This window comes from Micromonospora sp. NPDC023814, from assembly GCF_040639595.1.
Lineage (GTDB): Bacteria > Actinomycetota > Actinomycetes > Mycobacteriales > Micromonosporaceae > Micromonospora.
The window spans coordinates 127,107-184,261 of the sequence record NZ_JBFAAF010000002.1 but is presented as its reverse complement, the minus strand read 5'-3'; the positions used below and the strand labels follow the sequence as shown (position 1 = coordinate 184,261).

At 73.7% G+C, this 57,155-nt stretch carries 46 protein-coding genes and 2 pseudogenes (1 of these 48 only partly in view); 28 read left to right on the top strand and 20 right to left on the bottom strand.

The window, feature by feature from the left end:
* From AB0G14_RS01965 to AB0G14_RS01955, 3 genes are all read left to right on the top strand, one after another.
* Positions 1 to 1,504 carry the 3' portion of a uroporphyrinogen-III synthase gene (locus AB0G14_RS01965; protein WP_357457454.1) on the top strand. Its footprint begins 77 nt before the window's first position, so only the last 1,504 of its 1,581 coding nucleotides appear in the window; the start codon falls outside the window, past its left edge; its stop codon occupies positions 1,502 to 1,504.
* Positions 1,505 to 1,526: 22 nt separating this feature from the next.
* A complete protein-coding gene (gene hemB / locus AB0G14_RS01960; protein ID WP_357692733.1) occupies positions 1,527 to 2,510 on the top strand; it encodes a porphobilinogen synthase in 984 nt (327 codons plus the stop codon).
* 697 nt (positions 2,511 to 3,207) lie between these two features.
* Positions 3,208 to 3,816 (top strand): helix-turn-helix domain-containing protein, encoded by a 609-nt coding sequence (locus AB0G14_RS01955; protein WP_357692731.1) that lies wholly within the window; start codon positions 3,208 to 3,210, stop codon positions 3,814 to 3,816.
* 115 nt (positions 3,817 to 3,931) lie between these two features.
* Here the strand turns inward: AB0G14_RS01955 and AB0G14_RS01950 are convergent, their stop codons facing one another.
* The 3 genes from AB0G14_RS01950 to AB0G14_RS01940 form a co-directional block, all read right to left on the bottom strand.
* On the bottom strand, positions 3,932 to 7,210 hold the full coding sequence (locus tag AB0G14_RS01950) for a lamin tail domain-containing protein (protein WP_357692729.1): 3,279 nt from the start codon (positions 7,208 to 7,210) through the stop codon (positions 3,932 to 3,934).
* A gap of 97 nt (positions 7,211 to 7,307) precedes the next feature.
* Positions 7,308 to 8,324, bottom strand: coding sequence for a GNAT family N-acetyltransferase (locus AB0G14_RS01945; RefSeq protein ID WP_357692802.1), 1,017 nt, complete (start codon positions 8,322 to 8,324; stop codon positions 7,308 to 7,310).
* Between the two features lie 72 nt (positions 8,325 to 8,396).
* A complete protein-coding gene (locus AB0G14_RS01940; protein WP_357692800.1) occupies positions 8,397 to 9,806 on the bottom strand; it encodes a lytic murein transglycosylase in 1,410 nt (469 codons plus the stop codon).
* A 56-nt stretch (positions 9,807 to 9,862) separates the two neighbouring features.
* Here AB0G14_RS01940 and AB0G14_RS01935 point away from each other — a divergent pair, with 56 nt between their 5' ends.
* Positions 9,863 to 10,084: a zinc ribbon domain-containing protein gene (locus AB0G14_RS01935; protein ID WP_357692727.1), complete on the top strand. Its 222-nt coding sequence runs from the start codon at positions 9,863 to 9,865 to the stop codon at positions 10,082 to 10,084.
* Positions 10,085 to 10,250: 166 nt separating this feature from the next.
* A complete protein-coding gene (locus AB0G14_RS01930) occupies positions 10,251 to 13,079 on the top strand; it encodes an adenylate/guanylate cyclase domain-containing protein (protein ID WP_357692725.1) in 2,829 nt (942 codons plus the stop codon).
* An 83-nt stretch (positions 13,080 to 13,162) separates the two neighbouring features.
* On the opposite strand, the gene AB0G14_RS01925 is transcribed toward AB0G14_RS01930, so the two are convergent.
* The 7 genes from AB0G14_RS01925 to AB0G14_RS01895 form a co-directional block, all read right to left on the bottom strand.
* Positions 13,163 to 13,699, bottom strand: coding sequence for a phospholipase (locus AB0G14_RS01925; protein WP_357692724.1), 537 nt, complete (start codon positions 13,697 to 13,699; stop codon positions 13,163 to 13,165).
* Positions 13,700 to 13,873: 174 nt separating this feature from the next.
* On the bottom strand, positions 13,874 to 15,532 hold the full coding sequence (locus AB0G14_RS01920) for a family 10 glycosylhydrolase (protein WP_357692722.1): 1,659 nt from the start codon (positions 15,530 to 15,532) through the stop codon (positions 13,874 to 13,876).
* Between the two features lie 321 nt (positions 15,533 to 15,853).
* Positions 15,854 to 16,876, bottom strand: coding sequence for a glycoside hydrolase family 43 protein (locus tag AB0G14_RS01915; RefSeq protein ID WP_357692720.1), 1,023 nt, complete (start codon positions 16,874 to 16,876; stop codon positions 15,854 to 15,856).
* Positions 16,873 to 17,772 carry a carbohydrate ABC transporter permease gene (locus tag AB0G14_RS01910; RefSeq protein ID WP_357692718.1) on the bottom strand — a complete coding sequence of 300 codons (900 nt, stop codon included), beginning with the start codon at positions 17,770 to 17,772 and terminating at the stop codon, positions 16,873 to 16,875. The genes AB0G14_RS01915 and AB0G14_RS01910 overlap by 4 nt, the downstream gene beginning before the upstream one ends.
* A gap of 10 nt (positions 17,773 to 17,782) precedes the next feature.
* The gene (locus AB0G14_RS01905; protein WP_357692716.1) at positions 17,783 to 18,748 is read right to left on the bottom strand and encodes a sugar ABC transporter permease; all 966 of its coding nucleotides are present in this window, start codon (positions 18,746 to 18,748) and stop codon (positions 17,783 to 17,785) included.
* A gap of 6 nt (positions 18,749 to 18,754) precedes the next feature.
* A complete protein-coding gene (locus tag AB0G14_RS01900) occupies positions 18,755 to 20,083 on the bottom strand; it encodes an ABC transporter substrate-binding protein (protein WP_357692714.1) in 1,329 nt (442 codons plus the stop codon).
* Between the two features lie 59 nt (positions 20,084 to 20,142).
* On the bottom strand, positions 20,143 to 21,657 hold the full coding sequence (locus AB0G14_RS01895) for an alpha-N-arabinofuranosidase (RefSeq protein ID WP_357692712.1): 1,515 nt from the start codon (positions 21,655 to 21,657) through the stop codon (positions 20,143 to 20,145).
* A gap of 136 nt (positions 21,658 to 21,793) precedes the next feature.
* Here AB0G14_RS01895 and AB0G14_RS01890 point away from each other — a divergent pair, with 136 nt between their 5' ends.
* Positions 21,794 to 22,801 (top strand): LacI family DNA-binding transcriptional regulator, encoded by a 1,008-nt coding sequence (locus tag AB0G14_RS01890; RefSeq protein WP_357692710.1) that lies wholly within the window; start codon positions 21,794 to 21,796, stop codon positions 22,799 to 22,801.
* Between the two features lie 23 nt (positions 22,802 to 22,824).
* Here AB0G14_RS01890 and AB0G14_RS01885 read toward each other — a convergent pair whose 3' ends face one another.
* From AB0G14_RS01885 to AB0G14_RS01875, 3 genes and pseudogenes are all read right to left on the bottom strand, one after another.
* The gene (locus tag AB0G14_RS01885; protein WP_357692708.1) at positions 22,825 to 23,550 is read right to left on the bottom strand and encodes a methyltransferase domain-containing protein; all 726 of its coding nucleotides are present in this window, start codon (positions 23,548 to 23,550) and stop codon (positions 22,825 to 22,827) included.
* A gap of 151 nt (positions 23,551 to 23,701) precedes the next feature.
* Positions 23,702 to 23,947, bottom strand: a pseudogene (locus AB0G14_RS01880) (hypothetical protein); the annotation flags it as partial.
* A gap of 38 nt (positions 23,948 to 23,985) precedes the next feature.
* Positions 23,986 to 25,623 carry an ABC-F family ATP-binding cassette domain-containing protein gene (locus tag AB0G14_RS01875; protein WP_357692706.1) on the bottom strand — a complete coding sequence of 546 codons (1,638 nt, stop codon included), beginning with the start codon at positions 25,621 to 25,623 and terminating at the stop codon, positions 23,986 to 23,988.
* A 174-nt stretch (positions 25,624 to 25,797) separates the two neighbouring features.
* Here AB0G14_RS01875 and AB0G14_RS01870 point away from each other — a divergent pair, with 174 nt between their 5' ends.
* The 3 genes from AB0G14_RS01870 (at position 25,798) to AB0G14_RS01860 (ending at position 27,576) form a co-directional block, all read left to right on the top strand.
* Positions 25,798 to 26,568 (top strand): ROK family protein, encoded by a 771-nt coding sequence (locus AB0G14_RS01870; RefSeq protein ID WP_357692704.1) that lies wholly within the window; start codon positions 25,798 to 25,800, stop codon positions 26,566 to 26,568.
* A gap of 95 nt (positions 26,569 to 26,663) precedes the next feature.
* Positions 26,664 to 27,032 carry a tetratricopeptide repeat protein gene (locus AB0G14_RS01865; RefSeq protein ID WP_357692702.1) on the top strand — a complete coding sequence of 123 codons (369 nt, stop codon included), beginning with the start codon at positions 26,664 to 26,666 and terminating at the stop codon, positions 27,030 to 27,032.
* Positions 27,033 to 27,321: 289 nt separating this feature from the next.
* On the top strand, positions 27,322 to 27,576 hold the full coding sequence (locus AB0G14_RS01860) for a Smr/MutS family protein (protein ID WP_013736060.1): 255 nt from the start codon (positions 27,322 to 27,324) through the stop codon (positions 27,574 to 27,576).
* 19 nt (positions 27,577 to 27,595) lie between these two features.
* Here AB0G14_RS01860 and AB0G14_RS01855 read toward each other — a convergent pair whose 3' ends face one another.
* Entirely contained in the window at positions 27,596 to 29,971 is a 2,376-nt protein-coding gene (locus AB0G14_RS01855; protein WP_357692700.1) for a M28 family peptidase, read from the bottom strand.
* A gap of 298 nt (positions 29,972 to 30,269) precedes the next feature.
* On the opposite strand from AB0G14_RS01855, the gene AB0G14_RS01850 reads away from it, so the two are divergent.
* The 7 genes from AB0G14_RS01850 to AB0G14_RS01820 all read left to right on the top strand — a co-directional run bounded on the left by AB0G14_RS01850 (position 30,270) and on the right by AB0G14_RS01820 (position 39,036).
* On the top strand, positions 30,270 to 31,448 hold the full coding sequence (locus AB0G14_RS01850; protein ID WP_357692698.1) for a fused response regulator/phosphatase: 1,179 nt from the start codon (positions 30,270 to 30,272) through the stop codon (positions 31,446 to 31,448).
* Positions 31,445 to 33,205: an ATP-binding protein gene (locus AB0G14_RS01845; protein WP_357692696.1), complete on the top strand. Its 1,761-nt coding sequence runs from the start codon at positions 31,445 to 31,447 to the stop codon at positions 33,203 to 33,205. Before AB0G14_RS01850 ends, AB0G14_RS01845 begins: the two co-directional genes overlap by 4 nt.
* Positions 33,202 to 33,654, top strand: coding sequence for a response regulator (locus AB0G14_RS01840; protein ID WP_357692694.1), 453 nt, complete (start codon positions 33,202 to 33,204; stop codon positions 33,652 to 33,654). The genes AB0G14_RS01845 and AB0G14_RS01840 overlap by 4 nt, the downstream gene beginning before the upstream one ends.
* On the top strand, positions 33,647 to 34,456 hold the full coding sequence (locus AB0G14_RS01835; RefSeq protein ID WP_357692692.1) for an inositol monophosphatase: 810 nt from the start codon (positions 33,647 to 33,649) through the stop codon (positions 34,454 to 34,456). Before AB0G14_RS01840 ends, AB0G14_RS01835 begins: the two co-directional genes overlap by 8 nt.
* A 180-nt stretch (positions 34,457 to 34,636) precedes the next feature.
* Complete coding sequence (locus AB0G14_RS01830) at positions 34,637 to 35,719, top strand: hypothetical protein (protein ID WP_357692690.1); 1,083 nt, start codon at positions 34,637 to 34,639, stop codon at positions 35,717 to 35,719.
* A 36-nt stretch (positions 35,720 to 35,755) separates the two neighbouring features.
* On the top strand, positions 35,756 to 37,309 hold the full coding sequence (locus tag AB0G14_RS01825) for a fused MFS/spermidine synthase (RefSeq protein ID WP_357692688.1): 1,554 nt from the start codon (positions 35,756 to 35,758) through the stop codon (positions 37,307 to 37,309).
* Positions 37,310 to 37,380: 71 nt separating this feature from the next.
* Entirely contained in the window at positions 37,381 to 39,036 is a 1,656-nt protein-coding gene (locus AB0G14_RS01820; RefSeq protein WP_357692686.1) for a serine/threonine-protein kinase, read from the top strand.
* 28 nt (positions 39,037 to 39,064) lie between these two features.
* Here the strand turns inward: AB0G14_RS01820 and AB0G14_RS01815 are convergent, their stop codons facing one another.
* Both AB0G14_RS01815 and AB0G14_RS01810 read right to left on the bottom strand, forming a co-directional pair.
* Positions 39,065 to 39,697: a TrkA family potassium uptake protein gene (locus tag AB0G14_RS01815; protein WP_357692798.1), complete on the bottom strand. Its 633-nt coding sequence runs from the start codon at positions 39,695 to 39,697 to the stop codon at positions 39,065 to 39,067.
* A 25-nt stretch (positions 39,698 to 39,722) separates the two neighbouring features.
* A complete protein-coding gene (locus AB0G14_RS01810) occupies positions 39,723 to 41,057 on the bottom strand; it encodes a potassium transporter TrkG (RefSeq protein WP_357692684.1) in 1,335 nt (444 codons plus the stop codon).
* 140 nt (positions 41,058 to 41,197) lie between these two features.
* On the opposite strand from AB0G14_RS01810, the gene AB0G14_RS01805 reads away from it, so the two are divergent.
* Complete coding sequence (locus tag AB0G14_RS01805; RefSeq protein WP_357692682.1) at positions 41,198 to 42,322, top strand: glycerophosphodiester phosphodiesterase; 1,125 nt, start codon at positions 41,198 to 41,200, stop codon at positions 42,320 to 42,322.
* Positions 42,323 to 42,601: 279 nt separating this feature from the next.
* On the opposite strand, the gene AB0G14_RS01800 is transcribed toward AB0G14_RS01805, so the two are convergent.
* Complete coding sequence (locus AB0G14_RS01800; RefSeq protein WP_357457398.1) at positions 42,602 to 42,832, bottom strand: winged helix-turn-helix domain-containing protein; 231 nt, start codon at positions 42,830 to 42,832, stop codon at positions 42,602 to 42,604.
* Positions 42,833 to 43,122: 290 nt separating this feature from the next.
* Here AB0G14_RS01800 and AB0G14_RS01795 point away from each other — a divergent pair, with 290 nt between their 5' ends.
* The 11 genes and pseudogenes from AB0G14_RS01795 to AB0G14_RS01745 all read left to right on the top strand — a co-directional run bounded on the left by AB0G14_RS01795 (position 43,123) and on the right by AB0G14_RS01745 (position 52,995).
* The gene (locus AB0G14_RS01795; protein WP_357692680.1) at positions 43,123 to 43,425 is read left to right on the top strand and encodes a DivIVA domain-containing protein; all 303 of its coding nucleotides are present in this window, start codon (positions 43,123 to 43,125) and stop codon (positions 43,423 to 43,425) included.
* Entirely contained in the window at positions 43,422 to 43,676 is a 255-nt protein-coding gene (locus tag AB0G14_RS01790) for a hypothetical protein (protein WP_357692678.1), read from the top strand. Before AB0G14_RS01795 ends, AB0G14_RS01790 begins: the two co-directional genes overlap by 4 nt.
* A 258-nt stretch (positions 43,677 to 43,934) precedes the next feature.
* Positions 43,935 to 45,134 (top strand): substrate-binding domain-containing protein, encoded by a 1,200-nt coding sequence (locus AB0G14_RS01785; RefSeq protein WP_357692676.1) that lies wholly within the window; start codon positions 43,935 to 43,937, stop codon positions 45,132 to 45,134.
* 6 nt (positions 45,135 to 45,140) lie between these two features.
* Positions 45,141 to 45,884 (top strand): ABC transporter ATP-binding protein, encoded by a 744-nt coding sequence (locus AB0G14_RS01780; protein ID WP_357457389.1) that lies wholly within the window; start codon positions 45,141 to 45,143, stop codon positions 45,882 to 45,884.
* On the top strand, positions 45,884 to 46,663 hold the full coding sequence (locus AB0G14_RS01775; protein ID WP_357692674.1) for an ABC transporter ATP-binding protein: 780 nt from the start codon (positions 45,884 to 45,886) through the stop codon (positions 46,661 to 46,663). Before AB0G14_RS01780 ends, AB0G14_RS01775 begins: the two co-directional genes overlap by 1 nt.
* Entirely contained in the window at positions 46,663 to 47,553 is an 891-nt protein-coding gene (locus AB0G14_RS01770) for a branched-chain amino acid ABC transporter permease (RefSeq protein ID WP_350707141.1), read from the top strand. The genes AB0G14_RS01775 and AB0G14_RS01770 overlap by 1 nt, the downstream gene beginning before the upstream one ends.
* The gene (locus AB0G14_RS01765; RefSeq protein ID WP_357457385.1) at positions 47,550 to 48,677 is read left to right on the top strand and encodes a branched-chain amino acid ABC transporter permease; all 1,128 of its coding nucleotides are present in this window, start codon (positions 47,550 to 47,552) and stop codon (positions 48,675 to 48,677) included. Before AB0G14_RS01770 ends, AB0G14_RS01765 begins: the two co-directional genes overlap by 4 nt.
* A 120-nt stretch (positions 48,678 to 48,797) precedes the next feature.
* Entirely contained in the window at positions 48,798 to 49,400 is a 603-nt protein-coding gene (locus AB0G14_RS01760; RefSeq protein ID WP_357692796.1) for an SDR family oxidoreductase, read from the top strand.
* 109 nt (positions 49,401 to 49,509) lie between these two features.
* Complete coding sequence (locus tag AB0G14_RS01755) at positions 49,510 to 51,663, top strand: DEAD/DEAH box helicase (RefSeq protein WP_357692671.1); 2,154 nt, start codon at positions 49,510 to 49,512, stop codon at positions 51,661 to 51,663.
* Positions 51,664 to 51,868: 205 nt separating this feature from the next.
* Positions 51,869 to 51,988, top strand: a pseudogene (locus AB0G14_RS01750) (hypothetical protein); the annotation flags it as partial.
* Between the two features lie 95 nt (positions 51,989 to 52,083).
* On the top strand, positions 52,084 to 52,995 hold the full coding sequence (locus tag AB0G14_RS01745) for a hypothetical protein (RefSeq protein WP_357692794.1): 912 nt from the start codon (positions 52,084 to 52,086) through the stop codon (positions 52,993 to 52,995).
* Positions 52,996 to 53,143: 148 nt separating this feature from the next.
* Here AB0G14_RS01745 and AB0G14_RS01740 read toward each other — a convergent pair whose 3' ends face one another.
* From AB0G14_RS01740 to AB0G14_RS01730, 3 genes are all read right to left on the bottom strand, one after another.
* Complete coding sequence (locus tag AB0G14_RS01740; protein WP_091627481.1) at positions 53,144 to 53,560, bottom strand: helix-turn-helix domain-containing protein; 417 nt, start codon at positions 53,558 to 53,560, stop codon at positions 53,144 to 53,146.
* A 185-nt stretch (positions 53,561 to 53,745) separates the two neighbouring features.
* Positions 53,746 to 54,918 carry an SAM-dependent methyltransferase gene (locus AB0G14_RS01735; RefSeq protein WP_357692669.1) on the bottom strand — a complete coding sequence of 391 codons (1,173 nt, stop codon included), beginning with the start codon at positions 54,916 to 54,918 and terminating at the stop codon, positions 53,746 to 53,748.
* 235 nt (positions 54,919 to 55,153) lie between these two features.
* Complete coding sequence (locus AB0G14_RS01730; protein ID WP_357692667.1) at positions 55,154 to 56,809, bottom strand: DEAD/DEAH box helicase; 1,656 nt, start codon at positions 56,807 to 56,809, stop codon at positions 55,154 to 55,156.
* Positions 56,810 to 57,155: the final 346 nt, after the last annotated feature.

Sequence of the window (57,155 nt, the reverse complement as noted above, 5' to 3'; positions counted from 1 at the left end):
CCGGGCGCACGACGCCCTGGTCGACGCCGACCAGGTGGTGTACGACCGGGGAGTCCCCGAGTCGCTGCTCGACGCCGTCCGTGCCCAGGCCAAGTCCGACGCCCAGTTCACCCCGGCCGAGGGCGCGCCGGGCGACGTGGCGAAGGTGCTGATCTCGGCGGCCCGGTCCGGGCTGAACGCGGTGCACCTGGTCGCCGGCGACCCGTTCGGCCACGAGTCGGTGGTCCGGGAGGTGCAGGCGGTCGCGCGTACCGCCGCGCACTTCGAGGTGGTCCCGGGCGTCGGCCAGGCGGAGGGTGTGGCGACCTACGCGGGCGTGCCGCTGCCCGGCGTACGCACGGCGGCCGACGTCGAGGACGTCAGCACGCTGGACTTCGATGCCCTCGCCGCGGCCGTCGGCCGGGGCTCGCTGGCCCTGGCCGTGGACGCCGGCGACCTCGCCGCGATCCGGGACGGGCTGCTCGCTGCCGGGGTGGACGGCGCCACCGGCGTCGGGGTGACCGGGGACGGCACCGGCGAGACGCAGTACACCACCACGTCGACCGTGGACTCCTTCGTCGCGGCGGCGCTCGGCTTCACCGGCCGGGTCGTGCTCACCGTCGGCGAGGGTGTCGGCCAGCGGGACAAGCTGAGCTGGTGGGAGAACCGGCCGCTGTACGGCTGGAAGGTCCTCGTGCCCCGCACCAAGGAGCAGGCCGGCGTGATGAGCGCGCGGCTGCGCGCGTACGGGGCCATCCCCTGCGAGGTGCCGACGATCGCGGTCGAGCCGCCGCGGACCCCGGCCCAGATGGAGCGGGCGGTCAAGGGCCTCGTCGACGGCCGGTACGCCTGGGTGATCTTCACCTCGGTCAACGCGGTCCGCGCCGTCTGGGAGAAGTTCGCCGAGCACGGCCTCGACGCCCGGCACTTCGGCGGCGTCAAGATCGCCTGCATCGGCGAGGCGACTGCCGACGCCGTCCGCGCGTTCGGCATCCAGCCCGAGCTGATCCCGTCGGGGGAGCAGTCCTCCGAGGGGCTGCTGGCCGAGTTCTCGCCGCACGACGAGATCCTCGACCCGGTCGGCCGGGTGCTGCTGCCGCGCGCCGACATCGCCACCGAGACCCTCGCCGCCGGGCTCACCGAGCGCGGCTGGGAGGTCGACGACGTGACCGCGTACCGGACGGTCCGGGCCGCCCCGCCGCCCGCCGAGATCCGGGACGCGATCAAGTCCGGTGGCTTCGACGCGGTGCTCTTCACCTCGTCCTCCACGGTCCGGAACCTGGTCGGCATCGCGGGGAAGCCGCACGCGCGTACCGTTGTTGCAGTGATCGGGCCCAAGACGGCGGAGACGGCGACGGAGTTCGGCCTGCGGGTCGACGTCCAGCCGCCGCACGCCTCGGTCCCCGACCTGGTGGAGGCGCTCGCCGCCTACGCCGTCGAGCTGCGCGAGAAGCTCGCCGCCATGCCGGCGAAGCAGCGTCGCGGCTCGAAGGTGCAGGGGCCGACCGCCCTGAGGTTCCGGTAGTCGTCTCAGCAGGAGGCCCGTGATGCCGTACCCCGAGATCCGGCCCCGCCGGCTGCGCCGCAACGCGGCGCTCCGGCGGCTGGTGTCCGAGACCCGCGTCGACCCGGCCGAGCTGGTCGTGCCGATGTTCGTCAAGGAGGGGCTGACGGAGCCGCGGGCGATCGCGTCGCTCCCGGGGGTGCTCCAGCACTCCCGGGACTCGCTCCGCAAGGCCGCGGTCGAGGCCGTCCAGGCGGGCGTCGGCGGCATCATGCTCTTCGGGGTGCCGGCGCGGCGGGACGCCACCGGGTCCGGCGGGATCGACCCGGACGGCATCCTCAACGTCGCGATCCGTGACGTCGTGGCTGAGGTTGGCGACGCCACGGTGCTGATGAGCGACCTCTGCCTGGACGAGTTCACCTCGCACGGGCACTGCGGCCTGCTCACCCCCGACGGCGGCGTGGACAACGACGCCACGCTGGCGGCGTACGCCGAGATGGCGGTGGCCCAGGCCGCCGCCGGGGTCGGGGTGGTCGGGCCGTCCGGGATGATGGACGGCCAGGTCGGCGTGGTGCGCCGGGCGCTCGACGCCGCCGGCCACCAGGACGTGGCCGTCCTCGCGTACGCCGTCAAGTACGCCTCGGCCTTCTACGGTCCCTTCCGCGACGCGGTGGAGTCGGCGCTGGAGGGCGACCGGCGCACCTACCAGCAGGACCCGGCGAACCTGCGGGAGTCGCTGCGCGAGGTCGAGCTGGACGTCGCCGAGGGCGCCGACATGGTGATGGTCAAGCCGGCGCTGCCGTACCTCGACGTGGTGTCGGCGGTCCGCGCGGCGGTCGACGTCCCGGTCGCGGCCTACCAGGTCTCCGGCGAGTACGCGATGGTCGAGGCGGCCGCCGCGAACGGCTGGATCGACCGGGAGCGGGTGATGCTGGAGACGCTCACCTCGATCCGCCGGGCCGGTGCGCAGATCATCCTCACCTACTGGGCGGTCGAGGCCGCCCAGCTCCTCCGCCAGCGCTACTGAAGCCCTGCTGAAGCCCTACTGACGCCCCCGGCCAGCGTCCCGTTCACGGTAGGGCGCACGGCGTCCCGTTCACGGCACCACCTGGCTTTCCGACATGCGGGGGTCGGGCACCGGCGTCACAGACGCCACGCCGCGCCCGGCCGGACAGAGAAGTCGGCACGGACCGGTTCCGCCCGGTCGCGCTGGACGCAGCCCGACCCACGACCCGCGACCGGCGGCCGGCGACCGGCGACGGCGCGCCACTGCCGGCTCACAGCATGCGTACCCGGTCCACGCATGCTGTTTCCGTTACCCAGAGCGATCAATCCAAGCGAGTCGTGACCCCCTCTCTCGAACGCTTTGCTCTGCACCCAGATACGCGCCGGTAACCGAGAGTGTCTGTTGCGTATGCGGGTGCAGAGCAAAGGGCGCATCGAGGGTTGCTGCCTCCTCGGGGCGTTCTTTGGATATGTGCTGGTCAGGGTGGTGATCAGTCAGATCGTCGGTCGCGAAGCTCGGTCGAGGGCGTCAGTGCCATTACTTACAGTCACACGGTGGCGTCCGGTTGGGGCTGTCACCCAGCGTGAGGGTTTGGTGAGGTCGACGGGAGTCGCCCCGGCCGAAGTGGGTGCTGTCGGTTCTCCACAGGTAGCTGGGTTGTCCACAGGCCGGGGAGGCGGGATTGCGAACGGGCCCGCACGGCCGGGACCGTGACGGGATGACCGACATTTCCGCCGCACCATGGGCCGACGGCCGGCCGTCCCCTGATGATCAGCCCGGCTGCGACGATCAGCCCGGCTGCGACGATCAGCCCGGCTCCGACGATCAGCCCGTGCTGCTGACCGAGCCGTTCGACATTCCGTGGCCCGCCGCCGGCATCGTCCGTGCGATCCGGCGTCGCGCCGACCTGAGCCAGCGGGAGCTGGCTCGGTGGGCGGGGGTGCACCACGCCACCGTGGGGCGGATCGAGGCGGGTCGGCTGGTGCCCAGCATCCTGCTCCTGCGCCGCGTCATCGGGGTCGCCGGGTTCCGGCTGGCGGTGGTCGACGAGTTCGGGCGGGTGCTGAAACCGATGCGGGACCGCGACGACACCCGCGACGGGGCGGAACGCCGCTACCCGTCGCACCTCGACACCATCCTGGACCCCGAGCCCGGGGAGTGGTGGGCGGACCTCTACGGGCTGGCCCGCCCGCCGGAGACGTTCTACCGCAATCGCGCCGTCCGGGACGCCATGCGGCGGCGCAGCCAGTGGGAGGTCCGGGTGGCCAAGTACCGCAACGTGCCCCCGCCGCCGCGCGCGTGCGGGCACGATCGCCGGTTACCGTGAACCCATCGTCCCCGCCGGCCCATTGCCCCGTGAAAGGGCCGACGGCCCGCCCGCCAGGTGCTTCCTGGCGGGCGGGCCGTCGGTACGCGCAGCCGGAGGGGCTGTCCGGGCGACGTCAGTCGTCGTCGGCGATGGTGCCCACCGCGACCGGGTCGGCGATGCGCAGCCCCGGCACGCCCGTCACCAGCAGCGTCAGCTTCTCGTCCGCCTCCCGCTTGCGGTCACCGCGCACAGTCACCGGGAAGGCCAGCGAGGTCTGCCCGGCGGCCAGGACCTTGCAACCGACGTAGGGGTCGTAGTCGGCGCCGGCCTGGGCCGTGGTGCCGTACGTGGCGGCGCAGAGCAGCACCGGCTGGGACAGCGGTCGCGAGACGGTGACCGTGAAGTTCAGCGGGTGGGTGCCCCGGTCGCCCTCGGCCACCGACACGTCCCCGACGCTGAGCGAGGCCCGCGACCGGAACCGGGCCACCTGCGGGTCGTGGTCGCTGGAGCCGCGCGTGCCGTCACCGGCGTGCTCGGCCGGCCAGTCGGCGTTGATGTGCGCCGCCCGCATCTGGACCAGGTCCCGGTGCAGCGCGCCGTTCACGAACAGGTGGTCCAGCGTCTGCGCCTGCCCCTCGAAGCTGTACGAGTAGGCGGACGACGGGGCGTCGGCGAGCAGATCGTCCCAGAGGTTGCGCATGCCGGCCTCGTACAGCGGCCCGAGCTGGTCCGACGGGGTGGGCTCCGCAGCCGTGGCGATCGGGTCGTCGGGGCGGGGGAAGACGTTCAGGTCCCCGCCGTACACCACCCGTGCGTCCGGGTCCGACGCCTCGATCGCCGTGACGATCGCGGCCCCGTACGCGGCCTGCTCCCGGCGCTGCCCGACCCGGCTGTCCGGCCCCGAGGAGTAGTGGTTGCTCGCGGCCCACAGGGTGTATCGCTCGGTCGACCCGGGCGCGGCGGCCACGGTGAACTTGCCGAGCTGCGGAGCACGGGTGAAGACGTTGTCGCCGTCCTTGCCGGTGGACGTGTCCACGTCGGCGGGAAGCACCGCGTTGAGCGCCTTCGGGTTCTGCACGTCCGCGTTGCCCGGCAGCCCCGCGCCGCGATACTGCACCGTCGGCGCCGAACCCAGCAGCGGGTCGCCGGCGGTCGCCTCGGCCAGCGACACCCGGTCGGTGCGGTAAAGGAACGCGGCGGTGATGCCCCGCGCGTCCGCGCCGCTGCGGTCGTACGCGGCCGCGTAGGCCGGGCCGCCGCTCGCCGCGATGGTCAGCGCCAGGTCCTGGAGGGAGTCCGGCGCGCCGTCCGCGTCGTTGGTGGTGCCGCACACCAGCTCACCGCCGGAGACCGCGCAGATGTCCTGGTCCTCCGCCTCCTGCACGAGGATCAGGTCGGGCGAGTGCAGGTCGGTGGTGATCTGGTCGGCCAGCGCGGCGAGCTGGTCGCGGTACTCCTGCTCGCTGCCGGGGACGTAGTCGAACGGCGGGCGTACCCCGGTGCAGCCGGCGTTGCCGGCGAAGTCGCAGCCGTCGAACGGGTCGTCGCGGTAGTCGTACAGGTTCTCGACGTTGTAGGTCGCGACCGCGACCTCCTCCGACCGCTTGGCCGGCTGCGGCGGGTTGTTCGTGGACGGGTCGGTCCCGCCGGTGAACTCGGCCCGCTCGACCTGCACGCCGTACTTCTCGAACGAGTAGTAGAGGCCACCGACCGCGTCGGCGGTCAGCGTGTCGAAGGTGCGGGCGGGCGGGAGCAGCGCGCCGCTGTCGCCCGTGGTGCCCTTGACGCCCATGCTGCCGAGCAGGATGCGCTGCCCGTTGCCGTCGTCGAAGCGGCGGCTCGGGTCGTTGTCCAGCGGGTGCGCGTCCCGGAACACCCGGCGGGCGTACGGGTCGGCGCGGTCCAGCAGCGGGTCGTCCCGGTCGATCACGAAGATCTCGCCGTCGGCGGTGGAGGCGAAGACGTTCCGCCCGCTCACGGCGCCGCTGCCGGCCCGCACCCGCAGCCGGGTGCCCTCGTGCCGCTCCCAGAACCGCTGCGCGTCGGCCAGTTCGACCGGCGGCACCGCGTCGGTCACCTCGACCTCGGCGTTCACGTCGACGCCGGAGGCGAGCTTGCGCACCAGCGACGCGCCGGAGAGCTGGGTGAAGTTGAAGTACTCGGAGACCCGGGCCCGGAGCACCACCTCGTCGCCGACCGTCGGCACGTAGCCGCCGATGAGCGAGGTGAACGAGCCCATGAAGACGAAGATGCCGTCCGAGCTGGTCGGGTCGCCGTCGGTGGCGCCGGACCGGCTCTGCAGGAAGAAGCCGCGCTGGTCCCGGCCCGACGAGTCACGCGCCAGGGTGAGCTGGGTGATCACGCCGCGCACGTCGTACAGCGTGCTGCTGGTGCCGTTGCCGGACGCCGGCGCGAGCGGGGACCGGTCGGCCGGGCCGGACTCGCCGTCGGTTGTCGGACCCTGCACCTCGCCGACCGTCAGCTCGCGGGTGACCTGCACGGCGAGGGTGCAGGTGGCGGTGCCGCCGTCCGCGTCGGTCGCGGTCAGCACCACCGTGTACGCCCCGGCGGCCAGGTCGGCGCTCGCGGCGACCGTGGCCCGGGCGGTGCCGCCGACCGCGTCGGCCGGGGTGACGGCCGTGCGGCTGACGGAGCCGGTGGCCGGGGTCGGGCTGACCGAGGTGACCGCCAGGTCGACGATCCGGTCGTCGGCGTCGGTGGCGGTGACCTCCCGGGTCGCCGCCGTGCCGGCCGGGGTGACCAGCGCCGGGCCGCAGGTGAGCGTCGCCGGCGCGTCGACCGGGCCGCCCCCGTCGACGGTGTGCGCGCCGAGCCCGTCGAACGTGTCGACCGGGAAGCCGGCCCACTGGGCGGCCGGGTCGAACGCGTCCGAGGGGTCGGTGTCGCCGGACGTCACGGCGGGCAACCGGCGCAGGGTGTTGTTCTCGGTGCTGGTGACACCGGTGCCCCACTCGGTGCCCGGGTCGACGCCGACCTGGCCGATCGAGTCGAGCACGGTGCCGCCCCGGCGCAGCACGATCGCGTCGTCGCCGTTGAACAGGCCGGCTGTCGTGGTCTGGTCGGCCCGGTCCAGGATCGCCGGCGCGGCCGAGGCGGAGGCGAAGACGAAGACGTCGCCGGCCGCGACGGTCCCGGTCAGCGCCACGCTCGTCGGGGTGGTGGAGCCGTTGAAGTGCAACTGGAGCTGGTAGCCGCCGGCGGCCAGGTCGACGGTGGCGCCGGTGCCGTTGAACAGCTCGATCGCCTTGTTGTTCGACGAGCCTTCGACGTACTCCGAGATGAACAGGTCGGTGGGCGCGGCGCTGGCCGCGGTGGGTGCGACGCCGACAGCCGCGACGGTCACGGCGGCGGTGGCGGTCGCGAGCGCGGCAAGAGTGCGGCGCGGGCGCATGGGGCCTCCACGATGGGTGGACGGGGAACTAACGCACGTTAAGGGGCTCCGCTGACCGTCGTCCATCCCCCACCGGTCGGTTTCGTGAACTCTCCGGTCAGCGTCCGGCGTCGAGGCGGTGCACCAGCTCGGCCACGTCGACGCTGTATTCACACCACTCGCGGTCCGCACGGTAGCCCAACTCGGCGTTGACCTTGAGCATGGCCTCGTTGGCCTGTGCGTTCCAGGTCTGCACCTCGGTCAGCCTCGGCTCCGCCGAGCGCAGCTCCAGCAGCATCCGCGCCTTGATCGCCCGGTCGATGCCGTAGCCCCGGTGGTCCTGCACGACGATGGTGTCGTACTGGTCGGCGCGGGTGGGGTGCTGGGCGGGCACCACCACCTCGGTCAGGCCGGCCACCTCCCCGGTCTGCTCGTGGAGGGCGAGCACGATGTAGGGCTTCATGCCCCGCCGGTGCAGGCAGTCCAGGCTGTCCCGCAGCCGCTGCGGGTCGTACGAGCTGGGGCGCAGCTCGCCGTCGTCGACGTCGCGCACCTCCGCCTTGGCCCGCGCGTACGCGTCGATCAGGTCGTCCGGCGGTCCGCCGGGGCAGAACTCCAGGTGGTAGCCCGCGCCGATGCCGGTGGCCATCTCGGACAGCTCGGCCCAGTCCACCGCGGACAGGTCGAGCACGCTTCGGGTCTCGACGTATTCCTTCGAGAAGCCGAGCGACTCGTAGAAGGCGACGGCCGGCGTGTCGCCGACCACCTCGACCCCGATCGACTGGAAGCCCTCCTGGTAGGCCCGCCGGGCGGCCACCAGGACCAGGTCACGGCCGAGCCCGCTGCGCCGCCGGGAGGGGTGCACCAGCACCTCCAGCACGCCGATGTCGCCGAGCAGGAGCACGTTCACCTGGCCGAGGATCGGCCCCGGCGCCCCACCGGCGGCCAGCTCCGCCTGGGCGACCCAGGAGATCCGCCGCTCGCCGGGCATCACCTCGGAGAGGTATTCCCGCAGGGAACTCTCCCGCCACGGTGGATCCTGCGGCAGGTCGACCGCCAGGACCGCGTTGAGCGTGTCCAGCAGCGACGCGATCTCGGCGGACGACGCGGTCCTGGGGTCCCACTCGCGCACCATCACCTGTCTAGCTTGCCGCTAACCGCTGCCCGGGGGAAGTGTCCGGTTCTCCAATGTATGCGGACGATCACTTCACGTGCGGCTGGCCTGTCCGTACCGGTTGGCGGTGTCGAAGACGTCCTGGGCGTACCGGCGGACGTCGTTGTACGACAGGATCGCGTTCCACCAGTCGGCCGGGATGGTGAGGTTCCGGCTGCCCTTGCAGAGGTAGTTGCCGGCGGCGAGCGCGGCGTCGTCCAGGTCGTGCGGGTCCTTGACGCCGTCGTTGTCGGCGTCCGCCCCGATCTCCTGCCAGGTGGTGGGGATGAACTGCATCGGCCCGATCGCACGGTCGAAGGTGGTGTCCTTGTCCAGCCGGCCGCCGTCGGTGTCGGGGATGCGCATCCGGTTGCCCTGCCCGTCCAGCGGCAGGCCGATGATCTCGGGCAGCGCCTTGCCGTCCTGCCCGAGCCGGGCGTTGTTGGCCTGGCCGTGCCCGGACTCGACGAAGCCGATGGCCGCCAGCGTGGTCCAGCTCAGGCCGCAACTGCGGTTGGTCTGGGCGAGCACCAGCTCGGCGTAGCCGTACGCCTGCATGGCCACCGGCGAGATGCCGACCTTCGGCCCGACCTGCGCGGCCCAGCCGGCGAGGGCGTCCGACGGCCGGCCGGTGGTCAGCCCGCCGGCGGCCGGGCCGGTCGGCACCGTGCCCAGCGGCGGCACCGTCTGGGTGGGCAGCGGCAGCCCGCCGGGCAACGGCTCCTGCGGGCCGGCCGTCGGCGCGACGGAGGCGGCGTCGGCGACCGGGCGGGGCGCGCGGACCGTCGCGGGCACCAGCAGCGCGCCCGCCGCGGCGGTCGCCGCGACCAGGGCGAGCAGGAACACCCCGGGCAGGGTGAGCCGCCCGCTGGGGCGCCGCGACCAGTCCCGGGTCGCCCGGACCGCGGCTGCCGCCGCCTGGCGAGGCGGCGGCAGGCGTACGGCGTGCGCGAAGGGCACCCGGCGCCGCCGGGCTCGCGCGGCCGGCCCGTTGGTGAGCACGTCCACCTTCGTCGCCGCGAGGTCGCTCTTCCCCGTCGACGTCGGCACGGCCGAGCCGCCCCCGGCGCCGCTCCCGGGGTCGCCGGGCTTGGTGTCGGCGGTCGACGTGTCGCCGGGCTTGGTGTCGGCGGTCGACGTGCCGGCGGCGTCACCGGGCTTCGCGGCGGCCGGCGGCTCGGTGTCGGCGCTCGGCTTCCCGGCGGCGGCCGGTGCCGCCCCGGCCGACGGGACGTCCGGTGCGGCGGGGGCGGCCGACGGCCCGCTCGACGTCGGAGCGGGCTCGGCGGGCGCCGTCGTCGAGGTGCCGACGCCGGCGGGGGCCTCGGACCTCAGCCAGGGGCGGCGGGGACGGGGCAGGCGCGCCGACGACCCCGGTGCGACCCCGGAGCCGGCGGGCGGCCCGTCGGGCGGCACGGCCGGTCGCAGGGGCCGATGGGTCGATCTGTCCTCGCCGTCCACCACAAGTTGAGTATCACCCATGTCTCCTCGGGCGTCAGGCCCGGCCGTACCCTGGAGTCATGCCCCGGTACGAGTTCCGTTGCCGCGCCTGCGGCGACACCTTCGAGGTCAACCGTCCGATGTCGCAGGCCGGCGAGCCGGCGCCCTGCCCGTGGGGACACACGGACACCGTCAAGCTCCTCTCCACCGTCTCGGTCACCGGTCGGGGTGGCGGCGCGGTCGGCGGCGCGGCCGCTCCGGCCGGCGGTGGCGGCTGCTGCGGCGGTGGCTGCGGCTGCTGAGTGGTGGCGACGGCTGCCGACTCGTCGGCCTCCGCCCGCCCGTCGGCCGACCCGTTCGTCCGCGCCGAGGCCACCGGGCCCCTTGAGTCCGAGCCCGGCCGGCCGTTCTCACGATGCGTGACGATCCAGTATCAGGCAGCATGAGTCCGACGTCACGGGGGAACGCATGTCGCCACGGATCCACCTTCCCAGCGGGTGGGTGACCTTCGTCTTCACCGACATCGAGGGCTCGACCCGGCTGGCCCAGCTCCTCGGGCCGGACTACCGGCCGGTGCTGCGGGAGCACCGCCGCCTGCTACGCCGGACGATCGCCGCCAGCGAGGGCGCGGAGCTGCTGACCGAGGGGGACTCGTTCTTCCTCGCGTTCGGCGACGCGACCGCCGGGCTGACCGCCTGCCTCACCGCGCAGCGGGCGCTGGCCAGCCACCAATGGCCGACCGCCGAGGCCGCGCCCCGGGTCCGGATGGGGCTGCACACCGGCTGGGCCGAGCCGCGCGACGGCGAGTACGCCAGCCCCGAGGTGCACCGGGCGGCCCGGGTGGCCGCCGCCGCGCACGGCGGGCAGGTGCTCTGCTCGGCGTCGACGGCGCGGCACGCCGACCCGCTGCCGGCCGGCGCGTCCCTGCTCGACCTGGGCCTGCACCGGCTGCGCGGCTTCGACGACCGGGAACGGCTCTTCCAACTGGTCGCCCCGGGCATCGAGCGGCAGTTCCCGCGGCCGCGTACGGCCGACGCGGTCGCGCACAACCTGCCCACCCAGGTGACCTCGTTCGTGGGCCGGCAGGCCGAGCGCGCCGAGCTGCGCCGGCTGGTGGAGGCGCACCGGCTGGTCACCGTGCTCGGGGCGGGTGGGGCGGGCAAGACCCGGCTCGCCGTGGAGCTGGGCACCGACCTGGTGGAGTCGTACCCGGACGGCGTCTGGTTCGTCGACATCGCCGCGGTGACCGACCCGGGCCTGGTGGCGTTCGCGGTCGCCGCCGTGCTCGGCCTGCGTCCCGAGCCCGGCCGCCCGATGGTCGAGACCCTGGTGGAGTACGCTGCCGCGCGCCGGATGCTGGTCGTCCTGGACACCTGCGACGCCCAGCCGGCCGCCTCGGCCGAGGTGATCTCGCGGCTGCTCGCCGGCGGGGTGGGCGTGCGGGTGCTCGCCACCAGCCGGGAGTCGTTCGGCCTGCCCGGCGAGGTGGTCTGGCGGATCCCGCCGCTGTCGGTCGACCCGCCGGCGGACGGGGCGGAGAGCGACGCGGTCGCGCTGCTGCTGGACCGGACGGCGGCGGCCCGGGGCGGCCGGCAGCCGGACCCGGCCGAGTCGGCCGACCTGCGCCGGGTCGTGCAGCGGTTGGACGGGCTGCCGCTCGCCATCGAGCTGGCCGCCGCCCGGCTGCGGGTGCTCTCGGTCGGCCAGCTCGCCGAGCGCCTCGACGACGTGCTCGGCACGCTGGACGCGGGCCGCCAGAACCCGGAGCCGCCCCCGGTGGAGCGGGCGTGGACGGGCAACCAGCACGACACCGTGGACCTGGTCGCGGCGGCCGTCGGGGTGCCGCCGCCCACCCCGGCGACCCGGGCGGTGCAGCGGTCCGCCACCGAACGGCACCTCACCATGCAGGCCACGGTCACCTGGTCGTACCGGACGCTGGGGCCGCGCGCCGCCCGGTTGCTGCGCTGGCTGGCGGTCTTCGCCGGCCCGGTGGACCTGTCGACGGTGGAGTGGCTGCTCGGCACCGACCCGCTCGACCCGCTCTCCGTGCTGGTCGACAAGTCGATGGTGCTGGCCGAGCCGCACGCCTCGGGCAGCACCTACCGGATGCTCGACCCGATCCGGGCGTACGCGGCCCGGCGGCTGGCGGAGGCAGGGGAGGAGCGGGCCGCCCGGGACCGGCACGTCGCCTGGTCGGCGCACGCGCTGGAGCGGGCGCACCTCGGCCCGGACGGGCAGCCGGTCACGCTGTCGCTCTACGCCCTCGACCCCCTCGCCGGCGAGCTGCGCGCCGCGCTGCGCTGGTGCGCTACCGGCGGCAGCGCCCGGGCGGGGCTGCGGCTGGCCGGGGGCCTGGACCAGTGGTGGCGGGAGCGGGGCCTGGCCCGGGAGGGGCGGCTCTGGCTGTTCCGGCTGTACGGACGGATCGCCGAGACCGGGGAGCGGATCCCGGAGGCCGAGCTGGCGGCGGCGTACCACATGCACTCGCTGCACGCCGGCGCGGACGGCGAGTTCGCCGAGGAGCTGCGGTTCTCCCAGCGGGCGGAGGCGGCGGCCCGGCAGGCCGGCGACACGGGCCTGCTCGCCCGGGTCCTCGCCGGGCGGGCGGCCCCGCTGGTCGACATGGGACAGTTCGCGGAGGCCGAGCGGGTCTGCCGGGAGGTCATCGACTGGGCGCACGACCAGGAGGTGGTCGGCGACGCGCTGCTCGCCGTGTTCAGCCTGGCCGAGCTGCTCTGGCGGCGGGGCGCCCTGGACGAGGCCGCCGAGCTGTTGGGTGCGGCCCGCCCGGTCGAGGCGGCCCGCCCGGTCGAGCGGGGGCGGCGCTCGGTCGACATGCTGCTCGGGATGGTGGCCCTGGCCCGCGGTGACCTGGTCGCCGCGCACGAGCACCTCCAGGTGGCGCTCCGGTCCCGGATGAGCCACGGCTTCCACGGCCGGGCCTGTGACACGCTCAACGCGGTCGCGGTGCGCTGCGCGGCCGGGGGCGACGGGTCGACGGCCGCCCGCCTCTTCGGCGCGGCGGGGGCGACCCGGGCGAGCATGCGGTGCACGCCGGGCATCTACGGGGCGTACTGGGCGCAGCGGCAGGGGGAGCTGCGCCGGGCGCTGGGCGACGCGGTCTTCGACGCCGCGTACGGGGAGGGGACCGAGTTGGGGCTGGAGGAGGCGGCGGCGCTGGCGCTCGGCGTGGAGCATCCGGACCTGGCGGCGGATTCGACGAGGTTCGGCGCGGATCGGGCCCGCCTGGCTCCCCGTCGCCCCGTCACGCCCGACCGCCACACCGAGCACGCCTGACCGACGGTTCGGTCGGGCGCGGCGTCGACCGGGAGTCGCGTCCTCGCCCGGGGAGGCGGGACGGGTCCCCCGGCCGACCCGCCTCAGCGGAGGGCGGCGCGGCGCTCGGCGTCGGCCTTCATCCGGGCGGCGCGGTCGATGTCGGCCTGCTGCACGGCGGCGACGGAGCCGAAGGCGCTGACGGCCTGGTAGTACGTCCAGGCGAGGCTGTAGCAGGCCGGCCGGACGATGGTGTTGTACGTGGCACAGACCCGCTTCAGATCCTCGTAGAAGGCGCTGTCCAGGCGGGACTTGTTGGCCGAGAACTGGCCCATCGCCTTGTAGTTGCGGTAGCCGAAGTCGTGCCGGTAGCAGGAGAGGGTGAAGTTGAAGCCGAGCGGGTTGTCCGGGCTGGACGAGCAGTAGTCGGTCGACCAGTCGAAGGCGTACTCGGCCCAGGCGGCCTTGTTCAGCCGGGCGGAGTTCCAGGCGTTGTAGCTGGTGGCGCTGGTCTGGGTCCAGCTCGCCAGGACGGACAGCTTCTGCGTGGGCGTGACGGCGGCGGCGGGGGAGGCGACGCCGAGCAGGACGAGCAGCGCGAGCGCGCCCGAGGCGAGCAGGGTGGTGAGGCGTCTGGGCACGGTTACCTCCGCGGGGGTGGCGGTGGGACGAGGTTACCGGCGGGTCACCGGATGTCGATCAGTTTCGATCAATGAGGGTTCCCGGAGGTGTCGTGTCCGCCGACAATTGGTGACAGACGCCGAAACAGACGAATGCCCCGGACGCCAGGGGCGCCCGGGGCATTCGGTGGGACGTCAGCGGACGAACGCCGGCGGGCTGGCCGGGCTCTCGTTCGCCAGCCGGTCGAGCGCGGTCACGTAGTACGTGTACCGCTTGCCCGCCTCGGCGGTGGTGTCCACCCAGGACTGCGTCCCGGTGCCGTCGGCGCGGACCGTGTCGACCAGGTGCGCCGCGTCGGCGAAGTCGCACCGGTCGGCCAGGTCGACCCCGTCGAAGCGGTAGATCGCGTACGACGTGGCGGTGCCGAGCGGGCCCTCGCCGTCGGCCGGCTGGAGCCAGTTCAGCCGGACCCCGTCGTCCTGCCGCGCGGCCTTCGTGACCACCGGCATGAGCAGCGGCTTCGACGGCAGGTGCGACATGGTCGGGATCAGCGCCGGCCGCGAGTAGTGCTCGGCGGCGTAGATGTCGGTCGCGCCGAGCCGGTTGGCCCGGACCTGCACGGCCGAGAAGTGGACGTTGCCCAGCACCTCGGGGTGCGCCCGGTTGAGCGTCAGGTGGTCGGACAGCTCGCGCGGGTTCATCCAGAAGGAGCCGTAGACCGTGTCACCGCTCTTGTAGTCGGCCTGCCCGATGTAGAGCTGCACCCGGGTGCCCTTGACCACGTCCGCCCACCACGGCACCAGCCGGGCGTAGTCGGCGGCCGGGTACTGGCCGATGTACCAGTAGAGCTGCGGCACGATGTAGTCGATCCACTCCTCCTTGACCCACTTGCGGGTGTCGGCGGAGATGATGTCGTACGACTGGCTGCCGGTGGTGTCCGAGCCCAGCGGGTCGGCCGACTGGTTGCGCCAGATGCCGAACGGGCTGACGCCGAACTTCACCCAGGACTTCTCGGCCTTGATCTTGGCGTTCATCTCCTGGATCAGCAGGTTGATGTTGTCCCGCCGCCAGTCGGCCTTGTTGGTGAAGCCCCGGTTGTGCGCCGCGAAGGTCGCGTCGTCGGGCACCTGGTGGGTGCCGCTCGGGTAGGGGTAGAAGTAGTCGTCGAAGTGCACGCCGTCGACGTCGTACCGCTTGACGGCGTCCATCATCGCGGTCTGGACGAACTCGCGGACCTCCGGGATGCCGGGGTTGTAGTAGAGCCGGCTGCCGGCCACCCCGGCCGGCGGGTAGGCGAAGGTCCACTCCGGGTGCTCCCGCGCCGGGTGGTTCGGCGCGAGCTTGCTGATGTCCGCGCCGGCGCCGCCCGGGGCCGGCATCGAGATGCGGTACGGGTTGAACCAGGCGTGGAACTCCAGGTTCCGTTTGTGCGCCTCCTCGACCACGAACTTCAGCGGGTCCCAGCCCGGGTTCTCGCCGCGGACCCCGGTCAGGTACTCCGACCAGGGCTCGTACGGCGACGGCCAGAACGCGTCGGCGGTCGGCCGGATCTGGACGACCACCGCGTTGTGGTTGAGCCGCTCGGCGAGGTCCAGCAGTTCGCGGTACTCGGCCTGCTGGGTGGCGATGCGGTCGGGCGAGGTCTGGGACGCCTTGGTCGGCCAGTCGATGTTGACGACCGAGGAGATCCACATGGCCCGGAACTGCCGCTTCGGCGTGGCCGGGTCGGTGACGCAGGTGGTGGTGGAGGCGGTGGTCGCCGCGTCGGGCGTAGCGCTCGCGGGGGTGGCGGCGACGAGCGCGCCGAGCAGTGCGGCGGCCAGCCCGGCGGCTCCGAGCCGAGTTGCCTTCATGCGGTGTGTCCCTTCGTTGGGGCTCCCGTGTCAGGGGTCGATCGCGGCACTATCGGCAAGATTCGCCGTTGACAATCTGCCGCTGGTAGGAAATTTTCACACCTCGTGGGTCCGGCGCAAGGGTCTGCGCGGGATCGGTCCGTCCGTCGGGTTCTGCTCCGCCGTGTGGCCGGGCTCACCGCGCGCACGGTGACGACCCGCACACGGCAGGTCGTGACCCGGACGGGCCGAGAAGTGGCGGTTGAGCCGGCCGGCGGTCGGCGCGGACACCGACCCGGACGCGGCCCGGGTCCGTTGCTTCCGGCCGGGTGGGGCCCCGGGTCAGGGACGGGGCTGGGGCCTGCCCGTGGGGCCCTTGACCACCGGCCTGCCGCTGTCCCAGACGACCTCGTCGAGCCAGATCTGGCGGCCCGGGTCGACCGTGCCCTCCTGACCGGGCGGCCAGGCGTGGTAGAGCAGCCAGGTGCGGCCGTCCACCACCACCATCGAGGCGTGCCCCGGCCCGGAGGCCACCCCGTTGGTCGCCAGGATCGGATTCTCCGGGGCCTTCACGCAGGGGCCGGTCGGCGACTCGCAGACCGCGTAGCCCTCGGCGTACTCGGCGCGGTCGTAGGCGTTGGCGGCGAAGAAGAGGAACAGCTTTCCGTCGTGCCGGTGGAGGAACGGCCCCTCGACCAGGTTGCCCTCCCACGGCTCGGTCTGCTTCAGCAGCTTCGCCGGCTCGCCGACCAGGCGCAGCCCGTCGTCGGAGAGGCGCTGCGACCAGATCCAGGTGTCCACCCCGACGGCGTTGCCGTCGTTCTTCCACAGCAGCCACAGGCTGCCGTCGGCGTCCCGGAACGGGCTGGCGTCGATCGCCCCGCCCAGCTCCGCCTGGCAGATCAGCGGGGCGGCCGAGTCGTCCCGGTACGGCCCCTGCGGGGCGCTCGCCACCGCCCGGCCGACGCACTGCCGCCCGGACTCGCGCCCGGCGACCGTGTAGTAGAGCAGGAACCGGTCCGGGGCCAGCTCGATCGCCTCGGGTGCCCAGTTCTTCCCGGGCTCCGCCCACGCGGGCAGCTCCGGCAGCGCGTCCCCGGCCGGCGTCCAGTCGACCAGGTCGGGGGAGGTGAGCACCGGGACGTTGCGGCCGGCGGCGTTGGTGTGGAAGAGGTACCAGGTGTCGCCCACCCGGATCGCCTGCGGATCCGGGGCGTCGGTGCGTACGACCGGGTTGGTGAACATGCGCGCGTCGGCCTCCCTGCTCGTGGGTCTCGGATCGTCCCCGCCCCCGCAGCCGGCGGCGAGCAGCGCGGCGGCGAGCACCGCCGCCGCGCCGCGCCGCCGGGTCGTCCCGGCCGTCATCCCTTCAGGCCGCTGCGGGAGACGCCCTGGATGATGTGCCGCTGGGCGAGGACGAAGAGGACCAACACCGGCAGGCTGGCCAGCATCGCCCCGGCCATGAGCACCGGGTAGTCGGTGTTGTAGGCCCCCTGGAGCAGGCCCAGCCCCGGCGGCAGGGTGAGCATCTCCGGGCTGAACAGCACGAAGATCGGCCACAGGAAGTCGTTCCAGTTGGTCAGGAACGACAGCACGGCCAGGGTGGCCAGCGCCGGCCTGGACAGCGGCAGCACCACCTTCCAGAAGATCTGCCACTGGTTGGCGCCGTCCAGCACCGCGGCCTCCTCCAGCTCCCGGGGCAGGCTGAGGAAGAACTGCCGCAGGAAGAACACCCCGAACGCGCTCGCCGTCCCGGGGACGACCACGACGGCCAGGGTGTCGATCCAGTTCAGCTCGTCGACGATCAGGAAGTTCGGGATGATCAGCGAGGTCGGCGGGATGAACAGCGTCCCGACGATCAGCGCGAAGAGCACCTTGCGGCCGCGGAACCGCATCCGGGCCAGGGCGTACGCGGCCATCGAGGCGGTCGCCAGCACCAGCAGCGCGTGCAGCGTGGCGGCCAGCATGCTGTTCGCGAACCAGCGCAGCACGGGGTTCGCGGAGTTGTCGAGGACCTGCTCGTAGCCGTACCCGGAGATCGGGTCCGGCAGCCAGGTCGGCGGGATCTGCTGGGCCCCGGTGTAGGTCTTCAGCGAGGTGATGACCATCCACACCAGCGGCGTCAGGAAGACCAGGGCGAGCGCCACCAGGGTGGCGTAGAGCGCCGCCCGGCGCAGCCCGGTGGCCGGTGCGCGGCCGGCCGTCGGGGTGCTGCCGCGGGTCGGCGCGGGGGCGCGCCCGGTGCGCGTGGGCGTCGTCATGGCGGTCCCCTCAGTCTTCCCGGTAGCGGAAGAGGCGGAAGTTGGCGATGCTCACCACCGCCAGCATCAGGGCGAACACGATGCTCATCGCGGCGGCGCGGCCGGCGTCGTTGTCCCGCAGCCCCTCGTCGACGATGAACCAGACCACCGTGCGGGTCTCCGTGCCCGGCGCGCCCTGGGTGATCAGGAACGACTGGCCGAACACGTTCGCCGAGGCGAGGACGGTCGTGGTGATCACGAACAGCAGCACTGGGCGCAGCCCGGGGAGCGTGACGTGCCGGAACCGTTCCCAGGCGCTCGCGCCGTCCACCTTCGCCGCCTCGTACAGCTCCTGCGGGATGTCCTGGAGCCCGGCCAGGTAGATCACGGCGTTGAAGCCGGAGGTCCACCAGACGGTCACCCCGACCAGCGACACCCAGGCCCACGGCACGTCGGTCACCCACGGGGTGTCGGCCGGCAGCCCGACCATCCCGGCGAGCCGGTTGACCAGGCCGAGGTTGGCGTCGAGCAGGAACCGCCAGAGCAGGCCGATCACCGCCACGCCCAGCACGTACGGCGCGAAGTAGACCGCCCGGAAGAAGGTCCGGCCGGGGAACGAGCGGTTCAGCAGCAGCGCCAGCCCGAGCGGGACGACCACCAGCAGCGGCACCGACAGGACGGTGAAGACCGCCGTCGCCCGTACGCTCTGCCACCAGTCGCCGTAGACGGCCGAGTCGGCGGAGAACAGCTTCCCGTAGTTGTCCAGCCCGACGAAGGGCCGGTTGGGGAGCTGGAAGTCCCACTGGTGCACGCTGAGCCAGAGGCCGAGCACGATCGGCAGCAGGCCGAAGACCCCGAACAGGACCAGGTACGGGGCGAGGAAGAGGTACGGCGTCAGCCGCCCCGTCCGGCCCGCCGCGGCGCCCCGGCGGGCGGTGCCGGCCGCCGGGGGCGGCGCGCCGTCGCGCGCCGCCCCGACCTCGATCACGTCCGCCACGGGAGATCAGCTCCCGTACTTCTTGCGATTGTCCTCGAGCTGCTTGTTGGCCTTGGCCGCGCCGTCGTCCAGCGCCTGCTTGGGCGACTTCTTGCCCAGCGCCGCCTCGTTGAACGAGTCGTAGAAGGTCGTCATGACCTCGCCGAGGCCCGGGGCCGCCGGCGGGAAGGCCGCGTACTCCAGTTCGGGGGCGAGCGCGTTCACCTCGGCCAGCGCCTTGAACTCGGCGCTGTCCCGGACCGTCTTGCGGGCCGGCACCTGGCCGCCCTTGGCCCAGTCCAGGGAGTGCTGGCTGAGCCAGTTGATGAAGACCTTCGCCGCCGAGACCTTGTTGGCGTCGTTGGCCCGCTGCTTGACGATGGTGAAGTTGTGCGAGTTGGCCCAGGCCGCCGGCGTGCTGCCGATCTGCGGCAGGGGCGCGACGCCCCACTGGATCTCCGGGCTCTTCTTCAGGTCGTTGACCTGCCAGATGCCGTTCCAGTTGAAGGCGTTCTTCCCGCTCTTGAACGCCAGGTAGTCGGCGTCCTGGCCGACGTTCGCGGGGGAGTGGCCCTGCTTGATCAGGTCGACCAGCCAGGTGCACGCCTCGACGGCCTGGTCGGAGTTGAAGGTGGCCTTGGTGGCCTCGGCGTCGAACACGCTGCCGCCCCACTGGTGCAGCAGGGAGTAGAAGGTCATGCCGCCGGTGAACTGGAACGGGCTGACCCAGAAGCCCTGCACGCCGGACTTCTTCAGCTCGGTCAGCGCGGCGGTGTACTCGTCCTTCGTCGTCGGCGGCTTGCTCGGGTCCAGGCCCGCCTTCTGCATGACGGCCTTGTTGTAGTAGAAGCCGAGCGGGTGCATGTCCAGCGGGATGCCGTACCGCTTGTCGTTGTAGAGCCCGCCCTTCCAGACGGTGGGGGCGAAGTCGCCCTCGCTCAGCTCCAGCGCCTTGGCCACGTCGTCCAGCTCGGTGATCACGCCGCGGGCGGCGAAGGTGGCGAGCTGGTCCATGTGCATGACCGCGATGTCCGGCCCGCTGCCGCTGGAGGCGGCGCCGGGAAGCTTGGCGTAGTAGTCCACCCACTCGTACGTCACGGTCGTGACGGCGACGTTCTGGTGCTCGGTGTTGAACTGGTTCACCAGCGCCTTGAAGATGTCGCCGTCGCCGCCGGTGAATCCGTTCCACAGCTTCAGGTCCACCTTGGGGCCGGTGTAGTCCTTGCCGCCGTTGCCGGCCGCCGGGCCCGAGCTGTCGTCGTCGCCGCCGCAACCGGCCAGAGTCAGCGAGGCGGCGGCGCCGAGCCCGAGGCCGAGGCCGAGCAGGCGCCGCCGGCTCATCTCGTTCTGCATCATGCGGGTTTCACTCCTTGGGGGACGGGGATGAATTGTGCCTGCCCAGGGCCGGTCCGGCGTCAGCCGGCGGCGGGGGAGAAGCGCAGCACGTTCCAGGAGACGGCCGGCAGCCGCACGGCGCACCGGCCGCCGTCGGTGGTGGGGGTGGGCAACTGCCGGGGCGTCACCCGGTCGGGCTCGGCCTCGGTGTTCGTCGCCGTCGGGTCGTCCCCGGCGGCGAGGCTCAAATGGGATGAGACGGAGAGTCCTGGCAGGCCGCGCAGGTCGAGTTCCAGCGCCAGGTCGGCCGAGTCCCGGTTGACGGCGAAGACGGTCAGCCCGCCCGTCTCCTCGTCGTGCACGGCGACGGAGTCGAGCACGGGGACCTCGCCGTACCGCTTCGTCTCGTAGCCCGGGCCGACCGGCTCGGTGCGCAGCACCGTGCCCCGGGCGTGCCGGGCGGTCAGCGCGAACGGGTGGAAGATGCTCTGCCGCCACGCCGGCCCGCCGGTGCGGGTGCGGATCGGGGCGATGACGTTGGCGAGCTGGGCCTGGCAGGCCACCCCGACCCGGTCGGCGTGCCGGAGCAGGGTGATCAGCAGGTCGCCGACCACCACCGCGTCGACGGCGGTGAAGTCGTCCTCGATCAGCGCCGGGGCCTCCACCCAGCCGCGCCGGTCCAGGTCGGCCTGGAGGCGGGACTGGTACCACACGTTCCACTCGTCGAAGGAGATCTTGAGCTTGCGCCGGTCCCGCCGCTTCGCCGCCACGTGGTCGGCGGTGGCGACCACGTCGCGGATGAAGTTGTCCATGTCGACGGCGGAGGCGAGGATGCTGGCGCGGTCGCCGTCGGACGGGTCGTAGTAGGTGTGCGCGGAGATGTAGTCGACGTGCTCGTAGGTGTGCTCCAGGACGGTCGCCTCCCACGAGGCGAAGGTGGGCATCGTCCGGTTGGAGCTGCCGCAGGCGACCAGGCTGATCGAGGGGTCGACCATCTTCATGGCCCGGGCGGTCTCGGCGGCCAGCCGGCCGTACTCGTCGGCGGTCTTGTGGCCGACCTGCCACGGGCCGTCCAGCTCGTTGCCCAGGCACCAGAGCCGCACCCCGTACGGCTTCTCGGCGCCGTGCTTGCGGCGCAGGTCCGACAGCTGCGTCCCGCCCGGGTGGTTGGCGTACTCCAGCAGGTCGCACGCCTCCTGCACGCCCCGGGTGCCGAGGTTGACCGCCATCATCGGCTCGACCCCCGCCTCGGCGGCCCAGCTCATGAACTCGTCGAGCCCGAAGGCGTTCGTCTCGATCGTCTTCCAGGCCAGGTCGAGCCGGCGGGGACGGTCGCCGACCGGGCCGACGCCGTCCTCCCAGCGGTAGCCGGAGACGAAGTTGCCGCCGGGATAGCGGACCACCGACACGCCCAGCTCCCGGGTCAGCTCCAGCACGTCGCCGCGCAGCCCCCGCGCGTCCGCCGCCGGGTGCCCCGGCTCGTAGATCCCGCCGTAGACGCAGCGGCCCATGTGCTCGACGAACGAGCCGAAGAGTCGCCGGTCGGCCGGCCCGATCGCGAAGGCCGGGTCGATCGTGAGCTGCGCGGTCCGCAAGGGGGTGCCACCTTTCCTCGTCGCGGTCCAGGGTGACCGCGGTCACCCGGTGTCCCTGGTTTCTACAACGTTGTAAGCAACGTTGTAAAGAGCCGGTCGCGAGGTAAAGTGCGCAGTCATGGCGGGAGGTGGCGCGGTGCGACACAGGCTCAAGGACGTGGCGGAGCGGGCCGGCGTGTCGGTCAAGACCGTCTCCAACGTGGTCAACGGCTACGTGCACGTCCGGCCCGACACCCGGGCCCGGGTCGAGGAGGCCATCGCCGAGCTGAACTACCGCCCCAACCTCTCCGCGCGCAACCTGCGCAAGGGGCGTACCGGGGTGATCGCGCTGGCCGTGCCCGAGCTGGACATCCCCTACTTCGCCGAGCTGGCCCGGCACGTCGTCACGGCCGCGGCCGAGCTGGGCTGGACGGTGCTCATCGACCAGACCGGCGGCGGCCGCGAGCAGGAGCGGGTGGTCGCCTCCGGCATCACCGAGCACCTGATCGACGGGCTGATCTTCAGCCCGCTGGCGCTCACCGCCGAGGACCTGACCGGGCTCGACGGCACCCCGATGGTGCTGCTCGGCGAGCGGGTCGACCACGGGCCCGCCGACCACGTCGGCATCGACAACGTGGGCGCCGCCCGGGAGCTCACCGCCCACCTGGTCGGGCTCGGCCGCCGCCGGATCGCCGCCATCGGCTCGCAGCGCACCCCGGAGGGGGCGAGCGCCCGGCTCCGGCTCGCCGGCTACACCGCCGCGCTCGCCGACGCCGGCATCGACTACGACGAGGGGCTGGTGGCGCCCGCGTCGGCCTGGCACCGCGCGGACGGCGCCGCCGCGATGCGTGCGCTGCTGGCCTCCGGCGTACGCCCCGACGCCGTCTTCTGCTTCAACGACACCCTCGCGCTGGGTGCCCTGCGCGCCCTGCACGAGGCGGGACTGCGCGTCCCCGAGGACGTCGCGGTGGCCGGCTTCGACGACATCGAGGACGGCCGGTTCTCCGTGCCCACCCTGAGCACCATCGCCCCCGACAAGGAGCGCATCGCCCGGCTGGCCGTGGAGCTGCTCGCGGGCCGCATCGACGGCGACCGCACCGCGCCGCCCCGGGAACTCTCCGCCCCCTGGCGCCTCACCCCCCGCGAAAGCACCCTCGGCCGCTGACCCCGGCTGCCCGTCCGGCCGGGTCAGTCGAAGAAGCGGGCCAGGTGGGCGGGGGTGGGGCCGGCCGCGTCCGGGGTCAGCGGGGTGAGGTCGGCGAAGATCGAGGCACCGTCGCAGCCGACGTGCAGCGGATACCAGCGCGGGGTGCTCGGCGGGCGCTGCAGGCAGATCCCCTTGACCGTCTGCACGTCGAGCAGCCGGACGTGGGTCGGGTCGGCGACGGCGTTCACGTGCCGCCACCACGGGCTCATCACGTGCAGCACGCCGCCCGGCCGGAGCACCCGGTGGCACTCGTCGACCAGTGGCAGGAAGTCGACCAGGTGCTCCAGGATGTGCACCGCGAACAGCACGTCCACCGAGTCGTCGGCCAGCGGCAGCGAGGCGGAGAGATCGGCCACCGCGTTCACCCCCGGGGCGGGGTAGATGTCCAGCCCCAGGTTGCCCGGCCACTGCTTGGTGGCGCCGCAGCCCAGGTCGACCACGACCGGGTCGCGCCCACCGACGCGTACCCGGCACCAGACGCCGAACACCCCGTCGAGCCGGCCCACCCGGTCCCGGACCAGGCGCAGGTCGGACTGCTCCGCGACCTCGCCGTCGAGGTGGGCCACCCCCCGGTCGAAGCGCACCTCCACCGCGAGGTCGCGCAGCCGATCGTCGTGCCGGGCCTGGTCGGCCCACGCCTCGGCGAGGAATACGTCGATCGCCCGCAGCCGCTCGGCCGAGGGCGGGGTCTGTCCCAGCGCGACCATCCGGGTCCACCTCCCGCGGGCCGATACCCGGATCTCCGCCCGATATGCCCCGCGACCTGCCGTGCCGCGAGCCGGGCGGTCAGCCGGTGATCGTCCGCCGGGGGCGACCGCCGCCGCGCATCCGCTGCCGGGGCGGCGGAGCGGCCGGCTTGGGCCGCTTGAGGTGGTAGCGGTGCAGCTCGTTGTTGCCGGGCAGGGACGGGTCCTCGCTCATGGCCACCAGCTCCCAGCCCTGGTCGCCGGCCCGGTTCAGGTGGGCCAGCGCGGTGTCGCCGTAGGGCGTCACGTCGACCATGGAGCCGTCCGGGCCGTACCAGACGAAGACGACCTCCCAGCCGATGTCGTTGGTGGCCGCCTGGCGACGGCGGACCAGCAGCGCGTACTCCCACTTGAGCATGGGGTCATTGTCACCCGCCGCGAGCGGGTCGGCACGGATCAATCCTCGGCGATCCGTCCGGCGGCCACCCGCAACCGCCGGTTGGTCTGCACCGCGTCGAGCATCCGCCGGTCGTGGGTGACCAGCAGCAGCGTGCCCGGGTAGTTGGCCAGGGCGGACTCCAGCTGCTCGATGGCCGGCAGGTCCAGGTGGTTCGTCGGCTCGTCCAGCACCAGCAGGTTCACTCCGCGCCCCTGGAGCAGCGCCAGCGCCGCCCGGGTCCGCTCGCCCGGGGACAGGGTCGCCGCCGGGCGCAGCACGTGCGCCGCGCGTAGGCCGAACTTGGCCAGCAGCGTCCGCGCGTCCGCCGGCGACAGGTCCGGCACGGCGGCGCGGAACGCGTCGATCAGCGGCGCGTCGCCGAGGAAGAGCCCCCGGGCCTGGTCCACCTCGCCGACCACCACGCCCGGGCCGAGCACGGCGTGCCCCTCGTCGAGGGGGAGCCGGCCCAGCAGGGCGGCGAGCAGCGTGGACTTGCCGGAGCCGTTCGCCCCGGTCACCGCCACCCGGTCCGCCCAGTCGACCTGGAGGGTCACCGGGCCGAGGGTGAAGCCGCCCCGGCGTACGACGGCGTCGCGCAGCGAGGCCACGACGGCGCCGGCGCGGGGCGCCGCAGCGATCTCCATCCGCAGCTCCCACTCCTTGCGGGGCTCCTCGACCACCTCCAGCCGCTCGATCAGCCGCTCGGTCTGCTTGGCCTTGGCCGCCTGCTTCTCGGTCGCCTCGGAGCGGAACTTGCGGCCGATCTTGTCGTTGTCGGTGGCCTTGCGGCGGGCGTTCTTCACGCCCTTCTCCATCCAGGCCCGTTGCGTGCGGGCGCGCGCCTCCAGCCCGGCCCGGGTGTCGGCGTACTCCTCGTACTCCTCGCGGGCGTGCCGGCGGGCCACCTCGCGCTCCTCCAGGTACGCGGCGTAGCCGCCGCCGTAGTGCCGGATCTGCTGCTGGTGCAGGTCCAGCTCCAGCACCCGGGTCACCGTGCGGGTGAGGAACTCGCGGTCGTGGCTGACCAGCACCGTGCCGGCCCGCAGCCCGGTGACGAACTCCTCCAGCCGCTCCAGGCCGGCCAGGTCCAGGTCGTTGGTCGGCTCGTCGAGCAGGAAGACGTCGTAGCGGCTGAGCAGCAGCGAGGCCAGCCCGGCGCGGGCGGCCTGACCGCCGGAGAGCCCGGTCATCGGGTGGTCCAGGTCGACCGTGAGGCCAAGTTCGGCGGCGACCTGTTCGGCGCGCTCCTCCAGGTCCGCCCCGCCCAGGCCGAGCCAGCGCTCCAGCGCCTCTGCGTAGTCGTCGTCCGCGCCGGGCGCGCCGTCGGTGAGCGCCGTAGTCGCCGCGTCCAGCGCGGCCTGCGCGGCGGTGACCCCGGTGCGCCGGGCGAGGAAGTCCCGGACGGTCTCGCTGGCGCGCCGCTCCGGCTCCTGCGGCAGGTGCCCGACGCTCGCCGTGGGCGGGCTGAGCGCGATGCTCCCGGCCTCCACCGGCAGCAACCCGGCGAGGGTACGCAGCAGCGTCGACTTGCCCGCCCCGTTCGGCCCGACCAGCCCCACCACGTCCCCGGGGGCGACCACCAGGTCCAGCCCCGAGAACAGCGCCCGGTCCCCGTGCCCCGCGGCCAGCCCCTTGACGATCATCGTCGCGCTCATCAACCGCGACCCTATCCCGCCCCCCACCCCTCCCCACCCGCTCGCCCTCCCCACCCCCACCGCCTCCGCGATCTTGCACTTCGTGCCCGGACGAGTGGGGCGAAAGCCGCGAACGTGGGGCCGAAAGTGCAAGATCGCGAACCAGGCGCGGGAGGTGCACGGCACACTGCTCGGGTGGTGACCACTCTGGCGATCGACTGTGGCGGCGGCGGGATCAAGGGGTCCGTGCTGGACGAGGCGGGCACGATGCGCGCCCGGCCGCTGCGGGTGCCCACGCCGTACCCGCTGCCGCCGGCCCTGTTCGTCAAGACGCTGCTCGACCTGGGCGGCCGGCTGCCCGCGGCGGACCGGCTGACCGTCGGCATGCCGGGGATGATCCGGCACGGCGTGGTGGTCGCCACCCCGCACTACGTGACCCGCTCGGGGCCCCGGTCGAAGGCCGACCCGGGCCTGGTCGCGGAGTGGTCCGGGTACGACGCGCGGACCGCGCTCGCCGAGGCGTTCGGCGTGCCGGCGCTGGTGCTCAACGACGCCGAGGTGCACGGCGCCGGGGCGGTCGCCGGGACCGGCTGCGAACTGGTGCTGACCCTCGGCACCGGGCTGGGCAGCGCGCTCTTCGACGGCGGGGTGCTCGCCCCGCACCTGGAGCTGTCCCACGCCCCGGTGCGCTGGGGCACCACCTACGACACGTACGTGGGGGAGCCGGAGCGACGCCGGCTCGGGGACGCGTTCTGGTCCCGCCGGATCCGGCAGGTCGTGGACGGGCTGCGCCCGGTGTTCCGCTGGGACCGGCTCTACCTGGGCGGCGGCAACTCGCGGCTGATCCGGCCCGAGCAGCTCGCCCGGATGGGCGACGACGTGGTGGTGGTGCCCAACACGGCGGGCATCGTCGGCGGCGTACGCGCCTGGGATCTGGTCGCCGGCCGGCACGGCGCCCCCACCTGATCCCGCCCGCGTTCCGCCCGGGGAACAGTCGCGGTACGCCGGGTGTTGTGCCAGCGTCGGGAGAAGTGGCGGCGTGACACGAGGGGGTGGGTCGAATGGATCTTCTGGCCGAGTACCGGCGGGCGACCATGTTCTTCGAGGCCGGTGACCCGACCGGAGCGGCCCGGCTGCTCGAACCGATCGTGGCGGCCGAGCCCGACAACTCGTCGGTGCGGCAACTGCTGGCCCGGGCGTACTTCCAGTCGGCCCAGCTCAACCGGGCCGAGGAGCAGCTCCGCGAGCTGGTCGACCGCGACCCCAGCGACCACTACGCCCACCACGTGCTGGGCCGGACGCTGGAGCGGCTGAACCGGCCCGCCGACGCGCTGCGGCACCTGCGCATCGCGGCGGCGATGCACAGCGGCAACGACGACTACCGCACCGCCCTGGACCGGGTGCAGACCCGGGTCACGGGCGGTCGCTGACGGCGGACCACTCGACGCCCGGGGAAGTGGGCGCACGGACGGGGCAGCTCGACAGGACTGCCCCGTCCGTACGGTCGTCACCGGATGCAGCGCGACGCTGGGCGCCGCCAGGTAGTCAGCACAGCGCAACGCCGGGCCTCGCCGGGTAGCTCGCGCGACGAGTGGAACGCCGTGGCTGTCAAACGGGCCTGATGACGACCGTGGTGTTCCACCCGGGCGGGGGTGGGGCGGAGCGCGCCGGGCGGCCTACCATCGGCGGCATGGGACGTGACCTGCCGGTGGCTGCGCGATGAAGCTGAAGCTGGACCTGCACGACATCTTCAACAAGGGTCACGACATCGACCGGGCCCTGCGCGGGATCATGGACGAGGCGGTGGCGAAGAAGGCGACCCTGGTCGAGATCATTCCCGGCAAGGGCTCTGGCCAGCTCAAGAAGCGCGTGCTGCGCTTCCTCGACCAGAAGGACGTCAAGCAGCTCTACCACCGCGTCGAGAAGGACTCGAAGAACTTCGGTCGCCTCTTCGTGCACTTCCGCTGGAAGTAGTGCCGGGACGGTCCTGCGGCTAGAGGGAATAGGTCCGGGCGACGGCCAGCATCTCGGAGCTGTGCGAGCCGACCACCCCCACTTCTGGCGGGCGGGGCCGGAAGCCGGGCAGCGCGTCCAGACCGTCGCTGGCGTCCATCGCGCGCAGCGCCACCTGCCCCGCCTTCGGCGTGACGGTCAGGATCACCTTGACGCCCTCCGGCGGCGGGGCGTGGAAGACCACGCCGAAGCCCCAGCGGCCCTCCCGGGCCTCCGCCGGCACCGACCGGCCGGCCACCTCCGCGCGCAGCACCGTCGCGGTCGCCGAGTCGACGTGCAGGGTGGCCAGGCGGACCTGGCGCTGCGGGACGAGCCGCAGGCGCAGGGTGCGCTCGGTGCCGGCGGTGGTGTCCGAGAGCACCTCCAGCTTCGGCGCGGGCAGGTTCGCCGCCTGCGCCGGACCGGCGCGCAGCTCGGCGTCGCCCAGGCCGGGGAAGTCGGCGACCTCGACGACCCCGTCGACGTAGCCGTCGGTCCACGGCTGCGGGTCCTCCTCGTGGGAGAGCCAGCGGGCCTGCCCGGTGCCGGCGTCGAGGGCGTACATCAGGTGGGTGGGCGCGGGGTGCGCGGCGTCGAAGCGGTCGACGGCGAGCCCGACCCCGGCGAACACCACCGTCGCCAGCGCGGCGGCTGCGGCCGGCAGCGCGCCGAGCCGGCGGGCGCGCAGGGCGACCATGCCCCGCTGGCCGCCGGCCTGCGGGTGCAGGAGGTCGACCACCGGCAGCGCGGCCAGGCCGAGCAGCACCGCGACCAGCGCCGCGACGCCGCCCATCGCCATGCCGAGCGCCGGGAACAGCAGTACGACGGTGGGCAGCAGGACCACCACGGCCACGGCGGCGGCCAGGGTCGCCGCGACCACCGGCCACGGGCCGTCGATCCGCGCGCTCACCGCGACCAGCCCGGCCAGCGCGCCGGCCAGGGCCGGCAGGGTGACCAGGTACGCCCCACCGGGCACCAGCACGGCGAGCAGCAACCCGAGCAGGGCCAGCCAGCCCAGCGCGCCGATCGCGAGCGCGGCCGGGCCGACCCGGCGGCGGGTCAGCGCGTACCAGGCGAACAGGACGGCGACGGCGAGCGCCACCACGGCCAACCGGTACCAGGTCGGCCGGTACGGGTCGAGCAGTTCGGCGTAGCCGGGGCGCACCGCGGTGACCGCCGCCCAGAGCAGTTGGGCGGCGAGCGGGGCGATCACGATCGGTGCCAGCGCCAGCCCGAACCCGGCGGCGAGCCGGCCCCCGGTGACGCGGCCGCGACGCCGGGCCAGCCAGCCGAGGGCCACCACGGCGGCGAGCGCGAGCAGCGCCAGCGGCAGGGTCAGCCAGCCGGGGTAGCGGACCAGCCCGCCGGGCACCGGGAAGTAGGTGGCGTCGTGCCCGGACTTCAGCGCCGTCAGGTCGACCCGGCCGAACTCGCGGGCGAGGCCGAGGGCGTTGTCGCCGTGGTGCTGGAGGCTGGCCCGGTCCATGGCCACCGGGGTGTCCAGCGGGGTGTGGTAGATCGCCCCGCCGTCGATGTACGCCGAGTTCAGCCCGACGAAGTCGGCGTCGAGGAACGCGGTGAAGTCGGTGTCGTTGGGCAGCGCCCGGTAGATCTCCACCGCGAACGAGGTGCCGACCGGGTGCGGCGCGCCCCGGCCGAAGGCGTCCACCAGCGCCGCGTTGTTCTGCGAGGTCTCGAACATGATCACCGGGCCGGTGGAGCCGCGCGCCTCCAGGTTGAGCACCACCCCGCCGTCGGCCGCCAGGGGGTGGCCCGACGCGAACGCCGACGCCCCGCACAGGCACGCCTCCTCGGCGTCGGTGAGCACGAAGACGATGTCGTTGCGCGGCCGGGGGCCGGCGGCCAGCGCGCGGGCCACCTCCAGGATCGCCGAGGTGCCGGCGGCGTCGTCGTTGCCGCCGGGCCCGGACTGGACCGAGTCGTAGTGCGCGACGAGGAACACCCGGCCGGTCGGATCGGTGCCGGGGAGCCGGGCCACCACGTTACGGACCCGGGCCAGGGTGGCGCCGCCGGCCGCCCCGCTGAGCTGGCCGGCCTCGGGCGCGACGGTGTCCTGCACCTCCGTCTCCAGGCCGAGGCCGCGCAGCACCCCCTCGACGTGGGCGCGGACCTGGTCGTTGGCCGGGCTGCCGGCCACGTGCGTCCGCGCCGCGACGACCTTGACGTGCTCGTACGCCCGGCCCGCGCTGAACTCGCCGGGCGGCGCGTCGGCCGGTCGCGGCGCCGGGGTGCGCAGGTCGAGCAGCGTGCCGGCGCCGACGGCGACGAGCGCGACGAGCGCCGCCGCGGCGGCGGCCAACCGGCGGCGTGGCCGGGCGAGCGCGCGGTCGGCGGCGCGGGTGGTGGGTGCGCCCACGGGGACTCCTCGGGGGTGGGGCCAGGGGTGGCACCAATCCTGCACCGGGGCGGCGTCCGCGGGACTCCCCCGGATGGGCGGGGCAGCGCCCGGGCCGCGCGGCGGCCGTGATCCGGCCCATGCCCGCGCCTGCGGCGCCCGTCGTGTTGTGTGCGAACGTTGTCTAATACAGGATCAGCAGGGCACTCGGAAGGAGCCCGACATCACCAGCGATCTCCCGCGTCTCGCGGCGGTGACCCGGTCGCGCCGGGGGGCCGGCTCGGCCGGTTCTCCTGTCGTGCCGTACCCGCACGGCGGCATGGGAAGGCACCCCAACCTGCCTCCGGGTGAGCGGCTGCGGGTGCTGCTGGTCGAGGACGACGAGGGCGACGCCTTCCTGGTCGGCGAGCTGCTCGCCGAGACCAACTCCATGGTCGAGCTGCTGGTGGCGACGAGCCTCAGCGAGGCCCGGCGGCGGGTGGTGGGCGTCGACTGCGTCCTGCTCGACCTCGGCCTGCCCGACGCGCAGGGCCTCGACGGCCTGCGCCAGGTGCTGGAGATGGCCAGCGGCGCCGCGGTCTGCGTGCTGACCGGCCGCTCCGACGAGCACCTGGGCATCGTCGCGGTCGCCGAGGGCGCGCAGGACTACCTGGTCAAGGGCCAGGTCGACGGGGTGCTGCTGACCCGGGCGCTGCGCTACGCGGTGGAGCGCAAGCGGGCCGACGAGAACGCGCGGCGGCTGCGCGAGGTCGAACTGCGCCAGGCCGAGTCCGCCCGCCTCGAACGGGGCCTGCTGCCGCAGCCGCTGATGACGACCGACGAGGTCGCGGTGCACACCTTCTACCGGCCCGGCCGGCACGCCGCCCTGATCGGCGGCGACTTCTTCGACGTGGTGCAGACGAGCCCGGACCGGCTGGAGCTGATCGTCGGCGACGTCTGTGGGCACGGCGTGGACGAGGCGGCGCTCGGCGTGGAGCTCCGGGTCGCCTGGCGGGCGCTGATCCTCGCCGGCGTGCCGGACGACGAGGTGTTGCCGGCGCTGGAGCAGGTGTTGATGAGCGAGCGCCGGCTCCAGGAGATCTTCGCGACCGTCGCCACCGCGCGGCTGGACCTCGACGCCAACCGGGCCACCGTCCGGCTGGCCGGGCACCCGCCGCCGCTGCTGCTCGCCGGCGGCAAGGTGGTGCCCGTTCCGGCACCCGGCGGCCTGCTGCTCGGCGTACGACCCCGCCGGCCCGTGGCCTACGACCTGGAGTTCGACACGGATGACTGGTCCCTGTTGATGTACACCGACGGGCTGATCGAGGGGCGGGTCGGCGAGGGCGACGAACGCCTCGACGTGCCCGGCCTGGGCGGCCTGCTCGCCGACCCGGAGAGCCTCGCCGTGCCGCTGGCCGAGCTGCCGGCCTGGCTGGTCGGGAGCGCCGAGCGGCTCAACGGCGGGCCGCTCGCCGACGACGTCGCCATGCTGCTGGTCAGCCGGGGCGGTGGCCGGTGACCGGAGTCCGCGAGTGGACCCTGCGTCAGCGGGTCGTCACCCTGCTCGCCGTCGTCGCGGTGCTCCTGGTCGGCCTGGCCGGTGGCGCGGTCGTCGTGGCGGCGAAGAACCGGACGCACATCGACGCGATCCTGAACAAGACCGGCCCGCTGCGGGTGCAGGCGCAGGAGGTGCTGAACGCGCTGCTGGACCAGGAGAACGCCGTGCGCGGCTTCGCGGTCAGCGGCGACCCGGCCGACCTGGCCCCGTACGACGCCGGCCGGGAGCGGGAGCGTGACCTGGTCGCCGCGATGCGGCGGCTGCTCGGCGACTACCCGGGCATCCGGGCCGAGCTGCGGGTCGTCGAGGAGCGGGCCGAGGCCTGGCGCCAGTCGGTGGCGGTGCCGGTGATCACCACGACGGAGCAGCGCGGCACCGCCGCCGGGCAGGTGCTCGTCACCGACCAGGCCCGGGCGCAGTTCGACCAGGTCCGCGCCGCCCTGGACAACCTCCAGTTGAGGATCCTCGAGGCCCGGCAGCAGAGCGCCGGGGACGTCCGGCGGACGAGCGACCTGCTGGTCGTCCTGCTGATCGCCGCCCTGGCGGTGGTGGTCGTCGCCGGCAGCATGCTGCTGATCTCGCTGGACAAGATGGTGGTCCGCCCGCTGACCGGGCTGGCCGACCAGGTCCGGGAGGTCGCCGAGGGCGACTACCGGCACGGCATCACCGGCGCCGGCCCGCCCGAGTTCGTCCGGCTCGCCGGCGACGTCGACGCCATGCGGCGCAAGATCGCCAAGGAGCTGGACGAGGTACGGGAGGCCCGGGAGCGGATCGAGTGGGTCAACAGCCAGCTCCAGAAGCAGGCCGAGGAACTCACCCGCTCCAACCGCGACCTGGAGCAGTTCGCGTACGTCGCCTCGCACGACCTGCAGGAGCCGCTGCGCAAGGTGGCCAGCTTCTGCCAGCTCCTCCAGCGCCGGTACGCGGGGCAGTTGGACGAGCGGGCCGACCAGTACATCGCGTTCGCCGTCGACGGTGCGCAGCGGATGCAGCGCCTGATCAACGACCTGTTGGCGTTCTCCCGGATCGGCCGGCTCACCACCGGCTTCACCGAGGTCGACATGAACAAGGTCATGGGCGACGTGGCCGGCCAGACCGAGGCCGCCCGGCAGTACGCCGACGCCGAGCTGACCTGGGGCGAGCTGCCGGTCATCCGCGGCGAGGAGCCGCTGCTGACCAACCTGCTGGCCAACCTCGTCAGCAACTCGATCAAGTTCCGCCGTCCCGACGTGCCGCCGAAGGTGCACGTCTCGGCCCGGCTGGTCGGCGACGAGTGGGAGATCAGCTGCCAGGACAACGGCATCGGGATCGAGCCGGAGTTCGCCGACAAGATCTTCGTCATCTTCCAGCGGCTGCACGCCAAGGACGCGTACCCGGGCACCGGGATCGGCCTGGCGATCGTCAAGAAGATCGTGGAGTACCACGGCGGCCGGGTCTGGGTGGACACCGGCACCGAGGAGGGCACCGCGATCCGCTTCACCCTCCCCGCGCTGCCCGAGGACGTCGAGGCGGCGACCGCCGCCGCTGCCGACGCCGACGGGCCGGCGACCGACGACGCCGGGGACGGCGACGGCACGAGCGGGGCCGAGGACGACGGCGGGACGACCGGCGGGCCGGAGCAGGCCGCTGGTTCCGGCGACGAGACGGACGCCACGGACGGCCCCGACCGGGCGCCGGCAGGCGGTAGAACGGGTGACATGAGGGAGACGGTGGGATGACCGCGCCGGCGGACGGCAATAGCCCGATCGAGGTCCTGCTGGTCGAGGACGACCCGGGCGACGTGTTGATGACCCAGGAGGCGTTCGAGGAGCACAAGCTCCGCAACCGGCTGACCGTCGTCTCGGACGGCGCCGAGGCGCTGGCCTACCTGCGGCGCGAGGGCCAGTACGCGGACGCGGTGACCCCGGACCTGGTCCTGCTCGACCTGAACCTGCCCCGCCGGGACGGGCGGGAGGTGCTGGAGGAGATCAAGAAGGACGAGCAGCTCTGCCGGATCCCGGTCGTGGTGCTGACCACCTCCCAGGCCGACGAGGACATCCTGCGCAGCTACCAGCTGCACGCGAACGCGTACGTGACCAAGCCGGTGGACTTCGACCGGTTCATCTCCGTGGTCCGGCAGATCGACGAGTTCTTCGTCAGCGTGGTCAAGCTGCCGCCGCGTGGCTGACACCCTCCTCGACGACGTCGGTGGGCTGCTGCACGAGACCGCCGACCAAGTCGTGCTGCCGCTGTTCCGCAAGCTGGACGACGCCGACGTCACCGAGAAGGCGCCGGGCGAGCTGGTCACCGTCGCCGACCGTCGTGCCGAGGAGATGATCTCGGCGGCCCTGCGCCGGCTGCGCCCCGGCTCGGTGGTGGTCGGCGAGGAGGGCGTCGCCGACGACCCGGGCCTGCTGCGCCACCTGCGCGGGTCCGGCGACGTCTGGCTGGTCGACCCGGTCGACGGCACGTCGAACTTCGCGGCCGGCCGGCGGCCGTTCGCGCTGATGGTGGCGCTGCTGACCGACGGCGAGCCGACGGCCGCCTGGGTGCTCGACCCGCTCGCCGGCACGCTGGCCGTCGCGCGGGCGGGTGAGGGGACGTGGCTGGACGGCCGGCCGGTGCGGACCGCCGTGGACACGCCCGTGGACGCGCTGCGCGGTGCCGCGATGTCGCGGTTCCTGCCGCCGGCGTCGAAGGCGCGGGTCGAGGCGGGCGGCGGGCGGGTCGGCGAGCTGCTCCCCGGCCAGCACTGCGCCGGCCGGGAATACCTGGACGTGCTCACCGGCGACCAGCAGTTCGTGCTGTTCTGGCGCACCCTGCCGTGGGACCACGCCCCCGGCACCCTGCTGGTCCGGGCGGCCGGCGGCGTCGCCCGGCGCTTCGACGGCGCCGACTACCACCCCGCCGACGAGGGCCACGGCCTGCTGGTCGCGGCGAGCGAACGGGTCTGGGCGGAGGTCCACGAGGCGCTGCTCGGCGCTGCGTGACGTCGATGCGACACTGCGTCGATGTTCGATGGCCGGGGCGGTCACGGGCCTGGTCACGAGCGGCCGGTCCGGTATCCTGACCGCCGGTCTCCGCCAGCAGGCCGCCGACCGGCGCCCGGCGGGGGCCGCCGCCGCGCAGCGCTGTCATCGGGGGCTGGCGGCCGACGAAAGGATGCTTTCGTGCGCAGGACCATGCCCGTCGGGCGTCGCGGCCGTCGTCCGCTGATCGCTCTGTCGGCGCGGCGTGCCCGCCGCCCGCTGCCCGCCCCGTCGGCCGTGCGCCGGCCGCTGGTCGCCCTGCTCGTCGCGGTGGCGCTGCTCCTCGGCGGCGGCGCCCTGCCCGCGTACGCGGAGCCCAACGAGGGCGGCACCAAGAAGCTGCGGGACGCCCTGGAGGCCACCGCCAAGGCGCACATCGAGGCCAAGGCGAAGCTGGACAACTCCAAGCGCCGGCAGAAGACGCTGACGGGGCAGCTGACCACGCTGGAGGGCCGGCTGGTCGAGCTGACCGCGCAGGTCGGCGAGGTGGCCGCCCAGTCGTACCGGGTGGGCCGGCTCACCCCGACGGCGATGCTGCTCAACAGCGCCTCGCCCGAGGCGTTCCTGGAGCGGGCGGCGCACCTGGACCTGATGGCGCAGCGCGACGGCCGGCGGCTGCGCGACCTGACCGAGGCGCGCGAGCAGGCGCGGCAGGCCAAGATCGCCCTCGACACCGAGGTCCGGGAGCAGCAGAAGCAGCTCGCGGTGATGGCGAAGAAGAAGAAGGAGGCCGAGGCGGCGCTCGCGGCGGTCAGCTCGGGCAGCAGCGGCGGCTTCAGCGGCGGGAACTCCTCCTCGGCGAAGCCGGCGCCGCGCAACCCCGACGGCTCCTGGCCCTCAGAGTCCTGCTCGGTGAACGACCCCACCACCTCCGGCTGCATCACCCCGCGCACGCTCAACGCCCTCCAGCAGACCCAGAACGCCGGCTACAAGCGGCACGTCTCCTGCTACCGCAGCGGCGGCTCCGGCGAGCATCCCAAGGGCCGGGCCTGCGACTTCTCGGCCGCCACCAACGGGTTCGAGGACAAGACCGCCACCGGCGGGGACAAGGCGTACGGGGACAGCCTCGCCGCCTGGCACGTGCGCAACGCCAGCCGGCTCGGCGTGCTCTACGTGATCTGGTACCGGCAGATCTGGCACCCGGGCACCGGGTGGCGGGCGTACGGCGGCAGCGGCAGCCCCGCCGCCGACCACACGAACCATGTTCATCTATCGATGTACTGACCCGCCGCCCCAGGTTCACTGCGTACCATCGCGCGGGTGAGCTCCCCATCGTCCGACGTCACGGCCCCGCCGGCCAAGCCGGAGCGGCCGTCCGCCCGGGCCCTGCCCAACGGGCTCGCCGCGTTCCTGGTCTTCTTCTCCAGCGGCGCCGTCCTGGTGCTGGAGACCGTCGCGCTGCGCCTGGTCGGGCCGTACGTCGGGGTGACCCTCCAGGTGACCAGCTCGGTCATCGGCATCGCGCTGGCGGCCATCGCGTACGGGGCGTGGTCGGGCGGCTGGCTGGCCGACCGGCGCAACCCGCGCACCCTGCTGGCCCCGGCGCTGGTGCTGGCCGGCATCGCCACCGCGGTCACCCTGCCCGTGGTCCGGTACGCCGGCGAGGTGCTGCGCGGCGGGGCGGCCACGGCCATCCTGCTGCTCGTCGCGCTCGCCGTCTTCGTGCCGGTGGCCCTGCTCGCCGCGGTCACCCCGCTGGTCGTCAAGCTCCAGCTCGCCGACCTGCGGCGCACGGGCCAGGTGGTCGGCCGGCTCTCCGGCATCGGCACGCTGGGCGGCATCACCGCCACCCTGGGCACCGGTTTCGTGCTGGTCGCCGCGCTGCCCAGCACGGTCATCCTGTTCGCCCTGGCGGCCTCGCTCGGGCTCACCGGGCTCGGTCTCGGGGTGTGGCTGCGCCGGCAGGACCGGGCGGAGCTGCCCGGCCCGGCGCGGGCCAAGGCGGCCCTGGCCGTGCTCGGTCTCGTCGGCGCCGGGCTCACCACGGTCGCCCCGAACCCGTGCGACATCGAGACGGCCTACCACTGCGCCAGCGTCGAGGCCGACCCCGGCCGGGACTCCGGCCGCACCCTGCTGCTCAACTCGGCCCAGCACTCGTACGTGGACCTCGCCGACCCCACCCACCTGGAGTACGCGTACACGCGGTGGATCGGGGCGGTGGCCGACGTGGTGGCCCCGAAGGGGCAGCGGCTGGACGCGCTGCACCTGGGCGGCGGCGGGTTCACCGTGCCGCGCTACCTGACCGCCACCCGCCCGGGCACGGACAACGTGGTGTTCGAGATCGACGGCGGGCTGGTCGAGCTGGGCGAGCGCGAGCTGGGCGTACGCCAGGGGCCGGACCTGCGGGCGGTGGTGGGTGACGCCCGGATGCTGGTCGCCGGGGAGGCGACCGACAGCCGGGACCTCGTGGTCGGCGACGCCTTCGGGCACCTGGTGGTGCCCTGGCACCTGGCCACCCGGGAGATGGCCGCCGAGATCCGTCGGGTGACCCGGCCCGGCGGCGTCTACGTGCAGAACGTCATCGACTACCCGCCGCTGCGCTTCATCCGCAGCGAGCTGGCCACCGTCGCCGCCGAGTTCCGGCACGTCGCGGTGATCGCCCCGGCGGCGGCGCTCGCCGGGCGGGAGGGCGCCAACTTCCTCATCGTCGCCTCCGACGCCCCGCTGCCGCTGGACGCGATCCGCGTCCGGCTGGTGGACCTGCGGGAGGGTGCCACCCTGCTCGCGGGCGCCGAGCTGGCCGCCTTCGTCGGCGAGGCGCTGGTGCTGACCGACGACTACGCCCCGGTGGACCAGCTCCTCGCCACCGCCTGATCGGGTGACATCGGTGACCGATTCCGACCGCCGAGGTGTAGCCGGGGCGGTCCGGGGCAACAACGACTCCCATGGGTGGACCGATCCGGGACGGCGCGCAACTGCTGGGTGAGCGGTACCGGCTGATCGAGCAGCTCGGCGCGGGCGGCATGTCCGTCGTGTGGCGGGGCTACGACGAGGTGCTCGGCCGCCAGGTGGCGGTCAAGGTGCTCGCCTCCCGCCTGGCCAGCGACCGCGCGTTCCGGCACCGCATCCGGATCGAGGCGCAGGCCGCCGCGCGGCTGTGCCACCCCAACATCACCAACGTCTACGACTACGGCGAGTCCGAGCGGGCCGGCCTGACCGTGCCGTACGTCGTCATGGAGCTGGTCGACGGCGAGTCGCTGACGGGTCGGCTGCGCCGGGGGAGCCTGCCCTGGCGGGAGGCGGTGACGATCGGCGCGGAGGTCACCTCGGCGCTGGCCACCGCGCACGCCCGGGGCGTGGTGCACCGGGACGTCACCCCGGGCAACATCATGCTGACCGCCACCGGCGTCAAGGTCGTCGACTTCGGCATCTCGGCGCTGGTGGGCGAGAAGGAGAAGGGGCCGGACGAGGCCCTGCTCGGCACGCCCGCGTACCTCGCCCCGGAGCGGCTCGACAACGGTCAGGTCTCCCCGGCCACGGACGTGTACGCGGTGGGCCTGCTGCTCTACCGGATGCTCACCGGCCGGCTGCCCTGGCAGGCGAGCACCACCACCCAGATGCTGCGTGCGCACATGTACAACGACCCGGAGCCGATGCCGCCGGTGCCGGGGCTCCCCGACGAGGTGCGCGACCTGGTGCGCCGGTGCCTGGCGAAGCGGCCCGAGGACCGGCCCGGCACCGCCGAGGTCGCCCGGACGCTCGCGGAGGCGGCCGGCATGATCGCGGCGGTGCCCGTCTCCCCGGCCGCCGGGCCCGTGGACCCGGCCGAGCTGGCCAGCGCCGGCACCACGATCCTGCCCTGGTCCGCCGCCACCGACGCGCTGCCGTTCTCCGGTACGCGCAACCGGCGGGCGGCGGCCCGGCGCCGCCGGGTCGAGGCGGGGGTGGCCGCCGCCGGCCTGGTGGCGGTGACCGCGGCGCTGTGGGGGGTGACCGCCCGCAGCCCGGCCAGCGGCGGCATCGACCAGCCGACGCAGGCGCGGATGGGCGCGGAGCAGCCGGCGCCCTGCCGCGTGGCGTACACGCTGCGCAAGGACTCCGGCAAGGACTTCGCCGCCGAGCTGACCCTGACCAACACCGGCCAGCAGGAACTGCGCGGCTGGCGGATGAGCTTCACCTTTCCCGGCCAGCAGACCGTGACGAAGTCGGTGCCCGTGCCCGTACGCCAGCAGGGCCGGACGGTGCTCGTGGAGCCGGCCCCGGAGCGGGCGTTGGCCCCCGGCGCGTCGGAGAAGTTCACGCTGACCGGCCGTCACACCGGGGTCAACCCGCTGCCGGTGGAGTTCCGCCTCGGCGACGAGACCTGCGGGGTGCAGGTCTCCGGCGTGGCCGGCTCGGCGCCGAGCACCGCGCCCACCACCAAGGCCCCGACGACCAAGGCCCCGACGGCCAAGGCCCCGACGACCAGGACCCCGAAGACGAAGGCCGGCACCTCCACGGGCGCCTCGAAGGCCAAGTCCGACAACTCCGGCAAGGGGAAGGGGTCGGGTGGTGGAAAAAAAGCAAGCCAGGAAAGGGACACCGACGATGACGACGACTGAGCCCGCCGGGGTCAGCTGAGCCCGCCGGTCAGCTCAGCGCCGCGAAGCTCTGCACCTGCGCGATGTTCCCCTCGATGATCAGCATGCTGCCCGCGGAGATGACGGTGGCGTCGGTGGCGTACCGGAAGCGTTCGCCGGGAAGTTTCACGCCGACCACCCGCACCCCGTAGCGCTCGGTGGGCACCAGGTCGGTCAGCGGCCGGCCGACCATCGCCTCCGGAACGCACACCTTGGCGATGGCGAAGTCGTCGCCGAACTCGATGAAGTCGAGCATCCTGGTGACGATCAGGTGAGCCACCCGTTCGCCGGTCTCCGCCTCGGGAAAGATCACGTGGTGCGCGCCGACCGAGCTGAGGATCTTCGCGTGCTTCTCCGAGGTCGCGCGGGCCCAGATCTGCGGCACGCCCAGCTCCGTCAGCGCCAGCACGCTCAGCACGCTCGCCTCCACCGAGGCGCCGATCGCGACCACCGCCCGGCCGAACTCCGTCACGCCGAGCTGGCGCAGCGCCCCCTCCTCGGTGGCATCGGCCTGTACGACGCGGTCGAGTTGGGCCGACCATCGCTGCACCTGGTCCGGGTTGCGGTCGATGGCCAGCACGTCGTGGTCGAGCGCGGTCAGCGCGCCGGCCAGGTGGCAGCCGAACCGGCCCAGCCCGATCACCAGGACGCCGCCTTCGTTCGTGTTCCTATCCGACAATGGGTTGCTCCTCCGGGTAGCGGTACAACCGCCGGCGGGTGTTCAGGGCGATCGCCGACCCGAGGGTCAGCGGCCCGACCCGGCCGACGAACATGAGGACGATCAGGGCGAGCTGGCCGCTCTCCGGCAGCGCGGAGGCGACCCCGACGCTGAGGCCGGTGGTGGTGAACGCCGAGGTCACCTCGAACAGCGCCTGGTAGTAACGGACCCCCTCGGTGAGGAAGACCAGCAGCACCGTGCCGACGGCCACCAGCGCGACGCTGAGCAGCGCGACGGTGATCGCCTGGCGTTGGCTGGCGGTGGCCACCCGGCGGTTTCCGACCGTCACGTCCGGCTCGCCCCGCAGCTCGGCCCAGATGACGAAAGCGAGCAGGAAGAAGGTCGTCACCTTGATCCCGCCGGCGGTGCTGGCGCTGCCGCCGCCGATGAACATCAGCGCGATGATCAGCGGATATGTCTCGTCCTCCAGGGCCTCGACGTCGACGACGTTGAAGCCGCCGGTGCGGATGAACGCGTTCTGGGTGAACGCCACGAGGAGCTTGTCCGGCCAGGCGTAGAGACCCAGTGTGCTCGGGTTGGCCCACTCGATGACCAGCAGGCCCAGGAAGCCCGCCACCAGCAGCGTCAGGCTGCCCCAGATGGTGAGCTTGGTGGCGACCGCCCAGCGACGCGGCTGCCGCCACTCCCGGGTCGCCTCGAACAGCGCCGGGAAGCCGAGTCCGCCGATGACGGTGCCGATCGCCAGCGGCAGGGTGACCCAGGCGTCGGAGGAGAAGCCGATGAGGTTGTCGGTGTAGAGGGCGAACCCGCCGTTGTTGAAGGCCTGGACGGCGTGGAAGACGCTGTGCCAGAGGGCCTGGGCGAACGGGTAGTCGTAGGTGATCCACAGCCGGGCCGTCAGGATCGCGGTGATCACCGACTCGCAGGCCAGGGCGAGGCCGGCGATGCGCAGCAGCAGCCGGCGTACGTCGCCGATGCCGAACTCGGCGGTCTCGGCCTGCACCAGCAACCGGCTGCGCAGCCCCAGCCGCCGGGCCACCACCAGGATCACCAGCGTCGCCCCGGTGACGATGCCGAGGCCGCCGACCTGGGTGAGCACGGTGATCATCACGAGCCCGAACTCGTTCCAGTAGTTCGGGGTGTCCACCACCGCCATGCCGGTCACCGAGACCGCCGAGGTCGCGGTGAACAGGGCGGTCAGGAACGGGGTGTAACTGTGCTCGCTGGTGGCCCAGGGCAGCATCAGCAGCCCGGTGCCGAGCAGGATCGCCACCAGGAAGCCGAACGGCACGATCCGTACGGGGTGACGAAGAAGCCGGCGCACCAGACAATCTTCCTTTTCCATCGCGATCCGGGTGTCGAAACCGGCATGCCCAGGGTTCATCCGCCCGTCAGCCGCCGACCAACTCGCCGTCAATCCGGACAGGTCTGCTGAGGCGGATCCCTCGACGACAGGAGACGGCGTTGCGACGTACCCTTTCCGCCCTCGGAGTGGCCGGGGCCCTGCTCGCGGCCGCCGTGGCCGTGCCGACCGTGGCCGCGTCGGCCGCCCCGGCGCCCGCCGCCGAGCGGGCCCGGGCGGCCGACCGCCCCCTCGTCATCGCCCACCGCGGCGCCAGCGGCTACCGGCCGGAGCACACCCTGGAGGCCTACCGGCTGGCGATCCGGCAGGGCGCGGACTACATCGAGCCGGACCTGGTCGCGACCCGCGACGGCGCGCTGGTCGCCCGGCACGAGAACGAGATCAGCGGTACGACCGACGTGGCCGCCCGCCCCGAGTTCGCCGCCCGCAAGGCCACGAAGACCATCGACGGCGTCGCGGCCACCGGCTGGTTCACCGAGGACTTCACCCTGGCCGAGCTGAAGACGCTGCGGGCCAAGGAGCGGCTGCCGCAGGTGCGCGTCGGCAACACCTCGTTCGACGGGCGGTTCGACGTGCCCACCCTCCAGGAGGTCATCGACCTGGCCCGCGCCGAAGGGCGGGCGCGGGGGCGCACGATCGGCGTCTACCCGGAGACCAAGCACCCCACCTACTTCGCGTCCATCGGGCTGCCGCTGGAGGAGCCGCTGGTCGAGGTGCTGCGGCGCAACAAGCTGACCCACCGGAACTCGCCGGTGATCATCCAGTCGTTCGAGACGGCCAACCTGCGCAAGCTGGACCGGATGATCGACGTCAAGCTCGCCCAGCTCCTCGACGCCACCGGCCGCCCGTACGACTTCACCGTCGCCGGCGACGCCCGCACCTACCAGGACCTGGCGAAGCCGGCCGGCCTGAAGTGGATCGCCGGATACGCCGACGGCGTCGGCGCGCAGAAGAACCTGATCGTCCCGCGCGAGGCCACCGGCAAGCTGCTCGCCCCGACCACCCTGGTCCGGGACGCGCACCGGGAGCGGCTGGTCGTGCACGCCTGGACGTTCCGGGCGGAGAACCAGTTCCTGCCGGCCGACTTCCGGATCGGCACCGACCCGAACGCCCGCGGCGACATCCAGGCCGAGTACGAGCTGTTCCTCGGCCTCGGACTGGACGGAGTCTTCGCCGACCACCCGGACACCGCCGTCGCCGCCCGGGAGGGTCTCGCCCGGCGCTGACCGACTCCGCCGTCCCGCCGCCGGCCCGTCACCCCTGTCCCCGGGTGACGGGCCGGCGCGGTTTCCGGCCTGCTCCCGTGCGTCGGCGGGCGCTTCGGCATCGGCGGGACGGGCAGTTCCAGTCGCCCCCGCACCTCGTGCCCACCGTCGTGGTCGACGTCGCCTCGACACCGGCTTGTCCAGCCGATGTCGCGGACGATTCAGGTTTCCAGGTGGCTGCGCGGACGCTGTCGAGCTGCCCCGTCTGTGGGGGCAGCTCGACAGGGGCGGGAAGGGCAGCTACGCGGTGGGGCGCTCGGCCACGTAGGTGCCCCGGCCAGGCTGGCCGATGATCAGCTCGCGGTCGTGCAGCAGCGACATTGCCCGATAGGCGGTGTTCATGGCGACCCCATACTGGTCCGCGATCTGCCGTGTCGAGGGCAACTTGTCGCCGGGCTTCAACTCGCCGCTCTTGATCTTTGCGGCGAAGTCGTTGGCGATCACTTTGTAGGGCGCTGGCGCTGTGGGCATGACGAAGACTCCGGTTGGTTCGGCGACTCCGATCCTGCCCTACTTACTCAAGTAACTGCAACAAGTCGTGACTCGACGATGACGGAGGGCTCGACTAGCGCAAGATACTGGTGTAGGTTGCTGCGTGTCCGGCTCCGGTTGGTTCGGCAAGCCTCGGGGGTCGGACCTCAAGAGGGCTCCGGGGTCGTACCGCCGACGAGGGCTGCGGTCGCGGGGCCGGCGGCCCGGTCCGCATCCCCTACCTGCGGACCGGGCCGCCTTCCAGGCGACGCGACGCAAGGACGGTGGTCATGCGCAAGGTGCTGAACCTGCTCCGATCTGCCCGGCGCAGGCGGGTGACCCGGCCGCCGAACGGCGGCTGGTACCGGTCGGACTCCTGCCGTCCGCTCACCGCCGGGCAGATTCGCGACCGCCGGTTCCGTTCGGTGCGGCGGGGGCTCGACCCGGTCGAGGTGCACGCGTTCCTGCACCGGGTGGCTGCCGAGCTGGCCGCCACCCGCCGGGACCTCGTTATCACCGCCGAGGAGAACGCGCGGATCAAGCGCGCGCTGCGCAGCTGGCAGTCCCAGTTCGCGCCGGGCGGGCGGCGGTGAGTCGGGAGCGGTTCGTGGTGCACCTGCCGGTGCTCGCCACCGACCTGCCCGCCGCGAAGCGGTTCGCCCGGGCGATCACCCGGGCATTGGGCTTCCTCCCCGACGTGGACCGTGGCGAGACCACCGTCTCCGCGGAGGACGCCCAGTTCGTACGCCATCGGGTCTTCTGCGACAGCCTGCTCGACGGCGGTCGCCGCTGCGGGCGGGCGGCGGACCACGACGGCCCCTGCGTCCCGCCGGAGCGGCCGTGACGGGTGCCCCGGCCGGCGGGAGGAATACGGCATTCGGTGGGTGTCGGTGGCGCGGGGCGACACAGGAGCGTTTCCATCGATGGCCCGGAGGCCCATCGCGGACGTGTGCCGTCACTGCCGGGTCGTGACCGTTGTAACTCTCGGCCACCCCACCCCTGTTACTTGTGTGTTTCGGCCACATAGCCCGTGCGTGACGTCACTTCTAGCGTGAGCCGTCACATGTAGTTCCCTACCTCCGAGTCCTCACGTGGAGTCGCAATGACGGTCCGGACGACGCGGCGGGTGTTCCTCTCCGCCGCCACCATGATGGCCGCGGTGCTCGCCGCCACGGCCTGTGGCAGCCCGCAGGAAACCGCCTCCGGCGGCGGTGACAGCGCCGCCCCGGTGAAGGTTGGCCTGGTGTACTCCCAGTCGGGAGCCCTCGCCAGCTACGGCAAGCAGTACATCGAGGGGTTCAAGGCCGGCCTCGACTATGCCACCAAGGGCACGAACAAGGTCGGCGACCGGACGATCGAGATCACCGAGGTCGACGACGCCGGTGACCCGGCGAAGGCGGTCTCCGCGGCCAAGGACCTGATCGGTAAGGGCAACAAGATCATCGCGGGCTCGACCGCGTCCGGCGTGGCGCTCCAGGTCGCCCCGATCGCCGCGCAGAACAAGGTCCTCTTCATCTCCGGGCCGGCCGCCACCGACGCGGTGACCGGCGCCAACAAGTACACGTTCCGCTCCGGGCGGCAGTCGTACCAGGACGTGGTGACCGCCAAGTCGTTCATCGGCGACCCGGCCGGCAAGAAGGTCGTGGTCTTCGCCCAGGACGGCGCCTTCGGCGACGCCAACGAGGCCGCCGTCAAGACCGTCATCGGCGGCGCGGGCGCGACCGTCAGCAGCGTCCGGGCCCCGGCCAGCGCCACCGAGTTCACCCCGTTCGCCAGCCAGATCAAGTCCGCCAAGCCGGACCTGCTCTTCGTCGCCTGGGCCGGCACCACCGCCCCGGCCATGTGGCAGACCCTCGACCAGCAGGGCGTGCTCTCCTCCACCACCGTCGTCACCGGCCTGGACATCCGCGCCTCGTGGCCGACCTTCGGCGCGGCCGGCGCCAAGATCTCCTTCCTGTCGCACTACTTCGACGGGGCCTCCGACAACGAGGCCGCCAAGGCGCTGAAGGCCAAGGTCGGCACCGTCGACCTGTTCCACCCGGACGGCTTCGCCGCCGCGCAGATGGTCGTGCGCGCCGTCGAGGAGGGCGGCGACGACGTCGAGAAGATGGTCAAGGCCCTGGAGGGCTGGAGCTTCGACGGGGTCAAGGGCAAGATGAGCATCCGCGCCGAGGACCACGCGCTGCTCCAGCCGATGTTCCAGGCCAAGCTGACCGGCAGCGGCACCACGTTCACGGCCACCGCCCAGAAGGCGCTGACCGGGGACGAGACCGCGCCGCCGGCCGTGGCGATGAAGGGCTGACAACAGATGCTCGCCACCCGCGGTCTGACCTGGCGGATCGGTGAGGTCGCCATCGTCGACAGCGTCTACCTCGACCTGGCGCCCGGGGAGTTCCTCGGCGTCATCGGGCCGAACGGCGCCGGCAAGACCTCACTGTTCAACCTGATCACCGGCGTACGCCGGGCCACGGAAGGTCGGATCACCCTCGACGGGGAGGACATCGGCTCCCTCCCGCCGCACCGGCGGGCCCGCCTCGGGCTCGGCCGTACCTTCCAGGCATCCTCGGTCTTCGGTTCGCTCAGCGTGCGGGAGAACGTCCGGCTCGCCGTGCAGGCGCACCGCGGGGGCTCGATGAAGCTGTGGCGGCGGGCGGCGGCCGACCGTGAGGTCGCCGCCGCCGCCGACGCGGCGCTCGACCGGGTCGGCCTCGCCCACCGGGGCGAGGCCCTCGCCGGCACCCTCGCCCACGGCGAGAAGCGGAAGCTGGAGATCGCCCTGCTGCTCGCCGGGGAGCCCCGCGTCATGCTGCTCGACGAGCCGATGGCCGGCGTCAGCGCCGAGGACGTGCCCGAACTCGTCTCGGTGATCCGCTCGCTGACCGGCGACAGCGGCCGGTCGGTGCTCATGGTCGAGCACCACATGGACGTCATCCTGGAGCTGGCCGACCGGATCGCCGTGATGCACCACGGCGCGCTGCTCGCCTGCGACACCCCGGAGACGGTGATGGCCAACCCCACCGTGCAAGAGGCCTACCTGGGGGAGTCGCTCTGATGGAACCGATTCTCAGCGTGGAGAACCTGTCGGTCCGGATCGCCGGGCTGCACATCCTCCAGGGGGTGTCCTTCACGGTCGCCCCGACCGGCGTCACCGTCCTGCTCGGGCGCAACGGCGTCGGCAAGACGACCACGCTGCGCGCGATCGTCGGCCTCACGCCGCGCGGCGGCGAGGTCCGGGGCGCGATCCGGATGGGCGCGCAGAGTCTGCTGGCCCGGCCGACCCACCGGCTGATCCGCGGCGGGCTCGGCTACGTGCCGGAGGACCGCTGCGTGTTCGCCGGGCTCACCGTCACGGAGAACCTGCGGCTCGCCGAACGCCGGGGCACCACCCCGGCGTACGACAAGGTCTACGCCCTCTTCCCGGAGCTGGACCGGCGCGGACGGCAACGGGCCGGCTCACTCTCCGGCGGGCAGCAGCAGATGCTCGCGATCGGCCGCGTGCTGCTCAACGACAACCGGCTGCTGCTGATCGACGAGCCGACCAAGGGCCTGGCGCCGAAGGTGGTGACCGAGGTGGCCGAGGTGCTGGAACGGGTCGCCGAATCCGTGCCGGTGCTGCTGGTCGAGCAGAACCTGGCGGTGGTCCGCCGGCTCGCCCGGGACGCGGTCGTGCTGGCCGCCGGGCAGGTGGCCTGGACCGGCGACGCCCAGGAACTGCTGCTGGAGACCGCCCTGACCAAGTCGTTGCTGGGCGTGGGCTCGGCGGAGGGGCACGCGCCGAGCGCGAGGAGTGAGCTTGCGAGCCCCGCAGGCGCGAGGAAGGACCAGCACTGATGGACACCGTCATCCTGTTGGCGCTGACCGGGCTCGGCCTGGCGGCGCTCTACTTCCTGGTCGCCAGCGGGCTCTCCCTGGTCTTCGGCCTCGCCGACGTGCTCAACTTCGCGCACGGCGTCTTCCTCGGCGTCGGCGCGTACGGGACCTGGTGGGCGGCGCACAACCTGCCCGGCGCCGGCTCGGACGGCTTCGGCTTCGTGGTCGCCGTCGCCTTCGGGGTGGCCGCCGGCACGCTGGTGGCGATGCTGGTCGAGCTGGTGCTGATCCGTCCGCTCTACTCCCGCACCATCGAGCAGGTGCTGGTCACCGTCGGCCTCTCGCTGGCCGGCGTGGCCCTGCTCCAGGCCACCTGGGGCGCGGACGCCCGGCCCTTCCCGCGCCCCGAGTGGACCCGGCAGGTCACCTCGATCCTCGGCGCGAACGTGCCCAACGGCGGCCTGCTGCTGATCATCGCCGCGGTGCTGGTGCTCGGCGCGATCCTCGCCTTCCTCCGCTGGACCCGCTACGGCTTGATCATCCGGGCCGGCGTCGAGAACCGGGAGATGGTCACCGCGCTCGGCATCGACGTGCGCAAGGCGTTCACCCTCGTCTTCGCGATCGGCGGGGCGGCGGCGGCGCTGGCCGGCGCGCTCGGCGGCGTCTACTTCGGCACCGTCTCGCCCGGCCAGGGCAGTTCGCTGCTGATCTTCGCGTTCATCGTGGTGGTCATCGGCGGGATGGGCTCGGTGGTCGGCTCCGCGTACGCGGCGGTCGCCGTCGGGCTGACGCAACAGTTCGTCAACTACTACGGCACCTCCGGGCTGGGCGACATCTGCGTGGTCGCGCTGCTGGCCGTGGTGCTGCTGCTGCGCCCGCAGGGCATCGCCGGAAAGGTGGCAACGGCATGACCGAGGTCAAGAGCCCCGAGGTCCCGGCTCCGCCCGCGGCGGTGCCCGACGAGCTGGACCCGCGCCGGGGACGCTGGCACGGGCTGCGCCCGTTCCTGCCGCTGGTCGCGCTGGTGGTCGCGCTGATCCTGCCGTACTCCACGCTGCACCTGCCGGGCATCTTCGAGGGGGCGCTCAACTCCCCGGGCACCCTGCAACTGCTCGCCGTCTGCCTCGTCTTCGGCGGCCTGGCCGCCGGGTACGACCTGCTGTTCGGCCGCACCGGGATGCTCTCCTTCGGGCACGCCCTCTACTTCGCCGCCGGCGTCTACGGCACCGACATCCTGATCACCAAGGCGGGGCTGCCGCTGTGGCAGGCGGCGCTGCTGGCGATCACCGGCGGGTCGATCCTCGCCGCGCTCCTCGGCGCGGTGGCGCTGCGCACCGTCGGCATCGCGTTCGCCATGGTGACGCTGGCCTTCGCCCAGGTCGGGGCGATCCTGGTGGCCCGCGACTTCGGCGGGCTGACCGGCGGCGAGGAGGGCCTGCCGCTGGACGTCTCCGGGCTGCCGCAGGGGCTGGTCGGGGTCACCAACACGGTCAACCTCTACTGGCTGGCGCTGGCGTACCTGGTCGTGGTGGTCTTCGTGGTGCACCGGGTCTCCGGCTCGCCGACGGGGCGGGTGCTCGCCGGCCTGCGCGACGACGAGCGGCGCATCGGGGTGCTCGGGCTCGACCCGTACCGGTTCAAGCTGGTGGCGTTCACCCTGGCGGGTGGGCTGGCGGCGGCCGGCGGCGTGGTCTACGTCCTGATCGTCGGCGGCGCCTCGCCGCACATCACCTCCTCCGAGTGGACCCTGGCGCTGCTGGTCATGGTGGTGCTCGGCGGGCCGGGCACCCGATGGGGCCCGGTGATCGGCGGCATCCTCTACATGTACCTGGACCACCGCCTGGTCGCGTTCGGCACCTCCGACGCGGTGGAGGCGCTGCCCGGGTTCCTGAGCCGCCCGCTGTCGCAGCCGCTGTTCGTGCTCGGCACGGTCTTCATCCTGGCCGTCTACTTCTTCCCCGGCGGCCTGGCCAGCCTCGCCCCCCGCGTGGCACTCCTGCGCCACTCCCTCCGCCGCCCGTCCCGCCCGTCCTGACCCCGGGGCGTCGCCCCGCCGGACAGACCCCGTTGATCATGATGTTGTTGTCGCGAACCCGTTGACGGTGGCAATAACTTCATGATCGACGGGTCTCTGTCGTGGGAGGAGCGGTGCGGGATGGGTGAGCGGTTGGCGGTGGTGAGTGGTGGGGAGACCGGGATCGGGGCGGCCGTCGCGCGGGCGCTCGTGAGGGACGGGTGCGACGTCCTGATCGTCGGGCGGCGGGCGGACGTGCTGCTCGCCACGGCCGAGCGGGTGAACGCCGAGTGCGGTCGTCCCGGGGCTGCCCAGGCGGTCAGCGCCGACCTGACCGATCCGGAGCAGCTCGGCGGGGTGGTCGAGGCGGTCGCCGGGCGGCCGGTCGACGTGGTGGTCAACAACGCCGGGGGCTACCTGGGCGGGGACGTGAGCACGCTCGCCGGCACCGCCGCGCACTGGCGGACCAACCTGGACGCCAACGTGCTCACTGCCGTGTTGCTCACCGAGGCGCTGCGGCCGGCCCTGCGCCGACCGGGCGGCCGGGTCATCCTGGTCAGCTCGATCGCCGCCCAGCGGGGCGGCGGCGGGGCGTACTCGGCGGCGAAGGCGGCGCTGCACGGCTGGGCGTACGACCTGGCCGGGCAGCTCGGCCCGGAACAGATCACGGTCAACGTGGTGAGCCCCGGCTACGTAACCGGCCAGGTACTCGGCGTCAACGGCGGCTCCGTCCTCGGGCGCTGACGTCGACGCCTTCCCCGGCCCCCGTCCCGGGGGCGAGCGCCACCGGCCGGATCGTGACCGGAACCTCCCGAACCGGGGCGCGGCCGTCCGGCGCTGGTAGAAATGCCGGATGAGCCAGGATCGGACGGCGGTACGGGAGCGGGCCGAGGCGGTGCTGCGGCGGTTGGCCGGCGAGCACGCCCGGCTCCGCGAGGACCAGTGGCGGGCGATCGAGGCGCTGGTGGTCGACCGGCGCCGGGTGCTCTGTGTGCAGCGCACCGGGTGGGGCAAGTCGGCCGTCTACTTCGTGGCCACCGCCCTGCTGCGGGGGCGTGACCACGATGCCGCCGCCGGACAGGGCGACGGGGGCGGCACCGGCCCGACCGTGATCGTCTCGCCGTTGCTGGCGCTGATGCGCAACCAGGTCGAGTCGGCGGCCCGCGCCGGCATCCGGGCCCGCACGATCAACTCGGCCAACCTCGACGAGTGGGACGAGATCACCGCCGAGATCCACGCCGGGGCCGTCGACGTGCTGCTGATCAGCCCCGAGCGGCTCAACAACCCGGATTTCCGGGACACGGTGCTGCCGAAGCTGGCCGCCACCACCGGCCTGCTGGTGGTCGACGAGGCGCACTGCGTCTCCGACTGGGGGCACGACTTCCGGCCGGACTACCGGCGGCTGCGTACCTTCCTCAACAACCTGCCCGAGCGGACCCCGGTGCTCGCCACCACGGCCACCGCCAACGCCCGGGTCACCGCCGACGTCGCCGAGCAGTTGGGCGACGCCCTCGTGCTGCGCGGCAGCCTGGACCGGGAGTCGTTGCGCCTCGGCGTGCTCGACCTGCCGACCCCGGCGCACCGGCTGGCCTGGCTCGCCGACCACCTGGACCGGCTGCCCGGCTCGGGCATCGTCTACACGCTCACCGTCGCCGCGGCGGGGGAGACCGCCGAGTTCCTCCGTTCCCGGGGCTACGCGGTCGCCTCCTACACCGGCCAGGCCGAGGACGCCGACCGGCGCGCCGCCGAGCAGGACCTGCTGGACAACAAGATCAAGGCGCTGGTCGCGACGAGCGCCCTGGGCATGGGCTTCGACAAGCCCGACCTGGGCTTCGTGGTGCACCTCGGCGCGCCGGCCTCGCCGATCGCGTACTACCAGCAGGTCGGCCGCGCGGGCCGCGCCGTCGCGCACGCCGAGGTGCTGCTGCTGCCGGGCGTCGAGGACGCCGCGATCTGGCGCTACTTCGCCTCGCTGGCGTTCCCGCCGGAGGAGCAGGTCCGCGCGGTGCTGACGGCCCTGCACACCGACCGCCCGCTCTCCACGCAGGCCCTCGAACCGATCGTCGACCTGCGCCGGGCCCGGCTGGAGCTGATGCTCAAGGTGCTCGACGTCGACGGCGCGGTCCGCCGGGTGCGCGGCGGCTGGCTCGCCACCGGCGAGCCCTGGGTCTACGACGAGGCCCGGTTGCGCCGCGTCGCCCAGGCGCGCACCGCCGAGCAGCAGGCCATGCGGGAGTACGCGACCACGCCCGACTGCCGGCTGCGCTACCTGCGCGAGTGCCTGGACGACGCCGGGGCGACCGACTGCGGCCGGTGCGACCGCTGCGCCGGCCCGTTGTTCACGCCCGAGGTGTCCGACGTCGCGCTGACCGCCGCGCAGAACTTCCTCGGCCGCCCCGGCGTGGAGATCGCGCCGAAGAAGCTCTGGCCGACCGGGCTGGAGGCGGTGGGCGTACCGCTCAAGGGGCGGATCGCCCCGGCGGAGCAGGCGCTGCCGGGGCGCGCGGTGGGGCGGCTGTCCGACCTGGGGTGGGGCGGCCGGCTGCGCGACCTGGTGGCGCCGGAGGCGCCCGACGTCGCCGTCCCCGACGACGTGGCCACCGCCGTGGTCGAGGTGCTGAAGGCTTGGGCGCACGGGGACGACCCGTGGCCGCGCCGCCCGGTCGGCGTGGTCGCGGTCGGCTCGCGCAGCAGGCCCCGGCTGGTCGGCTCGCTCGCCGAGCAGATCGCCGCCGTCGGCCGGCTGCCGATGCTCGGCCGGGTGACGCCGGCCGGCCCGGCCGGCGGCGGGGGCCCGCGCGGCAACAGCGCCCAGCGGGTACGCGCGCTGCACGGTGCCTTCACCGTGCCGGAGGACCTGGCCGACACCCTCGCCGGCCTCGACGGGCCGGTGCTCCTCGTCGACGACCTGGTCGACTCGGGTTGGACGATGACGATGGTCGCCCGGGAGCTGCGCCGGGCCGGCGCCCCCGACGTGCTGCCCCTTGCCCTGGCGGTGGCCGGCTGAGCCGCGCGTCCCCGTCGCAGACCGGGCGGGGAAGTTCCCGGGCGGGCGGGATTGCGACCGTCGCCACGCCGAGTCGCCGCCGGGGCGGCGTGACCGTGACGGAGGGTAGCGTGAGCGGCATGACCGATCAGCAGCCCGGGCGTGAGCGGGACGGCGGCGGTGCCTGACCAGGCGTCGGCCGTGCCGGACCAGGGATCGACGGTGCGTGAGCAGACCTCGGCGGTGCCCGACCAGTCCCCGGCCGGGCCGGACCAGTCCCCGGCCGGGCCGGACCAGTCCCCGGCCGGGCCGGACCAGTCCCCGGTCGGGCCGGACCAGTCCCCGGTCGGGCCGGACCAGTCCCCGGTCGGGCCGGACCAGTCCCCGGCCGGGCCGGACCAGTCACTCGGGCCTGGGCCGTCGCCGGCCGGGCCGGAGGGGGTGTCGGCCGTGCCGGACCGGAGCACGCTCCGGCTGGCGCTGGTCGTCGGCGGCCTGGTGCTCGCGGTGCTGCTCGGCTTCGGTCTCGGCCGGCTCAACGGCGGTGGCCCGGCGGGGTCGGTGGGGCGGGACAGCGCCCTGGCCGACCACAACCATGCCCCCGGGACGGGCGCGCACGAGCACGGCGCCGACCAGGGCGCGGCGGCGGAGGCGGCGGGCCTCTCGGTCACCTCGGCCGGCTACACGCTCGCCCCCGTGGCGTCGTCGTTCACCGCCGGCCGGCCGGGCGAGCTGCGCTTCCAGGTGCGCGACGCGCAGCGTCGCCCGGTGACGCGGTTCGCCGTCGTGCACGACAGGCCGATGCACCTGATCGTGGTGCGCCGCGACCTGACCGGCTACCAGCACCTGCACCCGACCATGGCCGCCGACGGCACGTGGTCGGTGCCGCTGACCCTGGGGCAGCCGGGCGTCTGGCGCGCGTACGCCGACTTCACCGCGCTCGCCGACGACGGCCGGCAGACGGCGGTGACGCTCGGGGTCGACCTGGTCGCCCCCGGCGGCTACCAGCCGCGGCCGTTGCCGGCGCCGGCCACCTCGGCCACGGTCGACGGGTTCACCGTCGGCTACCAGGGCACACCGCAGGCGGGCCTGACCGTCCCGCTGACGTTCCGTTTCGGTTCGGCGGCCGGCGGCGCCCCGACGCTGGAGCGCTACCTCGGCGCGTACGGCCACCTGGTCGCGTTGCGCGAGGGCGACCTGGGTTACCTGCACGTCCACCCGGAGCCGCAGGCGGTCGACGGGGCGGTGACGTTCTGGGTGACCACGCCCGGCCCGGGCCGGTACCGGCTCTACCTCGACTTCCAGGTCGGCGGCGTGGTGCGGACCGCCGAGTTCACCCTGACCGTGCCCTGACCCTCTGGCGGTCGGCCCCATCGTCGCGCCGCCGGCCGCGCGGTCGTCGTCGCCGCCGGCGGCGGTTCGGGGCGGCGCTGCGGGTGGCCCGGCCCGCGCTGGTGGTGGCTCGGGCGGCGCCGCGGGTGGCGGTGGTGCGGGTGGCGGCTCAGCCGGCGCGCCGGATCGGGCGGCGGGCCAGGTAGCGCAGCAGGTCGCGGATGTGGTGTTTCTCCTCGGCCGGCACGGTGGGGTCGGCCAGCCGTTGCAGGATCACCCGGACATCCGCCTCGACCGGGCCGTCGTCGACGCGCCGACGGGGGGCCGGGCCGGCGTCGGGCAGGCCGAGCGCACGGAACGCGGCCGCGACCGGCAGGTCCAGCGCGGCGCAGAAACCCCGCACCTTGGCGAGCTCGGGGTAGTCCTGCCAGTCCCCGGCGAGCCAGCGGAACACGGTGGAGCGACCGACGCCGGTGTGGGACGCCAGGTCCGTCACGGTCCACCCGCGTTCCTCGCGGGCGTCGTCGATGGCGCGCCGCACGAAGCGTGCGAAGGCCATCTGCGGCGATACCTCTACCGAACCCATCCCTGCGGGTCTTCCCTCCCGACCGGCACCCGGCGGTGCGCCTCCGAGGGTAGTACGAAAAGGTATGGAAACAATTGACTGACCGACCAGACCGTCCGGTGGGCGGGACTTTTTCGCCGAACAATCGTCGTCCGGCCGCGATCGGCCGCGCTGGCGCGGTGACGGGCCGGCGTCGGGCGGTAGCGCTAGCGCGGTGACGCGCCGGCGTCCGGGATGGTTGCGGGAAGCAGCGTCGCCAGCCGTGGGGTGACGTCCCACTGGCCGACCAGGTCCCGGTACTCCGCCCGCTGGCCGTCCGTCGGGGCGGTGCCGGTGCGCCGGGCCCGGATGAGCAGGTTGCGCGGGGTGTGCCGGGAGTCGACGAACTCCACCACCTCGGCCCGGTAGCCGTGCAGCCGGAGCAGCCCGGCCCGCAGCGCGTCGGTGAGGACGTCCGCGAAGCGCTCGCGCAGGATGCCCTGCCGGGTCAGCAGGTCGTACGGCGCGGGGGCCGGCCTGGCGCGCAGCTGGGCGGCGACGTCGTGGTGGCAGCACGGCGCGGCGAGCACCCAGCGGGCCCGCCAGCGCACCGCCCGAGCCAGCGCCTCGTCGGTGGCGGTGTCGCAGGCGTGCAGCGCCAGCACCAGGTCGGGGGCGGGCTCCACGACGGCATCGGCGATCGTGCCGGCCACGAAGCTGACCCGCTCGGCCCAGCCGAGCCGCTCGGCCAGCTCGGTGTTGCGGCGGCGCTGGTCCTCCCGGACGTCCACGCCGACCAGCTCGACGTCGAGCCCCCGCCGCGCCAGCCACCGGTACGCGGCGAAGGTCAGGTACGCGTTGCCGCACCCCAGGTCGACGACGCGCAGCGGCCCCGTCAGGTCGTCGGGGAGGGTCGCCGCCAGCGCCCGCAGGAACGCGTCGACCTGCCGGCGTTTGGCCGCCGAGCCCCCGATCTCCGCGAAGATCGGGTCGCCCGGGTCGAGCAGGTACTCCTTCGCCCGGTCGTGCCCGCCCGGCTCGGCGACCGGCCGGGCCGCGGCGGCCCGGTGCACCTGCGCCTCGCCCGACTTGGTCACCCGCAGTTGCAGCGTCGCGTCGGCGGTCTCCACGTGCCAGTTGCCGAACGGCTCGGCCAGCAGCGCGTCCACCGCCGCGTCCGCCTCCGGGCCGGGGGCGACGTTGCGGGTGTACGGCCGGGAGCCGTCGGAGGTGGAGATCTGCAGCCGGGGACCGGCCTTCAGCGCGACCGGCCGCAGTTCGGCGCGGACCATCGAGGGGCGGTGCCCGCGTCGACGTCCGGCGGCCACCGCCCGGGTCAGCGCGGGGTCGAGCAGCAGTGCCCGGACCTCGGTCAGGGCGGCATCCAGCGGTTCGGGCATTGCTCCATCCTCCTCGTCGTCGGCGGCGCACCGCCGGGCGGCCCGACCCCTCGGGCACGCTGCGCTCCCGCGGACGCGCCGGGTGCGCCGACCATGCGCGGTGGTGCGGTGGGCGCGTGAGGGCCGGTCGTGTTCGGTCGCCCGGTCGCCCGGTCGCGCGGGCCTTCATCCGGTCACGACGGCGACATCCCCGCACCGGGGACCGGTACGGGGATGTCGGGTGTCGTGCTCGGGGTCAGTCGGCGGTCGCCTCGGCCGGCGTACCGGCGGCGGAGCCACCGCCACCACGACGGCGCCGGCGGCGGCGCGGCTTCGGGGCCTCGCCCGCGGCGGCGGGGGCGTCGGCCTCGGTGGTGATCACCGCGGTCGGCTCGCCCGAGACGGTTTCGCCGGCGCGGCGACGCCGGCGGCGACGCGGGGTGCGGGTGCCCTCCTCGGCGGCCTCAGCGGCCTCGGCCGGCGCGTCGGCGCCCGGCCCGCCGGTCTCCCCGGTGGCGTGGCCCTGGCGGCGCTCGCCACGACCGCGACCGTCGCCGCGCCGGGAGCCCCGGCCCTCGCCCCGGCGGGACCGGCCACCGCCCAGGTCCTCCTCCACCTCGGCCGCCAGGCCGGCGCGGGTGCGCTCGGCCGTCGGCAGGGTGCCGGTGATCTCGGTGGAGATGTGCAGGTCGGTGTAGAGGTGCGGGGACGTGTGGTACGTCTCCGGCGGCTCCGGCATCTCCAGGCCCAGCGTCTTGTCGATGATCCGCCAGCGGGGCATGTCGTCCCAGTCGACGAAGGTCACCGCGACGCCGCTCGCCCCGGCCCGGCCGGTGCGACCGATCCGGTGGGTGTAGGTGTCCTGGTCCTCGGGGCAGTCGTAGTTGATCACGTGCGTGACACCGCTGACGTCGATGCCCCGGGCGGCGACGTCGGTGGCGACCAGGGTGTCGATCTTGCCCGCCCGGAACGCCCGCAGTGCCCGCTCGCGCGCGCCCTGCCCGAGGTCGCCGTGCACGGCGGCGACGGCGAAGCCCCGGAAGTCGAGGTCCTCGGCGACCCGGTCGGCGGCCCGCTTGGTGCGGGTGAAGATCATGGTCAGCCCGCGACCCTCGGCCTGCAGGATGCGGGCCACGATCTCGATCTTGTTCATCGAGTGGGTGCGGTAGGCCAGCTGCTCGGTCTGCGGCGACGGCCCCGTCTCGGCGGTGTGACCCGCGTGGATCGTCACCGGGTGGCGCAGGAAGCGCCGGGAGAGGGTGACGATCGGGTCGGGCATGGTCGCCGAGAAGAGCATCGTCTGCCGGTCCTCCGGCAGCATCGCGAGGATTCGCTCGACGTCGTCGAGGAAGCCCAGGTCGAGCATCCGGTCGGCCTCGTCGAGGACCAGCGCGTGCACCCGGTCCAGGCGCAGGTGCTTCTGCTTGGCCAGGTCCAGCAGGCGGCCGGGGGTGCCGACCAGGATCTCCACGCCCTTGCGCAGCGCGTCGACCTGCGGCTCGTAAGCCACACCGCCGTAGATCGGCAGCACCCGGACGCCCCGCGTCCGGCCCGCGGCGGCGAGGTCCTTGGCGACCTGGATGCCCAGCTCGCGGGTGGGCACGACGACCAGCGCCTGCGGCACGCCGTCGCCGCCCTCCTCGGGCGCGAAGACGCGCTCCAGCAGCGGTACGCCGAAGCCGAGGGTCTTGCCGGTGCCGGTGGGCGCCTGGCCGATCAGGTCGGTGCCGCGCAGCGCGATCGGGAGCGCGTACTCCTGGATGGCGAACGCGCGGGTGATGCCGGCCGCGGCCAGCGCGTCGACGGTCTCCTGACGCGCGCCCAGCTCGGCGAAGGTGGGTGCCTCCGGACGCACCGGAGCGGTGGCGGCCAGCTCCTGGCCGTCCATGAGTTCTTGGGTCAGCTCGCTCATATGGATTTGGGGGTGCCCTCTCGTGGGGTGCGCCCCGTCATGTCCTCAGGGCGCGATCGGTGTGGCGCGGGCCACACGGTCGGCGGCAGAATGCCTGGCCGGACCGGGCCGCACGCGCGCCGTGGAGTCGGACTTCGATCGGACCGACCGGTCTGTTGGACCGGCCTGGCCAGCTCGGCGCCCACGGCAACTGCTCCATGTTACCTGAACAGCACGCCGGTCGTCCTGATTCCTGGCGCAGGCTGCGCGCCCGGGGGACCCGGGTGTGACCTGCGTCACTCCCCCTGGGGTGTGCGGGAGGGCGGTAGCCTGCGCTCGTGCCCGACCCCGACCAGACCGGCCCTGC

Excerpts from the sequence above, each read along its gene's own strand:
- hemB (WP_357692733.1), top strand. The coding sequence starts at position 1,527 with ATGCCGTACCCCGAGATCCGGCCCCGCCGGCTGCGCCGCAACGCGGCG.
- AB0G14_RS01955 (WP_357692731.1), top strand. The coding sequence starts at position 3,208 with ATGACCGACATTTCCGCCGCACCATGGGCCGACGGCCGGCCGTCCCCT.
- AB0G14_RS01950 (WP_357692729.1), bottom strand. The coding sequence starts at position 7,210 with ATGCGCCCGCGCCGCACTCTTGCCGCGCTCGCGACCGCCACCGCCGCC.
- AB0G14_RS01945 (WP_357692802.1), bottom strand. The coding sequence starts at position 8,324 with ATGGTGCGCGAGTGGGACCCCAGGACCGCGTCGTCCGCCGAGATCGCG.
- AB0G14_RS01935 (WP_357692727.1), top strand. The coding sequence starts at position 9,863 with ATGCCCCGGTACGAGTTCCGTTGCCGCGCCTGCGGCGACACCTTCGAG.
- AB0G14_RS01930 (WP_357692725.1), top strand. The coding sequence starts at position 10,251 with ATGTCGCCACGGATCCACCTTCCCAGCGGGTGGGTGACCTTCGTCTTC.
- AB0G14_RS01920 (WP_357692722.1), bottom strand. The coding sequence starts at position 15,532 with ATGAAGGCAACTCGGCTCGGAGCCGCCGGGCTGGCCGCCGCACTGCTC.
- AB0G14_RS01915 (WP_357692720.1), bottom strand. The coding sequence starts at position 16,876 with ATGACGGCCGGGACGACCCGGCGGCGCGGCGCGGCGGCGGTGCTCGCC.
- AB0G14_RS01910 (WP_357692718.1), bottom strand. The coding sequence starts at position 17,772 with ATGACGACGCCCACGCGCACCGGGCGCGCCCCCGCGCCGACCCGCGGC.
- AB0G14_RS01900 (WP_357692714.1), bottom strand. The coding sequence starts at position 20,083 with ATGATGCAGAACGAGATGAGCCGGCGGCGCCTGCTCGGCCTCGGCCTC.
- AB0G14_RS01885 (WP_357692708.1), bottom strand. The coding sequence starts at position 23,550 with ATGGTCGCGCTGGGACAGACCCCGCCCTCGGCCGAGCGGCTGCGGGCG.
- AB0G14_RS01875 (WP_357692706.1), bottom strand. The coding sequence starts at position 25,623 with ATGAGCGCGACGATGATCGTCAAGGGGCTGGCCGCGGGGCACGGGGAC.
- AB0G14_RS01865 (WP_357692702.1), top strand. The coding sequence starts at position 26,664 with ATGGATCTTCTGGCCGAGTACCGGCGGGCGACCATGTTCTTCGAGGCC.
- AB0G14_RS01860 (WP_013736060.1), top strand. The coding sequence starts at position 27,322 with ATGAAGCTGAAGCTGGACCTGCACGACATCTTCAACAAGGGTCACGAC.
- AB0G14_RS01850 (WP_357692698.1), top strand. The coding sequence starts at position 30,270 with ATGGGAAGGCACCCCAACCTGCCTCCGGGTGAGCGGCTGCGGGTGCTG.
- AB0G14_RS01840 (WP_357692694.1), top strand. The coding sequence starts at position 33,202 with ATGACCGCGCCGGCGGACGGCAATAGCCCGATCGAGGTCCTGCTGGTC.
- AB0G14_RS01820 (WP_357692686.1), top strand. The coding sequence starts at position 37,381 with ATGGGTGGACCGATCCGGGACGGCGCGCAACTGCTGGGTGAGCGGTAC.
- AB0G14_RS01800 (WP_357457398.1), bottom strand. The coding sequence starts at position 42,832 with ATGCCCACAGCGCCAGCGCCCTACAAAGTGATCGCCAACGACTTCGCC.
- AB0G14_RS01795 (WP_357692680.1), top strand. The coding sequence starts at position 43,123 with ATGCGCAAGGTGCTGAACCTGCTCCGATCTGCCCGGCGCAGGCGGGTG.
- AB0G14_RS01785 (WP_357692676.1), top strand. The coding sequence starts at position 43,935 with ATGACGGTCCGGACGACGCGGCGGGTGTTCCTCTCCGCCGCCACCATG.
- AB0G14_RS01780 (WP_357457389.1), top strand. The coding sequence starts at position 45,141 with ATGCTCGCCACCCGCGGTCTGACCTGGCGGATCGGTGAGGTCGCCATC.
- AB0G14_RS01775 (WP_357692674.1), top strand. The coding sequence starts at position 45,884 with ATGGAACCGATTCTCAGCGTGGAGAACCTGTCGGTCCGGATCGCCGGG.
- AB0G14_RS01770 (WP_350707141.1), top strand. The coding sequence starts at position 46,663 with ATGGACACCGTCATCCTGTTGGCGCTGACCGGGCTCGGCCTGGCGGCG.
- AB0G14_RS01765 (WP_357457385.1), top strand. The coding sequence starts at position 47,550 with ATGACCGAGGTCAAGAGCCCCGAGGTCCCGGCTCCGCCCGCGGCGGTG.
- AB0G14_RS01760 (WP_357692796.1), top strand. The coding sequence starts at position 48,798 with ATGGGTGAGCGGTTGGCGGTGGTGAGTGGTGGGGAGACCGGGATCGGG.
- AB0G14_RS01755 (WP_357692671.1), top strand. The coding sequence starts at position 49,510 with ATGAGCCAGGATCGGACGGCGGTACGGGAGCGGGCCGAGGCGGTGCTG.
- AB0G14_RS01740 (WP_091627481.1), bottom strand. The coding sequence starts at position 53,560 with ATGGGTTCGGTAGAGGTATCGCCGCAGATGGCCTTCGCACGCTTCGTG.
- AB0G14_RS01735 (WP_357692669.1), bottom strand. The coding sequence starts at position 54,918 with ATGCCCGAACCGCTGGATGCCGCCCTGACCGAGGTCCGGGCACTGCTG.
- AB0G14_RS01730 (WP_357692667.1), bottom strand. The coding sequence starts at position 56,809 with ATGAGCGAGCTGACCCAAGAACTCATGGACGGCCAGGAGCTGGCCGCC.